The sequence below is a fragment of the Streptomyces sp. NPDC103540 genome, assembly GCF_055584445.1.
Genome location: NZ_JBVJMA010000012.1, coordinates 223,821 through 271,704, shown reverse-complemented (window position 1 = coordinate 271,704; position 47,884 = coordinate 223,821). Strand labels below are relative to the sequence as shown.

Here is a 47,884-nt window from a genome sequence, read left to right as displayed (position 1 = left end):
GCGGCCAGGACGGCGTAGTCACCGCAGCCCGGGCACCAGCGGACCTCCTGGTCCGACTTGAAGTCCTTCATGGACTGCTTCGCCTCGGCCTTGGGGACCAGGGACAGCAGGGTGGGAGCGTCCGTCACCTCAGTCATTGATGGCCTCCTTGAGAACCGTCGCGAGCTGCTCCGCCTTGAAGGGCATGCCGTTCACCTGGTTGTACGACCGCGCGTCGACCAGGTACTTCGCCCGGATCAAGGTGGCGAGCTGTCCGAGGTTCATCTCGGGCACCACTACCTTGTCGTAACGCTCCAGGACCTCCCCCAGATTCCTCGGGAAGGGGTTGAGGTGGCGCAGGTGGGCCTGGGCGATGGCCTCCCCCGCCGCGCGCAGCCGGCGGACCGCCGCGGTGATCGGGCCGTAGGTCGATCCCCACCCCAGGACCAGGGTGCGGGCGCCGTCGGGGTCGTCGACCTGGAGGTCGGGGACCTCGATGCCGTCGATCTTGGCCTGGCGGGTGCGGACCATGAAGTCGTGGTTGGCGGGGTCGTAGGAGATGTTTCCGGTGCCGTCCTGCTTCTCGATGCCGCCGATGCGGTGTTCGAGGCCGGGGGTGCCGGGCACCGCCCACGGACGGGCCAGGGTCTGAGCGTCCCGCTTGTAGGGCCAGAACACCTCGGTGCCGTCGGCCAGCGTGTGGTTGGGACCCGAGGCGAACTGCACCTTGAGGTCCGGCAGGTCCTCCACGTCCGGGATGCGCCAGGGCTCGGAACCGTTGGCGAGGTAGCCGTCGGAGAGCAGGAAGACCGGGGTCCGGTAGGTCAGGGCGATCCGGGCCGCGTCGAGGGCGGCGTCGAAGCAGTCGGCCGCCGTCTTCGGTGCCACGATCGGGACGGGGGCCTCTCCGTTGCGGCCGTACATGGCCTGGAGGAGGTCGGCCTGCTCGGTCTTGGTGGGCAGGCCGGTGGAGGGGCCGCCGCGCTGGATGTCGACGATCAGCAGCGGCAGCTCCAGGGAGACGGCCAGGCCGATGGTCTCGGACTTCAGGGCCACACCGGGCCCCGAGGTGGTGGTCACGGCGAGGGCGCCGCCGAAGGCGGCTCCCAGGGCGGCGCCGATCCCGGCGATCTCGTCCTCGGCCTGGAAGGTCCGTACGCCGAAGTTCTTGTGCCGGCTCAGCTCGTGCAGGATGTCCGAGGCCGGGGTGATCGGGTACGAGCCCAGGTAGAGCGGCAGGTCCGCCTGCCGGGCCGCGGCGATCAGACCGTAGGACAGGGCCAGGTTCCCCGAGATGTTGCGGTAGGTGCCGGTGGGGAAGGCCCGGGTGGCCGGGGCGACCTCGTAGGAGACGGCGAAGTCCTCGGTGGTCTCGCCGAAGTTCCAGCCGGCGCGGAAGGCGACGATGTTCGCCTCCGCGATGTCGGGCTTCTTCGCGAACTTCTGCCGCAGGAAGCTCTCCGTACCCTCCGTCGGACGGTGGTACATCCAGCTCAGGAGCCCCAGCGCGAACATGTTCTTGCTGCGCTCGGCCTCCTTGCGGGAGAGCCCGAAGTCCTTCAGCGCCTCCACCGTGAGGGTGGTCAGCGGGACCGGGTGCAGGTTGTAGGCGTCCAGCGACCCGTCTTCCAGGGGCGAGGTGGCGTAGCCGACCTTGGCCATGGGGCGCTTGGTGAACTCGTCGGTGTTGACGATGATCTCCGCGCCGCGCGGGACGTCGGCGATGTTGGCCTTCAGGGCGGCCGGGTTCATCGCCACCAGCACGTTCGGCGCGTCGCCGGGGGTGAGGATGTCGTGGTCGGCGAAGTGCAGCTGGAACGAGGACACGCCCGGCAGGGTTCCGGCGGGGGCGCGGATCTCGGCGGGGAAGTTCGGGAGCGTCGAGAGGTCGTTGCCGAAGGACGCCGTCTCCGAGGTGAAACGGTCACCCGTCAGCTGCATGCCGTCACCCGAGTCACCCGCGAAACGGATGATCACGCGGTCGACGCGGCGGATTTCCTTGTCGGCTCCACCCGGCTGGGGCGCGGTGCGCTGCTCGCCGATGGACCCTCCGGCCCCATCGGCCTGCTCGGCCGGAGTACTGACCTGGCTGGTCACTGAACTGGACCTCCTTCGAGGCGTGGGCGCTCGTTCCCAAGGCCAACCCTACGTCCGCGAGGATGTTCGTCCCTGGGCCGCCCGCATTCTGGACCGCCCGTCCAAGGGGCGGTCTGTCCGACAGACGTCGTGCTCTACACGGAAACTTCCAAACCCCCCGGTGGTCACCCCGAAGGTGACCACCGCGCCTTGCCCGACGGGCCCTACCTGACAGAGTGTCAGTCGATCAGGACTTCAGATAGGTGAGGACCGCCAGTACACGCCGGTGATCCCCGTCACTCGGGGACAGCCCCAGCTTCATGAAGATGTTGCTGACGTGCTTCTCCACCGCCCCGTCGCTCACCACGAGCTGCTTGGCCACCGCCGAGTTCGTGCGCCCCTCGGCCATCAGGCCCAGCACCTCGCGCTCGCGCGGCGTCAGACCGGCCAGCACGTCCTGCTTCCGGCTGCGCCCGAGCAGCTGCGCCACGACCTCCGGGTCCAGCGCCGTACCGCCCCGCGCCACGCGCACCACGGCGTCCAGGAACTCTCGGACCTCGGCCACGCGGTCCTTCAGCAGATACCCCACCCCGGTGGTGGATCCGGCCAGCAGTTCGGTGGCGTACTGCTCTTCCACGTACTGCGACAGCACGAGCACGCCTATGCCGGGGTGATCGCGCCGCAGCCGGACGGCCGCCCGTACGCCCTCGTCCGTGTGCGTCGGGGGCATCCGTACGTCGGCCACCACCACGTCGGGCAGCAGGTCCTCCGCCGCCAGGTCCGCCACCGTCTTGATCAGGGCTTCCGCGTCCCCGACGCCCGCCACGACGTCATGCCCCCGGTCGGTCAGCAGCCGGGTCAGGCCCTCACGGAGCAACACCGAGTCCTCGGCGATGACCACCCGCACCCTGTCTTCCACGTTCAGCAGCTCCCCGTCCACTCGTCGTGCGCGACCCGCTCGGCGGCGGGTCGTGCCTGGCAGAGCCAAGCATCCCAGCTCGACGCGCGCTGGAGGCGCAGTCCCGGCCAACACGTGGGTGGTCGGAGCGAGTTTCGGATGTCCGAGGAGCGTCGGGGCGCTTTTCGGGGCGCGGCGGCCCCGCCGGAGGTCAGTCGCGCCAGGGCAGCTCGGCCGTCACCAGCGTGCCCGCGCCGGCGGGGGAGTCCACCAGCAGGACGCCGTCGACCGCGTCCAGCCGCTCCGTCAGCCCCGCCAGACCGCTGCCGCCGGCCGGATCGGCCCCGCCCCTGCCGTCGTCGGCGACCTGGATCAGCAGCCGCCCGCCGGAGCGCCACACGTCCACGCTCGCGGTCCGGGCCCGGGCGTGCTTGCTGACGTTCTGGAGCAGTTCCGAGACGGTGAAGTAGGCGATCCCCTCGATCGCGGCCGCCGGCCTGGCCGGCAGGTCCACCGACACCTTCACCGGAACGACGCACCGCGAGGCCACCGAGGACAGGGCCGCGTCCAGCCCCCGGTCGGTGAGGACCGCCGGGTGGATGCCGCGCGCCAGGTCCCGCAGCTCCCGCAGGGCGAGCTTCACCTCGCCGTGCGCCTCGTCCACCATCCGGGAGGCGGCCCGCGGGTCCTCCGTCATCTTCTCCTTCGCCAACCCCAGGTCCATGGCCAGCGCCACCAGCCGGGCCTGGGCCCCGTCGTGCAGGTCCCGCTCGATGCGCCGCAGGTCGGCGGCGGCCGTGTCCACGACCACGCCCCGGTCGGACTCCAGCTCCCGCACCCGGCTGTCCAGCCGCGACGGCCCCAGCAGCGAGGTCACCAGCAGTCGGTCCACCGAGGTCAGCGCACGGATCACCCACGGGGTGACGAGCGTGAGGGCGGCGCCCAGCAGACAGGTCCCGGCGATGCTCAGCGGGGCGTCCAGGTAGAAGGAGTAGTCGCCGTTCTGGAACAGCTGGAGGCCCGGCTGGTTCGTGAAGGCCGGGAAGACCCAGAAGTACAGCGGGTACAGCAGGCTCGCCCACCCGGTGGCCCACAGGGTCAGGGCCAGCGAGAAGGTGAACACCGCCCACGGGAAGTGGACCACCGAGTACAGCACGTGCCGCCAGGCGCTCCCGCTCCGGAGCATCGCGCCCATCGTGGCCATCGCCCCCGACTTCCCGGCCCCGACCGGTGCCGGTGTCGCCACCGCCGCCCCCAGCAGGCTCCGCGTCCGGGCCCGCTCCACGTGCCCGAAGCCCCGGCACATCGCCAGTACTCCGAACAGCACCGGCACCCCGACGAAGGTGATCAGCAGCCCGGCGCCCAGGCTCACCCCGGTCACGGCGAGGCAGAAGTAGACCCCGCTCAGCGGCAGGCCGATCAGCAGGTAGCCGAACTCCCGCCAGGTCCGCGCCGCCACGGGTGCCCGCAGCACCGACGTGATCCCCTTGCTCTCACCCATGATCCCGACCCGCCCTTCGCGTCCGTCCCTACGCCACCACCCTGCCGCCCGTCCCTACGCCGCCACCATGCGGCGGGTCGGTCTGCGCGCCCGGGGGTTAACCCCACCCCCCCGCCCGCACCCGGGGCCTGACCGGCGCCCGCCCGGCACCGACCGCGCCGGGCCCCCGCCCGGCCCCGCCCGCGCCCGCTGCCCGCCGCGCAGCGACCGCCTACGCGCGGTCGCGCCACGGCAGCTCCGCCGACACGACCGTGCCCTCCCCCTCCGGGGAGTCCACCGTGAGCACCCCGTCCACCGCCCGCAGCCGCTCCGCCAGCCCCGCCAGTCCCGTACCGCCGGACAGCAGGGCCCCGCCCCGGCCGTCGTCGCCGACCCGCAGCAGGATCCGCCGCCCCGACCGCCACACCTCGACCGTCGCGCCGCGCGCCCCCGCGTGCTTGCTGACGTTCTGGAGCAGCTCCGACACCACGAAGTAGGCGATTCCCTCGATGGCCTCCGCCGGCCGGGCCGGCAGGTCCACCGACACCTTCACCGGCACCAGGCACCGCGAGGCCACCGAGGACAGGGCCGCGTCCAGCCCCCGGTCGGTGAGGACCGCCGGGTGGATGCCGCGCGCCAGGTCCCGCAGCTCCCGCAGGGCGAGCTTCACCTCGCCGTGGGCCTCGTCCACCATGGCCGCCGCCCCCTCCGGGTCCTCCAGCAGCTTCTCCTTCGCGAGACCCAGCCCCATCGCGAGCGCCACCAGCCGGGCCTGGGCCCCGTCGTGCAGGTCCCGCTCGATGCGCCGCAGGTCGGCGGCGGCCGTGTCCACGACCACCCCGCGCCCCGACTCCAGCTCGGCGATCCGCCGCTCCAGCTCGTCCGAGGGGAACAGCAGGCCCCGCACCATCGCCCGGTCGAGGTTCGCGAGCCCGCGCACCACGTAGGGCAGTACGGGCCACAGCACGAACAGGCTCGTCAACGTGACGGTGAAGGTCAGCACCCCCCAGGGCAGCCGGACCACGCCGTACAGCACCGTCCGCCAGGCCACCGGGTCCTTCAGACACGTCCACAGCCAGGGGAAGAACCCCCCGGCCCGGCCCGGCCCGGGCAGCGGCGAGGGCTCCGCCACCCGCAGTCCCAGCAGTGTCCGGGCGCGGGCGCGGGCCAGCCGGCCGAACTGCCGCGAACCCCACAGACCACAGGCGAGCAGGGGCAGCCCGACCGCGGTCACGGACAGGCCTCCGGCGGTCGCCAGCATGAAGATGGTGTAAACAAAACCGATCACCGCCTCCGGCAGATTGCCGAAGAGGTGGGCGATCTCCTTCCACGTGGCCCGGTCGAGCACGGGTCGCACGGGAGGAGGGGCATCGGCTTGATCGTTCACGGTCATGCGGCCCAGCCTGCCAATTCCGCTCCGGCGATGCCATGGGGTGGCCAGGCGCCAGTGAACGGGGGATAACCCCACCCCGTGCGGACCAGGCCCTAGACTCCCGTCCGTACCGGATCAACCAACCCGATCGACCCCGATCGTCGACAGTGGCCGAGGAGCGAGGAACGGACGTGTCCGACCCAACGGTATCGACCGTGACCGTGATCGCCGCGGACTACTTCCGGAGCTATTCGGTCGTCGGCCTGCTCGCGGTCCTCGGCGTGCTCTTCGTCGCCGTGGCCTTCGGCGCCGGCCGTCTGCTGCGGCCCGTCGTGCCGACCCCCGAGAAGCTGCTGACGTACGAATGCGGCGTGGACCCCGTGGGCGAGGGCTGGGCGCACACCCAGGTCCGCTACTACGTGTACGCCTTCCTCTACGTCATCTTCGCCGTCGACTCGATCTTCCTCTTCCCGTGGGCGACGGTGTTCGCCGCCGCCGGTTACGGCGCCACGACCCTCGTGGAGATGTTCGTCTTCCTCGGGTTCCTGGCCGTCGGCCTGCTCTACGCGTACAAGAAGGGCGTCCTCGAATGGACGTGACACCGCAGTCCGCGGCGACGGCGCAGCCCGCCGCGGCAGCCGCGCAGCCCGTGCTCCTCCCCGAACCCAAGCGCCTGGGAGTGCTCTCGCGGCTCGCCCCCGAGCCGATGAAGGTGGTCCTGAACTGGGGCCGCCGCTACAGCCTGTGGGTCTTCAACTTCGGGCTCGCCTGCTGCGCGATCGAGTTCATCGCCGCCTCCATGGCCCGGCACGACTTCATCCGCCTCGGCGTGATCCCCTTCGCGCCGGGACCGCGCCAGGCCGACCTGATGATCGTCTCGGGCACGGTGACGGACAAGATGGCCCCGGCCGTCAAGCGGCTCTACGAGCAGATGCCCGAGCCGAAGTACGTCATCTCCTTCGGCGCCTGCTCGAACTGCGGCGGCCCCTACTGGGACTCGTACTCGGTCACCAAGGGCGTCGACCAGATCATCCCCGTGGACGTCTACGTGCCCGGCTGCCCGCCGCGCCCCGAGGCCCTCCTCCAGGGAATCCTCAAACTGCAGGAGAAGATCGCTCGAGAGTCCCTCGCGGAGCGGTACGCGGCCACGCCTTCCGTTTCCCAGCTCACCAGCGGTCTTGTCGCACCCCCGGCCGCCCTCCCGGGAGCCGGCGCGTGAACCTCTACGACACCCTCCCCGACGGGGCGCCGACGGTCTTCGGAGCCGAAGCCGTCGGCAGCTTCGCGTACGACGTCCTGACGGTCGACGTCCCCGTCGGCTCCTGGATCCCCGCGCTGGAGATCGCCCGCGACAAGCTGGGCTGCACCTACTTCGACTGGCTCAGCGCCGTCGACGAGCCCGGCACCGGATTCCGGATCTGCGCGCACGTCGTCGCCCTGGAGAACCGGCGCGTACGCCGCCTCCTGCTGCGCACCACCGTCCCGCACGCCGCCCCCTCCCTGCCGTCCGCCGTCTGCGTGTACGCGGGGGCCGAGTGGCACGAGCGGGAGACCTTCGAGATGTTCGGCGTGACCTTCACCGACCACCCGAACCTCGTCCCCCTGCTGCTCCCCGAGAACTTCGAGGGGCACCCGCTGCGCAAGGACTTCGTCCTCGCCGCCCGCGTCGCCAAGGCCTGGCCCGGCGCCAAGGAGCCGGGCGAGGCGCACGACCCCGACGCCCCCAAGCGCCGGCAGATGCTGCCGCCGGGCGTACCGGACCCGAACGACTGGGGCCCCCTCAAGGGCCAGCTCCCGCCGGCCCCCGCCCGCCCGGCCCGCACCCCGCGGGCCGCCGCGGGAGCAGCGGGAGCCGCGGCCGGTGAACGCCCGGCCCGACGCCCCCGCCCCGACGCGGCGGCGGGCGGTGCGGCCGGCGAGGCCCCGGCGCGTCCGGTGCGCCGCAGCCGGTCGGTGTCGGAGGGCTCGGCCAGTCAGGCCGCCGCGGCCCCGGCCGAGGGCGCGGCCCCCGCCGGCGAGGCCCCGGCGCGTCCGGTGCGGCGCAGCCGGTCGGCCTCCGAGGGCTCGGCCAGTCAGGCCGCGCCCCCCGCGACCCCGACGCAGCCGACGGAGCCGACGGAGCCGACCGCTCCGGCGGACCCGGCCGGCGGGCCCGAGGCGCCCGCGCCCCGACGGACCGCGCCGCGCAGCGCCGACGCGCCCTGGCACAACCCGACCCCCGCCTTCGAGGAGGCCGCGGCCGCGCCCCCGGACCCGACACCCGGGCCCGACGCCGGAAGCGAGCCGAAGCCGGAGCCCGAGCCGAAGCCGGTGCCCGGGCCGGAGCCCGAGCCGAAGGCCGCCCCGGCGCCCGACACCGAGACCGACCCGAAGACCGACCCCAACACCACCGGAGGCGACGCGTGAACGACGTCCTCGACGTCGCCCTGCGACTGATCGTCGTCTTCGCCGTCTTCCTCGTGTTCCCGCTCGTCGTCGGGCAGGCCGAGCACAAGGTGATGGCGCACATGCAGGGCCGCCTCGGCCCCATGTACGCGGGCGGCTTCCACGGCTGGGCCCAGCTCGTCGCGGACGGCGTGAAGTTCGCGCAGAAGGAGGACATCGTCCCGGCCGAGGCCGACCGGCGCATCTTCCAGCTCGCCCCCGCCGTCGCGCTCCTGCCCTACCTCCTCGTCCTCCTCGCCATCCCCATCGGCCCGGGCGAGGGAGCCGTCGGCCAGGTCATCGACGCCGGTCTGTTCTTCGCGCTCGCCGTCATGGGCGTCGGCGTCCTCGGCAGCCTCATGGGCGGCTGGGCCTCCGCGAACAAGTTCTCCCTGCTCGGCGGCCTGCGCACGGCCGCCCAGCTGCTCGCCTACGAGCTTCCGATGCTGCTCACCGCGGCCTCCGTGGCGATGGCCGCCGGGACCGTGTCCCTGCCCGGCATCGTCGAGGCGTTCGAGTGGTGGTGGCTGCCCTGGCAGATCGTCGGCGCGCTGGTCTTCTTCACCGCGGGCCTCGCCGAGCTGCAGCGGCCCCCCTTCGACATGCCCGTCGCCGACTCCGAGATCATCTTCGGCGCGTACACCGAGTACACCGGCCTGCGCTTCGCGCTGTTCCTGCTCGCCGAGTACGCCGGCATCGTCGTCCTGTGCGCCCTGACCACCGTCCTGTTCCTCGGCGGCTGGCACGGACCCTTCGGCGGTGACGACCTCGCCTGGGTCTGGACCCTCCTGAAGATCGCGGTCCTGGCCTTCGTGGTCATCTGGCTGCGCGTGAGCTACCCCCGCCTGCGCGAGGACCAGCTCCAGAAGCTCGCCTGGACCGTACTCATCCCCCTCGCGCTCGCCCAGATCGCGCTGACCGGCATCGTGAAGGTGGCGATCCAGTAATGCCCCCGATCCCTGGTTCCGGCCTGGCCAAGGGCCTGGCCGTCACCCTGCGCACCATGACCCGGCGGGCCCACACCGCCCAGTACCCCGAGGTGCAGCCCGAGCTCCCGCCCCGCACCCGCGGGGTCATCGGCCTGTTCGAGGAGAACTGCACGGTCTGCATGCTGTGCGCCCGCGAGTGCCCCGACTGGTGCATCTACATCGACTCCCACAAGGAGACGGTGCCCGCCGCCACCCCCGGCGGTCGCGAACGCAGCCGCAACGTGCTGGACCGCTTCGCCATCGACTTCTCCCTCTGCATGTACTGCGGCATCTGCATCGAGGTGTGCCCCTTCGACGCCCTCTTCTGGTCGCCGGAGTTCGAGTACGCGGAGACCGACATCCACGAGCTGACCCACGAGCGCGACAAGCTGCGCGAGTGGATGTGGACCGTGCCGGCCCCGCCCGCCCTGGACCCGGCCGCCGAGGAACCCAAGGAGATCGCCGCCGCCCGCAAGGCCGTGGAGAAGGCCGAGACGGCCGCCGCGGCGGCAGCGGCCGCTGCCGCCGCCGACACCGGGGCGAGTGCCGCCGGCGACACCCCGGCGGGAGACGACGCCTGATGCACCCCGTCCACCACCTCGCCGCGACGGCGGGCACCGGTCCCGGATTCCTCTCCCCGACCGGCGTCGAGATCGCCTTCCTCCTCGTCGGCCTCGCCACCCTCGGCGCCGCCGTCATCACCGTCACCACCCGGCAGCTCGTGCACGCCGCCCTGTGGCTGGTCGTCGCGCTCGGCGGGATCGCCGTCGAGTACCTGCTGCTGACCGCCGAGTTCATCGCATGGGTCCAGGTACTGATCTACCTGGGCTCCGTGGTCGTCCTGCTCCTGTTCGGACTGATGCTCACCAAGGCCCCCATCGGCCGCTCCCCGGACGCCGACTCCGGCAACCGGTGGGTGGCCCTCGGCGTGGCCGTCGTCGCCGGACTGTCGCTCGTCTGGGTCGTCGTCGACGCCTTCCGCACCACCTGGATCGACCTCGACGGACCCGCCCAGGGCTCCACCAAGGTCACCGGCGAGATGCTCTTCCAGCACTGGGTGCTGCCCTTCGAGGCGCTGTCCGTGCTGCTCCTCGCGGCCCTGATCGGCGCCATCGTGCTCTCCCGCAGGAACACCCCCGCCGAGGACGCCGCCGACGCCGCCGCCCGCTCCGGCGACCTGAAGGGGCCGCGCTGATGCACCTCGCCTACCCCGCCGTCCTGGCGGCCCTGCTCTTCGCCACCGGCCTCTACGGGGTCCTGGCCCGCCGCAACGCCATCCTGGTCCTGATGTCCGTCGAGCTGATGCTCAACGCCGTCAACCTCAACCTGGTGGCCTTCGACGTCTGGCTGCGCGACACCCTGCACGCCGGCCAGGCCCTCACCCTCTTCACCATCGCCATCGCCGCCGCCGAGATCGGCATCGGCCTCGCCATCGTGCTGATGGTGTACCGCAACCGGGGCACCTCGGACGTCGACCGCCTGCGCGACACCGCCGAGGGCCACGAGCCCGACCAGACCACTGCCCGGCCGGAGGTCGCCGCGTGAGCACCACGACCCTCGCGGTCCTCGTCCCCCTGCTGCCCTTCCTCGGTGCCGTGGCCGGCCTGCTCCTCGGCCGCACCGCGCCCGGCTTCGTCCGCCCCCTGGCGGTCCTGCCGGTCCTGGCCGCCGCCGTCCTCGCCGTCCTCGTCGCCGTCCGCCAGGGCGGGGGCGCGGCCATCGACGCCGCGACCGAACTGACCCCGACCGGCTCCGTCCCCATCGAGCTGGCCTTCCACATCGACGGCTTCGCCGTCCTCGTCGCCGCCCTCGTCGGCGTGGTCGCCACCTGCGTCCAGCTGTACTCGACGGCCTACCTCCGCGAGGACCCGCGCTACCCGTCCTACGCCGCGCTGGTCTCCCTGTTCACCTCCGCCATGCTGCTCGTCGTCTACTCCGGCGACCTGATGGTGCTGCTGGTCGGCTGGGAGATCATGGGCATCTGCTCGTACTTCCTGGTCGGCCACTACTGGGAGACCGAAGCGGCCCGCTCCGCCTCCCTGAAGGCCTTCCTCGTCACCAAGCTCGGCGACGTCCCCTTCCTCATCGGACTCTTCGCGCTCGCCGCCGACGCCGGCTCCTTCCGGATCACCGAGATCCTGGGCACCGTCGCCGCCGGCGGACTCGACCACCCGACGCTGATCGCGCTCCTGCTGCTGGCCGGCGTCGCGGGCAAGTCCGCGCAGTTCCCGCTCCACACCTGGCTGCCCGACGCCATGGCCGGCCCCACCCCCGTCTCCGCGCTCATCCACGCGGCGACGATGGTCGCCGCCGGCGTCTACTTCATCGCCCGCCTCCTGCCGGTCTTCGCGGCCTCGCGCGCCGCCCTCGTCGTCATGGCCGTCATGGCCGCCGTCACGATGATCGGCTCCGGCCTCGCCGCCCTCGCGCAGGACGACGTCAAGCGGGTGCTCGCCTACTCCACCGTCGGCCAGCTCGGCTACATGACCGGCGCGCTCGCCGTCGCCGACCGCGGCGCAGCCGTCTTCCACCTGCTGTCCCACGGCGCTTTCAAGGCGCTCCTCTTCCTCGGCGCGGGCGTGATCATCCACGCCGCCGGGACGAACTCCCTCGCCGCCATGTCCCGCATGGACGGCCTGGCCAAGCGCGTCCCCGACGCCTTCTGGACGATGACCCTCGCGCTGCTCGCGCTCGCCGCGATCCCGCCCTTCGCCGGCTTCTTCTCCAAGGAGGCCGTCCTGGTCGCCGCCGAGGAAGCCGCCGCCGGCCACTCCGCCCTCGCCCCGGGCGCCGCCGGCTGGACCGTCCTCGTCGCCGGCGTCCTGGCGGCCCTGCTCACCGCCGCCTACGCCACCCGGCTGTGGCTCATGGCCTTCCGCGGCCGGGGCGCCGCCGCCCCCGACCACGGCCGCGAACCCCTCGCCATGACCGGCGTGCTGTGGCTCCTGGCCGTCCCGACGCTCGGCTTCGGCCTCGCCGCCGGCCCCCTCGCCGACTGGTTCGACGGCGAGCCCCTCACCCCGACCGTCACCACCTCGCTGCTCGGCACCGGCGCCGCCCTCGTCGGCGTGCTCCTCACCTACGGCCTGTGGCAGCGCGCCGCCGTCCGGGCCGCCGCCGGCGCCCGCGCCGGGACCGGCATCGAGACCGGCGCCACCGCCTCCGCGGCCGCCGCCCGCTCCGCCGCCGAGACCCCGGAGGTCGCCGAGGTGACGCACGAGCACCCCGCCGCCCCGACCGGCCCCGTCGCCGACCCCGGCTTCGCCCTGCTGGGCCCCCTGCACCGGCACGCCGCCGCCGGTTTCCACGTCGACGCCCTCTACGACCGGCTGTTCGTCCGCCCCACCCGGGCCGCCGCCGCACTGGTCCGCTTCCTCGACCGCGAGGTCGTCGAGACGTACGTCCGCGGCGCGGGCGCCGGCCCCCGGCTGCTCGGCGGTCTCGTCCGCCGGGCCCAGACCGGCAACGTGCAGAGCTACCTGAGCGCCCTGCTCGCCGGCGCCGTGGTCCTGGCGATCGCCACCGCCGTATTCGCCAACGTCAACGCCGGATCGTGAGCCGTGAGTCAGCCGTGATTGATATCAGCCCGTCCGTGATGCAGTTCCTCCTGGCGTTCGTCGTGGCCGCACCCCTCCTCGGGGCCGTCGCCGCCCTCCTGCCGGCCCCGCCCGGCCTCAAGGGCAAGAGCCCCGAACAGGCGGTGCTCCGCCACGGCGTGACCGTCACCGGCGTCATCCTCGCCGCGGCCGTCGCCCTCACCGTCGGCTTCGACCACGACGCCCCGTCCCGCTTCCAGGCGACGACGGACGTCAGCTGGATCCCGGCGCTCGACATCCGGATCCACCTCGGCGTCGACGGCATCTCGCTACCCCTGCTGCTGATGACCGCGCTGCTGTTCTTCCTCTGCGCGCTCTACAGCTACTTCAGGCTCCCCGAGGGCCCCTCCGCGAAGGCGTTCGTCGCCCTGCTCCTGGTCCTGGAGTCCGGCACCCTCGCCACCTTCGCCGTCCTCGACCTGATGCTGTTCTTCCTCGCGTTCGAGATGGTCCTCATCCCGATGTACTTCCTCATCGCCCGCTGGGGCGGTGCCCAGCGGCAGGCCGCCGCCTGGAGGTTCATCCTCTACACGCTGCTCGGCTCCGTGGTCATGCTGCTCGGCCTGCTGCTCATCGGCCTGAACGGCGGCACCTTCGACATGGTGGCGCTCGCCGCCGACAACGGCCGCGGGCTGTCCCACACCACCCAGCTCCTGGCCGTCCTCGCCATCGGCGTCGGCCTCGCCGTGAAGACCCCGATGTGGCCGCTGCACAGCTGGCTGCCGGACGCCCACACCGCCGCCCCCACCGTCGGCTCCGTGCTCCTCGCGGGCGTCATGCTGAAGATGGGCACCTACGGCTTCGTCCGCATCCTGCTGCCCGTCACCCCCGACGGCATGCACACCTTCGCCCCCTACCTCGGGGCCTTCGCCGCCGTCGGCATCGTCTACGGGTCCTTCGCCTGCCTCGCCCTCACCCGCAAGGGCGGCAAGGGCGACCTCAAGCGGCTCATCGCCTACTCCTCCGTCGGCCACATGGGCTTCGTCCTGCTCGGCATCGCCACCATGACCCCCACCGGGGTCAACGGCGCGCTCTTCGCGAACATCGCCCACGGCCTGATCACCGGACTCCTCTTCTTCCTGGTCGGCGCCCTCAAGGACCGCTACGGCAGCAGCGACCTCGACACCCTCGCCGGAGCGACCGGCGCCGCCCTCTACGGCCGCGCCCCCCGCCTCGGCGCCCTCCTCGCCTTCGCCGCAGTCGCCTCCCTCGGCCTGCCCGGCCTCGCCGGGTTCTGGGGCGAGATGCTGGCGCTGTTCGGCGCGTTCGACCCGGCCGAGGGCCTCTCCCGGCCCGCGTTCCTCACGTACATGGCCGTCGGCGCGTTCGGCACCCTGCTCACCGCCGCCTACCTGCTGATCGTCGTACGGCGCGTCTGCATGGGCGACCCGAAGGCGGGCCCCGAGGTCTCCCTCGCCGACGTCCAGCGCTACGAGTTCGCCGCCTGGACCCCCCTCGTCGCCCTCACCGTCCTCGCCGGCCTGTGGCCCGCGGTCCTCCTCGGCCTCACCGACCCGGCCGTCCAGAAGCTCCTCGCAGGAGGCAACTCATGACGGCCCTCACCGTCGCGGCGCCCTCGGCCCCGAACCTCGTGCAGTCCGTCGACTGGCTCGCCATCGCGCCCGTGGTCGTCACCGCCGCCGTCGCCCTGGTCGTGCTCGTCGCGGACCTGTTCCTGCCCGAGCCGCGCAAGCGCCTCCTCGGCTGGGTGTCGGTGGCCGGACTGGCCGCCGCGACCGCCCTGCTGCTGCCGCTGCGCACGGGCGAGCGCACCACGTTCTGCCTCACCGGCGACCCGACCGCGTGCAGCTACACCGCCGACCACTTCGCGCTCGTCGTCCAGTTCCTCGTCCTGGCCGGCGCGCTGGTCACCGCCCTGCTGTCGGTCACCGCCGTCCGCGACGCGCGGATGCCGGCCGGCGAGTACTGGTTCCTGCTGCTGTCCTCGGCCGCCGGCGCCGCCCTGCTGCCCGCCTCCCGCGACCTCGCCACCCTGATCGTCGCCCTGGAGGTCGCCTCCCTGCCCGCGTTCGCCCTCGTCGGCATGCGGCGCGGCGACCGGCTCTCCTCCGAGGCCGCCCTCAAGTTCTTCCTGTCCTCGGTCACCGCGACCGCCGTGTCCCTGCTCGGCGTCAGCTTCGTCTACGCCGCCACCGGCTCCCTGCACCTGACGCAGGTCGCCGACCGGCTCGAAGAGGTCCCCGGACAGCTCGACACCCTCGCCATGGCGGGCGTCGCCCTCACCCTCGTCGGCTTCGCCTTCAAGACCGCCGCCGTGCCCTTCCACTTCTGGGTCCCGGACACCTACGTCGGCGCCCCGCTGCCCGTCGCCGCTTACCTCTCGGTGATCGGCAAGGCCGTCGGCTTCACCGGCCTCGTCCTCGTCACCGTGATCGCCTTCCCGGCGTACTCCGACATCTGGGGCCCCGCCCTGGCCGTCCTCGCCGCGCTCACCATGACCCTCGGCAACGCGGCCGCCCTGCGCCAGTCCGCCGACCGCCGCGACGGCGCCGTACGCCTCCTCGCCTGGTCCTCCGTCGGCCAGGCCGGCTACCTGCTGGTCCCGATCGCCGCCGCCGCGTACTCCGACCGCGACCAGATCGGCGCGACCGTCGCCTACGCCCTCATGTACGCCGTCGTGAACCTCGGAGCCTTCGCCGTGGCCGCCCTGGTGGCCCGTACGAAGCCCCTCCAGCGCATCGCCGACTACCGCGGCCTGTACGCCGAGCGGCCCCTCGCCGCGCTGTCCCTGGCCTTCTTCCTGCTGTGCCTGGCCGGGCTGCCGCCGGGCATCGTCGGCCTCTTCGCCAAGGTCGCCGTCTTCCGCTCCGCGGTGGACGCCGGCCTCGGCTGGCTCGCCGTGGTCATGGCCGTCAACGTCGTCGTCGCCCTGTACTACTACCTGCGCTGGACGGCGCTCCTCTTCCGCGGCCCGGACCCGGACGCGGACGCGCCGGAGCCCGCCGACCGGGAGGCCCCCGCCCCGGCCCGGGCGCCCCGCCCCGTCGTGGTGGCCATCGCCGTCACCGCCGCGACCGCCGTGGTCCTCTCGGGGGCCCCGCAGCTCGTCCTGCGCTTCGCCGCCGGCAGCCTCTTCCCGCAGTAGGGCCGCCCGCACCCCGCCCGTCCGCGAAGGCACCCGTACGAGGACGCGTACGGGTGCCTTCGCGCGTACCCACCCGAACGGCCCAACGGCCACCGCCGCCGCGCCGGCCCCTCCCGAGCGGCCCCGCCGGGGCCCGCCGGGCCGCCCCGGGGCCCCGGGGCGGCCCCCGGCGGCCGGGAACCAGACACCTCCACCTCGCGTTGACCAGGAAGGGAGGGTCCACTGGACCGAAGGCCCCGGTATCCGTCACGGGGTTCTCCCACCGCACCACTTGGAGGGCGTACCGTGCACCGCCGGCACAACGGGCTGAAGACCGCCGTACTCCTCGGCGGGATGTCCGCACTCATCATCGTCATCGGAAGCTTCTTCGGACGGACGGGCCTCATCGTCGCCGTCCTGGTCGCCCTCGGGACGAACGCGTACGCGTACTGGAACAGCGACAAGCTCGCTCTACGCGCGATGCGCGCCCGCCCCGTCAGCGAGTTCGAGGCACCCGAGCTCTACCGGATGGTGCGCGAGCTCTCCACCTCCGCGCGCCGGCCCATGCCGCGCCTCTACATCTCCCCGACCGAGGCGCCCAACGCCTTCGCGACCGGCCGCAATCCGCGCAACGCGGCGGTCTGCTGCACCGAGGGCATCCTGCGCATCCTCGACGAGCGCGAGCTGCGCGGGGTCATCGGCCACGAGCTCAGCCACGTCTACAACCGCGACATCCTGATCTCGTCGGTCGCCGGCGCCCTCGCCTCCGTGATCATGTTCCTGGTGAACTTCGCCTGGCTGATCCCCATCGGCCGCTCCAACGACGACGAGGGCCCCGGCCTGCTCGGCATGCTGCTGATCATGCTCCTCGGCCCGATCGCCGCCTCCGTGATCCAGCTCGCCATCAGCCGCTCCCGGGAGTACGAGGCGGACGCCTCCGGTGCCCAGCTCACCGGCGACCCCCTCGCCCTGGCCAGCGCCCTGCGCAAGCTCGACGCGGGCACCAAGCAGCTCCCGCTGCCCCCCGAGCCCCGCCTGGAGACGGCGAGCCACATGATGATCGCCAACCCCTTCCGCCCCGGGGCCGGACTCTCGAAGATGTTCTCGACCCACCCCCCGATGGCCGAGCGCATCGCCCGGCTCGAACAGATGGCAGGACACAGCCGGTGAAAACCATCCTCAACGTCATATGGCTCGTGCTCAGCGGGATCTGGCTGTTCCTCGGCTACTGCCTGGCCGGCGTCCTGCTCTGCATCACCATCATCGGCATCCCCTTCGGCATCGCGGCCTTCCGCATCGCCGTCTACGCCCTGTGGCCCTTCGGGTACACCACCGTCGAGCGCCGCGACGCGGGCGCCGGCTCCTGCGTCGGCAACGTCCTGTGGCTGATCCTCGCGGGCTGGTGGCTGGCCATCGGCCACGTCGTCACGGGCGTCCTGCTCTGCGTCACGATCATCGGCATCCCGTTCGGCATCGCCAACTTCAAGATGGTGCCGCTCTCCCTGCTGCCCCTGGGCCGCGAGATCGTCCCGACGGACGCCCCGTTCGCCACCCGCTGAGGCCCCGGACGCCCCGGTCGCCCCTCCGCGGTCACCCCGAGGGGCGCCCGTTGCACCGGCAAGCACCCGCCCCGCGCGTTCGCGACCGCACAGATCCGGCGGGTGTCGACGCCGAAGGGCACAACGCGGGCGGCCGCCGGGCGAACCCGGCGGTCTGCCCCCGTTGTGCCCCTCGGGTCAGACGGCGACGAACGCGATCGTGATGATCAGCGGTAGTTCACGAACTGGATCGCGAAGTCCAGCTCCTTGCCCTTGAGGAGGGCCTGGACGGCCTGGAGGTCGTCACGGCTCTTGGAGCTGACGCGCAGCTCCTCGCCCTGGACCTGGGCCTTGACGCCCTTGGGACCCTCATCGCGGATGATCTTGGCGACCTTCTTGGCGTTCTCCTGGGAGATGCCCTCCTCGATGGAGGCGAAGATCTTGTACTCCTTGCCGGACAGCTGGGGCTCGCCGGCGTCGAGCGCCTTCAGCGAGATACCGCGCTTGACCAGCTTGGTCTCGAACACGTCGAGGACCGCCTTGACGCGCTCCTCGGAGACGGCCTCCATGAGGATCTTCTCGCCGGACCAGGCGATCGTGGCGCCCGTGCCCTTGAAGTCGTAGCGCTGCGAGAGTTCCTTGGCGGTCTGGTTGAGGGCGTTGTCGACCTCCTGCCGCTCGACCTTCGAGACGATGTCGAAACTGGAGTCGGCCATGTGCTGTGGCTCCTTGAAGTCGGCTGTGGTGTGCCCCGGAGGGCGCGGCCGGACATCCCCGGCCCGCTCCGCAAAGCCTAGCCACCACGCCCACGTGGGGCGCAGATCAATCCGGTGGCGAACCACCCCCGCACATCGGGTATCGTTTACGTCGTTGCCAGGGAGCGCCGCCGCAAGGCGGAAAAAATGGCAGCGTCTCTTGGCGGTGTGCCCGAGTGGCCAAAGGGAGCAGACTGTAAATCTGCCGGCTCAGCCTACCCAGGTTCGAACCCTGGCGCCGCCACGCGAGTGGAACCCCCGTTCATCTGCGGAAACGCGATGACCGGGGGTTTCTTCGTTTTCCGACCCCCGCGCGAGGGGTCCGCCGCCGCGCCCGCCCCTGCGCGGGGCGAGCGCCGCGAGCCGGACGCTACGGGGCGGTGACCGTCAGGTGGTAGGTCGTGTCCACCCAGAACCCGTTCGTGGCCGAGGCGTCGATCTCCAGGACGAACTGGCCCGCCGGGAGGGGCTCCACGACGCACCACAGACCCCACGCGATCCGGGGTATCCCCGCCGCCCCGAACAGCGGCGAGGAGAACTCGGCCACGTCCAGCGGAGAGCTGTTCAGCGCCGCCGACGCCCGGGTCACCTCCATCCGCCACGGCTTCGTCACGAACGGCACGGCCGGACGCTGCGTGTTCAGCACCGGGAAGAACAGCGGACGGCCCGCCGGGATGCCGCACCGCCGCACCACCCGCCCGCCGTAGGTGCCCGCGAGGAACCACACGTCCTCCGGCTGCCGCCACCCCGCGTGCGCGCCCGTCGTATCGGCCACCGGGCTCTGGTCGAGCGGCGCCGACAGCGCCCACTTCCACCAGCGGGCCGCGAGCCGCCCGCCCTCCACCGCGCCGACCTGCCGGTTTCCGTCTCCCATGACCCGCCCCCACCCCTTCGTACGACGACGGCCACCCCCCGGTGGCCGATCCTCGTGACCCTATCGGGCGCCTCCCGCGCACCGATGGGCGCGGCCCGTCGTTCACGGGGCGTGACATGGACATCGGACACACGGGGGAAGGTCGGGGGCGGCGTCCTGATGGCCCTGCTCGGCGCCGGGATCCCGGCCCTGGTGGGGGCGGCGCTGGACAGCCACGTCGGGGAGCCCTACCGCGAGACCCGGCTCTACTTCGGCACGCAGCGCCCGGGCGCCGCGGGCCCCGTCACCCCGGCGGAGTTCACCCGGTTCCTCGACGGCGAGGTCACCCCCGCGTTCCCCGAGGGGTTCACCTTCCACGAGGGCCACGGCCAATGGCGCGACGCGCGGGGCGCGCTCGCCCGCGAGAGCGCGTACGAGGTCGTGCTCCACTACCCGGAGCAGGAGGCCGAGGAGCGCGGGGCGCACGTCGAGGCGATCCGCAGGGCCTACGAGAGGCGGTTCCACCAGGAGTCCGTCGGACGCTCCGACGACAAGCTGGAAGCGGAGTTCTGAGCCGGGCTCAGCGCCCGCCCGACGCCCGTCCGTCGCCCGGGGCCGGGAACGTCGTCCCCGGCCCGGTCGGCCCCTCAGTTGCCCGCCATGTCCTTCACCGCCACCGACACCGGCGTGGAGCCCTGGACGAGCTCCAGCGTCAGGCCCGCCGTCGCCGGCGTCTCCACCAGCTCCGCCAGCACCGCCGCGACGTCGTCACGGGTCACCGGGCCCCGGCCGGCGTCCGCCTCCAGACGCACCAGGCCCCGGCCGGCGTCGTCGGTCAGCGTCCCCGGCCGCAGGATCGTCCACTCCAGGCCCAGCCGGGTGCGCAGGTGGTCGTCCGCCTCGCCCTTGGCCCGCAGGTACACGTCGAAGACCTCGTCGCCCTCGCGGCGGGCGTCCGAGCCCATCGTGGAGACCATCAGGAAGCGGCGTACGCGGGCCCGTTCGGCGGCGTCGGCGAACAGCACCGCCGCGGCCCGGTCCACGGTGTCCTTGCGCGCGGCCCCGCTGCCGGGGCCGGCCCCGGCGGCGAACACCACCACGTCCGCGCCCTGGAGGATGCCCGCCACGTGCTCGACGGAAGCCGACTCCAGGTCGCACAGCACCGGTTCGGCGCCCGCCTCCCGCAGGTCGTCGCCCTGCTCCGGGTCGCGGATGATCCCCGCGACCTCGTACCCGCGCGCGGAGAGCAGCCGCTCCAGCCGCAGCGCGATCCGACCGTGTCCACCAGCGATGACGATGCGCATGTCCCGACCGTACGACGAGCCGGCCGCCCACGCCCGCGCTGCCCCGCCGGCGCAGCGGGGCGGGATCAGGGCCCGGGCTCCACACGGCCCTGCCGGGGCAGGTCCAGGGCGACCGCCACGGCCGAGTCGCAGTACTCCCGTACGGCACTCGTCCGGGCTACGACGCGCCCCCGGTGGATCACGATCCGGCTGTACGCCAGGGAGAGCACCCCCGCGATCCGCTCCCCGCGCACGGCCAGCAGCTCCGCCGGGAACCCGGCCTCCACCCGGACCTCGGGCAGGGCCATGGCCTCGCGGGCGTGGGCGCTGACGGCCTCGTAGGCCTCCATCGGCCGCAGCCCGCCCTGGGAGGCCAGCAGGTACGCGGCTTCGAGCGGATCGCCACGGCCGACCGGGTTGCCGGCGTCCCGCAAGGCCCCACTGCCCGCGGCGACCCGGACCCCGGCGGAGCGCAGCAGGCGGACGGGGGCGGTGCGCAGGCCGCGGCGTTCCAGGGCCGCGCAGTCGCCCTGGGGCAGGCAGGTGACCCGTACGCCGGCGGCGGCCAGCCGGTCGGCCGTGCGGGCGGCGACGTCCAGGGGGAGGCGCGACAGGCCGCCGCAGGGGCCGATGGTCACGCCGGGCCGCAGCCCCCCGGCCATCGCGGCCAGCCGGGCGAGGCGGCCCGGGTCGTCACCGTCCGTGTGCAGGTCGACGGGGCAGCCGTGTTCGTCGGCCAGTTCCAGCACCGCTTCGAGGAAGCCCGTCGGGTCGGGGTCCAGGTCGGGGCAGCCGCCGATCACGCAGGCGCCCATCTTGACGGCGTCGCGCAGCATGGCGAGCCCGTCGGCGCCGGCGGCCCCCGTCAGCAGTCGGGGCACGGCCACGGCGGTCAGGTCGGCGAGCCCGCGCAGGGAGCGGCGGGCCTGGAGCACGGCCTCCAGCGGGCCGAGCCCGTGGACGTCTCCGATGCGCACGTGGGAGCGGACGGCCGTCGCCCCGTGGCCGAGCTGGAGCAGCGCGGCCTCGGTGGCGCGGCGCTGCACCTCCTCGGGGGCGTACGAGACGGGCCCCTCGGCGTCGGCGGTCAGGGCGGTGTCCCCGTGGGCGTGCGGTTCGGCGGGGGCGGGCAGGAGCAGGTACCCGCGCAGGTCGACCCGGGCCAGGGCGGGCGCGGGGAGGCTGCCCGCCGTGCCGACGGCCTGGATGCGCCCGGCGCCGATGCGGACGTCGACGGTCCGTCCGTCGGTCAGCCGGGCCCCGGTCAGGAGCAGGCCGGTGCCCTCGGGGCCGGGGGTGCCGAGGGGCGGACGGGCCGGGTTCCGGGCGGGTCCGCCGGCCCCGGCCTGGTTCCGCGAGGACGGGGGCGGCGGCTGCTGCGGCTGGCTGTCGGACATCGGGCTCCTGCGGGGGCTCGGGCGGTTCCTGTGCCGTGGCCGCGGCCTGCGGCCCAAGATCACGCAGCGTGCTCAGAGCCTAGGGCGCGGGGGTCTTCGGTTCGCGGAAGGGCGCAATAGTCGTACCGGTGTGTGCCCGGGGGCCCGGGGGGTCCCGCGCGGTCCCGGCGCCCGCGCCCGCGTCCGCGCCGCCGGACGGGCCCGCGCACGCGCCGCCCGGGCACACCGCCGCACCGCCGCCGCACACCACCGCACCGCCGCCGCACCCCGCCGGGCGCGCCCGCGCGGGCGCGGGCTGTGACCCCGGCCACAAACGGGCCGAAAAACGGCCCGGAAGCCCTCCGGGCGTTGATCGAAATCCCGGCCGGACCTCTTCCGAGGCCAGTCCCCGCAAAGGATTTGGGCGATCGGCCGGCAACCGTGTAATGTCTTCCTCGCTCGCCCCAATAGCTCAGTCGGTAGAGCGTCTCCATGGTAAGGAGAAGGTCTGCGGTTCGATTCCGCATTGGGGCTCTGGTGAGAGAGGTTCCCCACCCTCGGGTGGGGAACGGATCTCATCAAAGCGGCGTAGCTCAGTCGGTAGAGCAAGCGGCTCATAATCGCTGTGTCACCGGTTCAAGTCCGGTCGCCGCTACCCACAGTAGCCGATTGCGGGGTCGGTCTCCCGATCGGCTACTCTTTTATGCGTTCATCCGTCCCATAGTCCGTCAAGGAGCACTCACGTGGCTGCCACCGACGTCCGCCCGAAGATCACGCTGGCCTGCGTGGAGTGCAAGGAGCGGAACTACATCACCAAGAAGAACCGGCGTAACAACCCGGACCGCATGGAGATGAAGAAGCACTGCCCGCGCTGCAACTCGCACACCGCGCACCGCGAGACCCGCTGATCCTGGCGAAGTCTCGAATATAGGCACCGTCATGAGGTCGTCCCCTTCATTGGGGGGCGGCCTTGTGTCGTTTCCGGACCGGGATCTTTCGTGTCCCTTCAACAGGAGGTAGTGAGCCATGGCCCTCGACCAGACCTTCGTGGGGCGGACCTACCCGCCCACCGAGCCGTACGAGGTCGGCCGGGAGAAGATCCGCGAATTCGCGGTCGCGGTGGGTGACGAGAATCCCGCCTACACCGACCCCGAAGCCGCCAAGGCGCTCGGTCACCAGGATGTGATCGCTCCGCCGACTTTCGTGTTCGCGATCACGTTCGCGGCCGCGGGTCAGGTCATCGAGGACCCGCAGCTGGGTCTGGACTACAGCCGCGTGGTGCACGGGGACCAGAAGTTCTCCTACGTCCGCCCCGTGCGGGCCGGCGACCGGCTCACCGTCACCTCCACCATCGAGGCCGTGAAGTCCCTCGCGGGCAACGACATCGTCGACATCCGCGGTGAGGTCCACGACGAATCCGGCGAGCACGTCGTCACGGCGTGGACCAAGCTCGTTTCCCGCGCCCCCGAGGAGGCCTGAGATGACCGCGCAGATCCAGTACGCCGACGTCGAGGTCGGCACCGAGCTGCCGGCGCAGTCCTTCCCCGTGACGCGCGCCACCCTCGTCCGCTACGCCGGTGCCTCGGGTGACTTCAACCCGATCCACTGGAACGAGAAGTTCGCCAAGGAGGTCGGGCTGCCGGACGTGATCGCGCACGGCATGTTCACCATGGCCGAGGCGATCCGCGTGGTGACCGACTGGGCGGGCGACCCGGGGGCGGTCGTGGAGTACGGCGTGCGCTTCACCAAGCCGGTGGTCGTCCCCAATGACGACGAGGGTGCGCGCATCGAGGTCTCCGCGAAGGTCGCCGCCAAGCTGGACGACAACAAGGTGCGGGTGGACCTGGTGGCCATGAGCGCGGGCCAGAAGGTCCTCGGCATGTCCCGTGCGGTGGTCCGGCTCGCCTGAGCGGTCCGCCGCGCCGCCCGGGGCGGCCGGACGGGGGGACCCCGTGGGTACGGGGTCCCCGCCGATCGGGGCGCCCCCACCTCCTTGACGTAGTTAGTGAGTGCGCACTAACTTTGTCGTATGGCAAGGATGAGTGCGGAGGAGCGGCGCGAGAGCGTCATCCGGGCGGCGGTCCGGGAGTTCGCGCGCGGTGGGTACCACGGGACCTCCACCGAGGCGATCGCCAAGCGCGTCGGCGTCTCCCAGCCCTACCTCTTCCGGCTCTTCCCCGGCAAGCAGGCGATCTTCCTCGCGGCCGCCGCGCGCTGCATGGAGACCACCCGCGAGGCCTTCGCCGGCGCCGCCGAGGGGCTGGAGGGGGAAGAGGCCCTGGACGCGATGGCCGGCGCCTACACGCGGCTGATCGCCGAAGACCCGCACGTGCTCCAGATGCAGCTCCAGATGTACGTCACCGTCGCCGCGGCCGAGGCCGCCGGGGACCACGAACTCGGCGAGCTCGTCCGGGCCGGCTGGCTGGAGCTGTGGGACACCGTCGCGGTGCCGCTCGGCGGTGACGTGAAGGGGGTCACCTCCTTCATGGCCCTCGGGATGCTCATCAACACCCTCTCCGCCATGGGGTTCCCGGCCGGGCACCGCATCTGGGAGGGCATCCACCCCGCGGAGGGGGAGCCCGGGAAGGGGCCCGAGGATCGCGAGGGGGCCGAGGATCGCGAAGGGGTCGAGGGGCCCGAGGGGGTCGTCGGGGCGGCGTGATCCACGGGGGCGTTCGGCGCCCCTTTTTTTGCCCAAGAAAGTTAGTCAGCAATAACTAACCAACCAGGGGGACCGCAGAGATGGAACAGCCGAAACTCCGGGAGACCGGCAGCCTCAAGGGCCCCGCCGCGTGGGCGCTCGTCCTCACCGGCGTCGCGAGCTTCATGGCCGCCCTCGACAACCTCGTCGTCACCACCGCCCTCCCCGCCATCCGCGCCGACCTCGGCGGCGGACTGGAGGAACTGGAGTGGACGGTGAACGCCTACACCGTCACCTTCGCCGTCCTGCTCCTCTTCGGCTCCGCCCTCGGCGACCGCTTCGGCCGCCGCCGCCTGTTCATCGGCGGCCTCGCGGTCTTCACCGCCGCCTCCGCCGCGGCCGCCCTCGCCCCCGGGATCGACGCCCTGATCGCCGCCCGCGCCGTCCAGGGCGTCGGCGCGGCCGTCATGATGCCGCTCTCCCTCACCCTGCTCACCGTCGCCGTCCCCGCCGCCCGCCGGGGCGTCGCCCTCGGGATCTACGGAGCCGTCGGCGGTATGGCGGTCGCCAGTGGCCCCCTCATCGGTGGCGCCCTCACCGAACACATCTCCTGGCAGTGGATCTTCTGGCTCAACGTCCCCCTCGGCCTCGCCCTGATCCCGCTCGCCCGCCTGCGCCTCGCCGAGTCCACCCGACCGGACTCCCGCCTGGACGTCCCCGGCACCCTCCTCATCAGCGGAGGCCTCTTCGGCATCGTCTACGGCCTGGTCAACGCCAACTCCCACGGCTGGACCAGCCCCCGCGTCCTGACGGCCCTGACCGTCGGCACCGTCCTCGTCGCCGCCTTCGTCCGCCACGGCTTCCGCGCCGCGGACCCCGTGCTCCCCATGCGCCTCTTCCGCGACCGGGGATTCTTCGGGATCAACATCGCCTCCCTCCTGATGTACCTCGGGATGTTCGGCTCGGTCTTCCTGCTCAGCCAGTTCCTCCAGGGCGTCGCCGGCTACTCGCCCACCCAGGCCGGCCTGCGCATGCTGCCCTGGACCGGCATGACCGTCCTCGTCGCCCCCGTCGCCGGCATGGTCGCCGACCGCATCGGCGGCCGACCCGTCGTCGTCACCGGCCTCGCCCTCCAGGCGGTCGGCCTCGGCTGGTTCGCGGCGGCCCTCGACACCGACGTCCCCTACGTAGACCTGCTCCCCGCCCTCGTCCTCAGCGGCATCGGCATGTCCCTCTACTTCGCCCCCGCCAACCACGTCCTGATGTCCACGGTCGCCCCCGCCGACCAGGGCAAGGCCTCCGGCACCAACAGCGCCCTCCGCGAGGTCGGCGGCGCCCTCGGCGTGGCCGTCCTCGCCTCCGTCTTCTCCGCCCGCGGCGGCTACGAGACCCCGCGCGCCTTCACCGACGGCACCGTCCCCGCCCTGTGGATCGGCGCGGCCGTCGTCGCCCTCGCCGCCGCCCTGGCCCTGCTCCTGCCCCGCCGCACCCGGCCCGCGCCCGCGCCCACGCCCCCGAACGGCGCCGCGCCCACCGGATCCACCACGGCCGCCTTCCCCGCACGGGCCAGGTGACCGGCCCCCGCACCGGCCCCACAGCCGCCGCCACGGGCGACCCGCACCCGGCACCCCTCGAAAGGAACGCGCCGTCATGCCCGACCTCCCCTGGACCACGCCCACCGCGCCCCACCCCGACGCCGAGGTCCACGTCATGGCCTCCCGCTTCGAGACCGCCACCCTCCTCGGCGCCGTACGGTTCTTCCTCAAGGCACCCGGCATCATCAAGCAGCTCCGCACCGCGCCCGGCGCCCACGGAGCCGCCCTGCGCGCCCGCGTCCTCGGCCGCACCTTCGTGACCCTCTCCGCCTGGGCGGACCCGGAGGCACTCCACCGCTTCGCCCGCGCCGAACCGCACCGCACCAGCGCCCGCGCCGCCGCCGCCCACACCAAGGAGGCCGTCTTCACCTTCTGGACCGCCCCGGCCTCCGCCCTCCCCATCGGCTGGGACGAGGCCGAACGCCGCCTCGCCGAGGAAAGCGCCCGCCGCGCGGCGGGCCACGGAAACGGCCACGGGCAGAGCCACTGAGTGCCCCGCCGTGAAGCGAGGGGGGTGGACCGTACTCTTGTCCACGTGCAGGAACTCCACGATGCCCCCCTCGCCCCGCTGACCACCTTCCGCCTCGGCGGTCCCGCGACCCGGCTCGTCGTCGCGACCACCGACGCCGAGGTCGTCGAGACCGTCCGCGCCGCGGACGCCGACGGCACCCCACTGCTCGTCATCGGCGGCGGCAGCAACCTGGTCATCGGCGACCAGGGCTTCGAAGGCACGGCCCTGCGCATCGCCACCACCGGCTTCACCCTCGACGGCACCACCCTGGAACTCGCCGCCGGCGAGAACTGGAGCGACGCCGTCGCCCGCACCGTCGAAGCCGGCCTCGCCGGCGTCGAATGCCTCGCGGGCATCCCCGGCTCCGCCGGCGCCACCCCGATCCAGAACGTCGGCGCGTACGGGCAGGAGGTCTGCGACACCATCACCGAGGTCGTCGCCTACGACCGCACCACCGGCGAGACCGTCACCCTCACCGCCGCCGAGTGCGCCTTCCGCTACCGCGACAGCACCTTCAAGGACCAGCCCGGCCGCTACGTCGTCCTGCGCGTCCGCTTCGCCCTGGAGGACGCGGGCGGCCTCTCCGCCCCCATCAAGTACCCCGAGACCGCCCGCGCCCTCGGCGTCGAGGCCGGCGACCGCGTCCCGGCCGCCCTCGCCCGCGAGACCGTCCTGCGCCTGCGCGCCGGCAAGGGCATGGTCCTCGACCCGACCGACCACGACACCTGGTCCGCCGGCTCCTTCTTCCACAACCCGATCCTCACCGACGAGGCCTACGCCGCCTTCCTCGCCCGCGCCCACGACCGCCTCGGCCCCGACACCGCCCCGCCCGCCTACCCGGCCGGCGAAGGCCGTACGAAGACCAGCGCCGCCTGGCTCATCGACAAGGCCGGCTTCACCAAGGGCTACGGCACCGGACCCGCCCGGATCTCCACCAAGCACACCCTCGCCCTCACCAACCGGGGCGAGGCCACCACCGAGGACCTGCTCGCCCTCGCCCGCGAGGTCGTCGCCGGCGTGCACGAGGCCTTCGGCGTCACCCTCGTCAACGAGCCGGTGACGGTCGGCGTCCGCCTCTGACATGCACTGCCCCCTGCACGGGGCCGGTACGGACCCGACGCGCCTGGTGGGACGCCGGATCGACCGGGTCGTCGCGTCCTGGCACCTCTGCGAAGGCGAACGCTCCGAGGCGCCGCTCGACGTCTGGCTGATCGACGACTCCGGCGACTCCATCCGGATCACCACCGGGTCCGACCAGTGCCTCATCGTCGAATCCGCCACCCCCCACGAGCCCTACGACATGGGGGAGTGGGGGCGCGTCGAGGTCGGCGAGGACCTGGGCCACCACCCCTTCCTGCGCCACCTCGGCGAGACGGTGACCTCCGTCGCCGAGTTCGCGCTGCCCGACCGGGGCCGCACCCACCTGGAGATCGGCTTCCCGGACGGCCGGCGCGTACGGGCCGACTGCCACGAAGGGGACCTGCGGCTCACCCGTTGAGCCAGTGGTCGACCCCCGCCAGCAGCTTGTCCTTCACCTCCTGCGGAGCCGCCGATCCCCGCACCGACTGCCGCGCCAGCTCGGCGAGTTCGGCGTCCGTGAAGGCGTGGTACCGGCGGGCGATCCCGTACTGCGCCGCCAACCGCGACCCGAACAGCAGCGGGTCGTCCGCACCCAGCGCCATCGGCACCCCGGCCTCGAAGAGCGTGCGCAGCGGCACGTCCTCGTGCCGCTCGTACACCCCGAGCGCCACGTTCGAGGCCGGGCAGACCTCGCAGGTGATCTGCCGGTCGGCCAGTCGCCTGAGCAGCCTCGGATCCTCGGCGGCCCGCACCCCGTGCCCGATGCGCGAGGCGTGCAGGTCGTCCAGACAGTCCCGGACCGAGGACGGCCCCGTCAGCTCCCCGCCGTGCGGGGCCGCGAGGAGACCGCCCTCACGGGCGATGGCGAAGGCCCGGTCGAAGTCACGGGCCATGCCGCGGCGCTCGTCGTTGGACAACCCGAAGCCGACGATGCCGCGGTCGGCGTAGCGGACGGCCAGGCGGGCGAGCGTACGGGCGTCCAGGGGGTGCTTCATCCGGTTCGCCGCGATCAGCACCCGCATCCCGAGCCCGGTCTCGCGGGAGGCGGCGTCCACGGCGTCGAGGATGATCTCGACGGCCGGGATCATCCCGCCGAGGAGCGGCGCGTAGGAGGTGGGGTCGACCTGGATCTCCAGCCAGCCGCTGCCGTCCCGTACGTCCTCCTCCGCGGCCTCGCGCACCAGGCGGCGGATGTCGTCGGGTTCGCGCAGACAGCTGCGGGCGGCGTCGTAGAGCCGCTGGAAGCGGAACCAGCCGCGCTCGTCGGTGGCCCGGAGTTTGGGCGGCTCCCCGGCGGTCAGCGCGTCGGGCAGGCGCACGCCGTACTTGTCGGCGAGCTCCAACAGCGTCGACGGGCGCATCGAGCCGGTGAAGTGCAGGTGGAGGTGGGCCTTCGGCAGAAGCGTGAGATCGCGTACGTGCTCCATCAGCCGATCCTGCCGCATCGATCACCCGATTGGCAGCGCATTACCTGAACGGGACATTGCCCGAACGCGAATCCGAGGCGCCGCCGGGTACGCGGGCCGGGTACGCGGGCCGGGTACGCCGCAGGGGCGGCACCCGTGCGGGTACCGCCCCTGCGTCGCGCGTACGGGCCCGGCCTAGGCCTTGGCCTCCGCGAGGAGCTTCTGGATGCGGGACACGCCCTCGACCAGGTCCTCGTCGCCCAGGGCGTAGGACAGGCGCAGGTAACCCGGGGTGCCGAAGGCCTCGCCCGGGACGACGGCGACCTCGGCCTCGTCCAGGATCAGCGCGGCGAGCTCGACGGAGGTCTGCGGGCGCTTGCCGCGGATCTCCTTGCCGAGCAGGTCCTTGACCGCCGGGTAGACGTAGAACGCGCCCTCGGGGGTCGGGCAGAAGACGCCGTCGATCTCGTTGAGCATCCGCACGATCGTCTGGCGGCGGCGGTCGAAGGCCGTGCGCATCTCGTGCACGGCGTCCAGGTTGCCCGAGACGGCGGCGAGCGCCGCGACCTGGGCGACGTTGGAGACGTTGGAGGTGGCGTGCGACTGGAGGTTGGTCGCCGCCTTCACCACGTCCTTCGGGCCGACGATCCAGCCCACGCGCCAACCCGTCATCGCGTACGTCTTGGCGACGCCGTTGACGATGACGCACTTGTCGGCCAGCTCGGGGACGATCGCCGGGAGCGAGACGAACTTCGCGTCCCCGTAGACCAGGTGCTCGTAGATCTCGTCCGTCAGCACCCACAGGCCGTGCTCGACGGCCCACCGGCCGATGGCCTCGGCGTCGGCCTCCGAGTAGACCGCGCCCGTCGGGTTCGACGGGGAGACGAACAGGACGACCTTGGTGCGCTCGGTGCGCGCGGCCTCCAGCTGCTCGACGGAGACCCGGTAACCGGTGGTCTCGTCGGCGACGACCTCGACCGGGACACCGCCGGCGAGGCGGATCGACTCCGGGTAGGTGGTCCAGTAGGGGGCCGGGACGATGACCTCGTCGCCCGGGTCGAGGATCGCGGCGAAGGCCTCGTAGATGGCCTGCTTGCCACCGTTGGTGACCAGGACCTGGGAAGCGTCCACCTCGTAACCGGAGTCGCGCAGCGTCTTGGCGGCGATGGCGGCCTTCAGCTCGGGCAGGCCGCCGGCCGGCGTGTAGCGGTGGTACTTCGGGTTGCGGCAGGCCTCGACCGCGGCTTCGACGATGTAGTCCGGGGTCGGGAAGTCGGGCTCGCCCGCGCCGAAGCCGATCACCGGACGCCCGGCGGCCTTGAGGGCCTTGGCCTTAGCGTCCACGGCGAGGGTGGCGGACTCGGAAATGGCGCCGATACGGGCGGACACCCGGCGCTCGGAGGAAGGCGTTGCAGAGGTCATGCGGCCAATCGTCCCAGACGCCTCCGAGGGCCCGCACACCGTTTCAGTCACCGGACGGAGCAGGTCCGGATGTCTTCTGTTCGACGTCAGGGCCAGGACCACGTACACTCACCTGTCGTTGGTCCTCAACAGCCGCCCCAGAGCGTGAGCACTCCGTGCACTCGCCCGGATGCGGTAGGTTGGGGAGCGCAAAGGGTCGTAGCTCAATTGGTAGAGCACTGGTCTCCAAAACCAGCGGTTGGGGGTTCGAGTCCCTCCGGCCCTGCTTCACACTCCGTCTCGGACGTGTGCGCAGGTACGTACTTCGATGCAACGCCGTGCGGCGCAACCGGGCGCGGCTACGGCCACGACCCGGATTCAGGTGAGAGACGTGACGGACGCCCTGGGCTCCATCGACATGCCTGACGCCGAGGACGACACGCGCGAGAAGAAGGCCCGCAAGGGCGGCAAGCGCGGCAAGAAGGGCCCTCTGGGCCGCCTCGCGCTTTTCTACCGCCAGATCGTCGCGGAACTCCGCAAGGTCGTATGGCCCACTCGGAACCAGCTCTCGACGTACACCACCGTGGTGATCGTCTTCGTCGTGATCATGATCGCTCTGGTGACCGTGATTGACTATGGGTTCCAGGAAGCCATCAAGTTCGTCTTCGGCTGATCCCCGCGGAGGGCGGCGCCTTGATGGGTGCCGCCCGTTTTCGCATGTTCCACCACCTTTTGTATCCAGGAAGAAGCAGCCACCGTGTCTGACCCGAACCTGAACGCGAGCCACGACTCCGTCGAGTCCGTCGAGGACGAGCTCGACATCGTCGAGGCGGCAGACGCTGTGGACCCTGACGAGGCGGAGCTCGCCGACATCGAGGCCGGCGACGCCGCCGAAGAGGCCGCGCTCCACGTCGAGTCCGACGAGGACGAGGACGCCTCCGACGAGGACGAGGACGCCGAGACCGACGAGTCCGACGACGAGGACGACGACGCGGAGGTCGAGGCCGCCGACGACGTCGAGGTCGAAGAGGTCGAGGCCGAGCCCGCCGAGCCGGTGGACCCGATCCAGGCCCTGCGCGACGAGCTGCGCCTGCTTCCCGGCGAGTGGTACGTCATCCACACCTACGCGGGCTACGAGAAGCGCGTGAAGGCGAACCTGGAGCAGCGTGCCGTCTCGCTGAACGTCGAGGAGTTCATCTACCAGGCCGAGGTGCCCGAGGAAGAGATCGTCCAGATCAAGAACGGCGAGCGCAAGAACGTCCGGCAGAACAAGCTGCCCGGTTACGTTCTCGTCCGCATGGATCTGACGAACGAGTCCTGGGGCGTCGTCCGCAACACCCCGGGTGTCACCGGCTTCGTCGGCAACGCGTACGACCCGTACCCGCTGACCCTCGACGAGATCGTCAAGATGCTCGCCCCCGAGGCGCAGGAGAAGGCCGCCAAGCAGGCCGCCGAGGACGCCGGTCTGCCGGCCCCCGCGGTCAAGCGCACCATCGAGGTCCTGGACTTCGAGGTCGGCGACTCGGTCACCGTCACCGACGGCCCCTTCGCCACGCTCCAGGCCACGATCAACGAGATCAACCCGGACTCGAAGAAGGTCAAGGGCCTCGTGGAGATCTTCGGCCGCGAGACCCCGGTCGAGCTGAGCTTCGACCAGATCCAGAAGAACTGATCTTCTGAGCAAAGCTTCCGAATCAGGTCAGACCGGCCCGCAAAGGGCGGTCTGACCTGCTCGGTTTTTAGCCCCGCACCGATACCCGTTATCGTGGTGCGGTATGCCTCCATCCGGATGACCGGAAGGAAGGCTGAAAACTCTCACTAGGACCCGGAGAGAGCAATGCCTCCCAAGAAGAAGAAGGTCACGGGGCTTATCAAGCTCCAGATCAAGGCCGGTGCGGCCAACCCGGCTCCGCCGGTCGGCCCCGCGCTCGGTCAGCACGGCGTCAACATCATGGAGTTCTGCAAGGCCTACAACGCCGCGACCGAGTCGCAGCGTGGCATGGTCGTGCCGGTGGAGATCACGGTCTACGAGGACCGTTCCTTCACCTTCATCACCAAGACCCCGCCGGCCGCGCGCCTCATCCTGAAGAGCGCGGGCATCGAGAAGGGCTCCGGCGAGCCGCACAAGACCAAGGTCGCGAAGCTCACGCGTGACCAGGTCCGCGAGATCGCCACGATCAAGCTGCCCGACCTCAACGCGAACGACCTCGACGCCGCCGAGAAGATCATCGCCGGCACCGCCCGTTCGATGGGCGTCACGGTCGAGGGCTGATCCAGCCCCTCGCAGTTCCCCAGTGGTAGGGCCAAGCGCTGGTCCGCACCACGACTCCATGCCTGAAGCACTTACACAGGAGCAGAAGTGAAGCGCAGCAAGACTCTCCGCGCTGCGGACGCCAAGGTCGACCGGGACAAGCTCTACGCCCCGCTCGAGGCCGTCCGTCTCGCCAAGGAGACCTCCTCCACCAAGTTCGACGCCACCGTCGAGGTTGCCTTCCGCCTGGGTGTCGACCCGCGCAAGGCCGACCAGATGGTCCGCGGCACCGTGAACCTCCCGCACGGCACCGGTAAGACCGCCCGGGTCCTGGTCTTCGCGACCGGTGACCGTGCTGCGGCCGCGGAAGCCGCCGGCGCCGACATCGTCGGCGACGACGAGCTGATCAACGAGATCGCCAAGGGCAACCGCCTCAACGAGTTCGACGCCGTTGTGGCGACCCCGGACCTCATGGGCAAGGTCGGCCGCCTCGGCCGCGTGCTCGGTCCGCGTGGTCTCATGCCGAACCCGAAGACCGGCACCGTCACCATGGACGTCGCCAAGGCTGTCACCGAGATCAAGGGTGGCAAGATCGAGTTCCGCGTCGACAAGCACTCGAACCTGCACTTCATCATCGGCAAGGTCTCCTTCACCGATGAGCAGCTCGTCGAGAACTACGCCGCGGCCCTGGACGAGATCGTTCGTCTGAAGCCGTCGGCCGCCAAGGGTCGCTACATCAAGAAGGCCGCCCTGGCCACCACGATGGGCCCCGGCATCCAGCTGGACTCCAACCGCACCCGGAACCTCCTCGTCGAGGAAGACCCGGCTGCTGTCTGAGTGGTCCGAGCCTGAAGGCTCGCCCGTCACGCAGTGACACGAACGGGCCCTCCGCCCCCTCCACAGGGGTCGGGGGGCCCGTTCCTTTTCTGGCGCGATCACGACGGGCGCGCGACCGGTGATCTCCGTAGGGTCGAAGATCCGATCGAGGAACACACCAGGGGTGGGGACTCCATGCGTACGTACGGCACGAAGACCGCGGGGGCCGCGCTGGCCGTGACACTGCTCGTGGCGGGGGCCACCGGCTGCGAGGGCGGCGCGAAGGCGGACGGGGGGAAGGCGGGCACCACCGCGTCCCCGTCGGCGACGGGAACGGGGAAGGGGACGGCCGACGGCGGGGCCGCGCAGGCCTCCCCGGCCGCCTACCTGGAGAAGGTGAAGCGGAGTTCCGCCGACATCACCTCCGTGCACTACACGATGAAGGGCTCCGTGGCGGGCCAGGAGGTCATAGGGGACGTCACGATGCGCCTGAGGCCGTCCGTGGCGATGGACATGACGATCGAGACGGGCGACGGGGAGTCGACGGGCTTCCGGATGCTCGACGGGGTCGTCTACCTGGGGACGCAGGGCGCGTGGTTCAAGCTCGACGCGTCCGACCGGGCCGGGAGCGCGGGCGGGGCCGCCGGCGGGGGCGTCAACCGCTCCGGGGAGGTGCCCGGCGACCGGGCCGACGGGCTGCTGGCCGCCCCCGACCTCAGGATGGTCGGCGACGAGATCGTGAGCGGGGAGAAGACCAAGCACGTCAGCGGCACGGTCGCGGTGGAGGCGATGAAGACCGCGCCGGCGGCGGATCCCCAGGCCCGGACCCGGCAGGAGGCCCTGGTGCGGCAGCTGGAGTCGCAGGGTGTGAAGAGCCTGGTGACGGACATGTGGATCGACGAGTCCGGTCGCACGCAGCAGGTCCGCACCCGGGGCGAGGGCACCGCCGGGCCGCTCGACGTCACCGTGAAGTTCGTTTCGTACAACCAGGCGGTGAACATCACGGCGCCCCCGGCCGATCAGCTCGCCGATCTTTCCGCACTCGCGCGGCCCTGAGCCCGGGCTGACCTGGGGGAACGTGCGGAGGCGGCCCCGCGGGGGAGGGGCGGGGACGGGCGGATTTGCTTGACGTCGGATCGTTCGCGTACGCTTCCCCAGAAGCCAAAGACCGCTGGTCGTTGCCGTGCCCGCAAGGGAACGGTGGCCGAAGGATCCGCTGCGAGCGGACGTCCTGCGCAGGTGTTCGTGGAAAGCTCCTGAATCTGATTCGGTTGAGCCCTGCCCCGTGCGCTTGCGCCGGGGCGTTTTGTTTGTCCAGCCCCTTCTGAGCGGTCCTCATCACCCGGAAGGAGGCCGACGCTCTATGGCAAGGCCCGACAAGGCTGCTGCGGTAGCCGAGCTTGAGGACCAGTTCCGCAGCTCGAACGCCGTTGTGCTGACCGAGTACCGGGGTCTCACCGTCGCGCAGCTCAAGACGCTGCGTCGTTCGCTCGGTGAGAACGCCCAGTACGCCGTGGTGAAGAACACGCTGACCAAGATTGCGGCCAACAACGCCGGGATCACCTCGCTCGACGACCAGTTCACCGGTCCGACGGGCGCCGCCTTCATCACCGGTGACCCGGTGGAGTCGGCGAAGGGTCTTCGTGACTTCGCCAAGGAGAACCCGAACCTCATCATCAAGGGCGGTGTCCTTGACGGTAAGGCGCTGACCGCCGATGAGATCAAGAAGCTCGCGGACCTCGAGTCCCGCGAGGTTCTGCTCAGCAAGCTGGCCGGCGCGTTCAAGGGCAAGCAGTCCCAGGCTGCCTCGCTCTTCCAGGCGCTGCCGTCGAAGTTCGTCCGCACCGCGGAAGCGCTTCGCGTCAAGCTCGCCGAGCAGGGCGGTGCCGAGTAATTCGGCTCGCGCACTGATCTACGCCGCCTAGTGCGTGGGTCGTAGCGGGCCGTTACGCCCGCCTCTCTATACATCCGGCACCTGCCGAATTAGTGGAAGGATCGCCCATCATGGCGAAGCTCTCTCAGGACGACCTCCTCGCCCAGTTCGAGGAGATGACCCTCATCGAGCTCTCCGAGTTCGTGAAGGCCTTCGAGGAGAAGTTCGACGTCACCGCCGCCGCGGCCGTCGCCGTTGCCGGTCCGGCCGGTGTCGGCCCCGCCGCCGAGGCCGAGGAGGAGAAGGACGAGTTCGACGTCATCCTCACCGGTGCGGGCGACAAGAAGATCCAGGTCATCAAGGTCGTGCGCGAGCTGACCTCCCTGGGTCTGAAGGAGGCCAAGGACCTCGTCGACGGCACCCCGAAGCCGGTCCTCGAGAAGGTCAACAAGGAGGCCGCTGACAAGGCCGCCGAGGCCCTCAAGGCCGCCGGTGCCGGTGTCGAGGTCAAGTAACACCTCTGAGGCCCTCTGAGGCCTCTTCAAGGGGCGATCACCCGTAAGGGTGGTCGCCCTTTGGCGTATCCGCAGTGCCTGACTTGCCCTGGTCTCGTTGGGGAGTAGGGTGATCATCGTTGCCTCGAAGCAGGGTCCAGAGATGATCCGCTCGGAGCACGGGCCCTTGACGAACGGCCGACGGCGCGCAATTCTCAGACCCGTCGCCGACTCGGCCGGCCGGACCGGTTCAATCCGGGATCCGAGGCATGGATCGACTACGAAGAGGGCAGTACTGATACGCGCTCTGTGTACGAGAGTCGCGACGTTGGACACGGATCCGTTCGGGCGCCGTGTGGGTTGGAACGACGTGGGGAAGGCCTGTTGCCGGTTTCCGGAAACCTGGTCTGGACATCAGTGAGCCAAGTGGCTACACTGACCCTTTGCGCTGCCTGTTAGCTGCCCCCTGCCCGTCGCCAGGGGCATGCCCACGCTCGAGCACACCTGACTGATCGTCTCTGACCTGGTCTTTTGCCCGGATCGGAAACGCCTGTCGTCTGTGCCGACTGGGACCGGTACGCGCGTAGTGAGTCCGAGCCCTCGGAAGGACCCCCTCTTGGCCGCCTCGCGCAACGCCTCGACCAATACGAACAACGGTGCCAGCACCGCCCCGCTGCGCATCTCCTTTGCAAAGATCAAGGAGCCCCTCGAGGTTCCGAACCTCCTGGCGCTGCAGACCGAGAGCTTTGACTGGCTGCTCGGCAACGCCGCCTGGAAGTCTCGCGTCGAGTCGGCGCTCGAGAGTGGACAGGACGTCCCCACCAAGTCCGGTCTGGAAGAGATCTTCGAGGAGATCTCGCCGATCGAGGACTTCTCCGGGTCGATGTCGCTGACGTTCCGCGACCACCGGTTCGAGCCGGCGAAGAACTCCGTCGACGAGTGCAAGGAGCGCGACTTCACGTACGCGGCGCCGCTCTTCGTCACGGCCGAGTTCACGAACAACGAGACCGGTGAGATCAAGTCTCAGACGGTCTTCATGGGCGACTTCCCGCTCATGACCAACAAGGGCACCTTCGTCATCAACGGCACCGAGCGCGTCGTCGTGTCGCAGCTCGTCCGTTCCCCCGGTGTCTACTTCGACTCCTCCATCGACAAGACGTCCGACAAGGACATCTTCTCCGCCAAGATCATCCCCTCCCGGGGTGCCTGGCTGGAGATGGAGGTCGACAAGCGCGACATGGTCGGTGTCCGCATCGACCGCAAGCGCAAGCAGTCCGTCACCGTCCTCCTGAAGGCTCTCGGCTGGACCACCGAGCAGATCCTCGAGGAGTTCGGCGAGTACGAGTCCATGCGCGCCACCCTGGAGAAGGACCACACCCAGGGCCAGGACGACGCGCTGCTCGACATCTACCGCAAGCTGCGCCCGGGCGAACCGCCGACCCGCGAGGCCGCCCAGACGCTGCTCGAGAACCTCTACTTCAACCCGAAGCGCTACGACCTCGCGAAGGTCGGCCGCTACAAGGTGAACAAGAAGCTCGGCGCCGACGAGCCGCTCGACGCCGGTGTGCTCACCACCGACGACGTCATCGCGACGATCAAGTACCTCGTGAAGCTCCACGCGGGCGAGACCGAGACCATCGGTGAGTCGGGTCGTTCGATCGTCGTCGAGACCGACGACATCGACCACTTCGGCAACCGTCGTCTGCGCAACGTCGGCGAGCTCATCCAGAACCAGGTCCGTACGGGTCTCGCCCGTATGGAGCGCGTCGTGCGCGAGCGCATGACCACCCAGGACGTCGAGGCGATCACGCCGCAGACCCTGATCAACATCCGGCCGGTCGTCGCCTCCATCAAGGAGTTCTTCGGCACCAGCCAGCTGTCGCAGTTCATGGACCAGAACAACCCGCTGTCGGGTCTGACGCACAAGCGTCGTCTCTCGGCGCTGGGTCCCGGCGGTCTCTCCCGTGAGCGGGCCGGCTTCGAGGTCCGTGACGTGCACCCGTCGCACTACGGCCGCATGTGCCCGATCGAGACCCCCGAAGGCCCGAACATCGGTCTGATCGGCTCGCTCGCGTCCTACGGTCGCGTCAACGCGTTCGGTTTCATCGAGACCCCGTACCGCAAGGTCGTCGACGGCCAGGTCACCGACGAGGTCGACTACGTCACCGCCGACGAGGAAGACCGCTTCGTCATCGCCCAGGCGAACGCCCGCCTCGACGACGACCTGCGCTTCACCGAGGGTCGCGTCCTGGTCCGCAAGCGTGGCGGCGAGGTCGACTACGTCGAGCCGTCCGACGTGGACTACATGGACGTCTCGCCGCGCCAGATGGTGTCCGTCGCCACCGCGATGATCCCCTTCCTCGAGCACGACGACGCCAACCGCGCCCTCATGGGCGCGAACATGATGCGCCAGGCCGTTCCGCTCATCAAGGCGGAGGCCCCGCTCGTCGGCACCGGCATGGAGTACCGCTGCGCGGTCGACGCCGGCGACTCGATCAAGGCGGAGAAGGACGGTGTCGTCCAGGAGGTCTCGGCCGACTACATCACCGTCGCCAACGACGACGGCACGTACACCACGTACCGCGTCGCCAAGTTCTCCCGCTCGAACCAGGGCACCTCGGTCAACCAGAAGGTCATCGTCAACGAGGGTGACCGGATCATCGAGGCCCAGGTCCTCGCCGACGGTCCGGCGACCGAAGAGGGCGAGATGGCCCTCGGCAAGAACCTGCTCGTCGCGTTCATGCCGTGGGAGGGTCACAACTACGAGGACGCGATCATCCTGTCGCAGCGCCTCGTGCAGGACGACGTCCTCTCCTCGATCCACATCGAGGAGCACGAGGTCGACGCCCGTGACACCAAGCTCGGCCCCGAGGAGATCACCCGGGACATCCCGAACGTCTCCGAGGAGGTCCTCGCGGACCTCGACGAGCGCGGCATCATCCGCATCGGCGCCGACGTCGTCGCCGGCGACATCCTCGTCGGCAAGGTCACGCCCAAGGGTGAGACCGAGCTGACCCCCGAGGAGCGCCTGCTCCGCGCGATCTTCGGTGAGAAGGCCCGCGAGGTGCGCGACACCTCGCTCAAGGTGCCTCACGGTGAGATCGGCAAGGTCATCGGTGTCCGCGTCTTCGACCGCGAGGAGGGCGACGAGCTTCCTCCGGGCGTGAACCAGCTGGTCCGCGTCTACGTCGCCCAGAAGCGCAAGATCACCGACGGTGACAAGCTCGCCGGCCGTCACGGCAACAAGGGTGTCATCTCCAAGATCCTCCCGATCGAGGACATGCCCTTCCTGGAAGACGGCACCCCGGTCGACATCATCCTCAACCCGCTGGGTGTCCCGTCCCGAATGAACCCGGGACAGGTCCTGGAGATCCACCTCGGCTGGCTCGCCAGCCGCGGTTGGGACGTCTCCGGCCTCGCGGACGAGTGGGCGCAGCGCCTCCAGGCGATCGGCGCGGACCAGGTCGCCCCCGGCACCAACGTCGCGACCCCGGTCTTCGATGGTGCCCGCGAGGACGAGCTGGCCGGCCTGCTCCAGCACACCATCCCGAACCGCGACGGCGAGCGCATGGTGCTCCCGACCGGTAAGGCGCGCCTGTTCGACGGCCGCTCCGGCGAGCCGTTCCCGGACCCGATCTCGGTCGGGTACATGTACATCCTCAAGCTGCACCACCTGGTCGACGACAAGCTCCACGCCCGTTCGACCGGTCCGTACTCGATGATCACGCAGCAGCCGCTGGGTGGTAAGGCGCAGTTCGGTGGTCAGCGCTTCGGTGAGATGGAGGTGTGGGCGCTTGAGGCTTATGGCGCCGCGTACGCGCTCCAGGAACTCCTGACGATCAAGTCCGACGACGTGACCGGCCGCGTGAAGGTCTACGAGGCCATCGTCAAGGGCGAGAACATTCCCGAGCCGGGCATTCCCGAGTCCTTCAAGGTGCTCATCAAGGAAATGCAGTCGCTCTGCCTCAACGTGGAGGTGCTGTCCTCGGACGGCATGTCCATCGAGATGCGCGACACCGACGAGGACGTCTTCCGCGCGGCGGAGGAGCTCGGTATCGACCTGTCCCGGCGCGAGCCGAGCAGCGTCGAAGAGGTCTGACGGGCCTGGCCGGGGGATCCGAGGGATCCCCCGGCCGCCCCGGGACCGTTCAGACCATGATTGAGACTCGACCCCGAAAGAGGGATTGACGCACAGTGCTCGACGTCAACTTCTTCGACGAGCTGCGGATCGGCCTTGCCACCGCGGACGACATCCGAACCTGGTCGCACGGCGAGGTCAAGAAGCCGGAGACCATCAACTACCGCACCCTCAAGCCCGAGAAGGACGGACTCTTCTGCGAGAAGATCTTCGGTCCGACCCGGGACTGGGAGTGCTACTGCGGCAAGTACAAGCGTGTCCGCTTCAAGGGCATCATCTGTGAGCGTTGTGGCGTCGAGGTCACGCGCGCCAAGGTGCGCCGTGAGCGGATGGGCCACATCGAGCTCGCCGCTCCCGTCACCCACATCTGGTACTTCAAGGGCGTTCCGTCGCGTCTTGGCTACCTGCTCGACCTCGCGCCGAAGGACCTCGAGAAGGTCATCTACTTCGCCGCGTACATGATCACGTTCGTCGACGACGAGCGCCGTACCCGCGACCTGCCGTCGCTGGAGGCCCACGTCTCCGTCGAGCGCCAGCAGATCGAGAACCGCCGTGACGCGGACCTCGAAGGCCGTGCCAAGAAGCTGGAAAGCGACCTGGCCGAGCTGGAGGCCGAGGGCGCCAAGGCCGACGTGCGCCGCAAGGTGCGCGAGGGTGCCGAGCGCGAGATGAAGCAGCTCCGCGACCGCGCCCAGCGCGAGATCGACCGCCTCGACGAGGTGTGGAACCGCTTCAAGAACCTCAAGGTCCAGGACCTGGAGGGCGACGAGCTCCTCTACCGCGAGCTGCGTGACCGCTTCGGCACGTACTTCGACGGTTCGATGGGTGCCGCGGCGCTGCAGAAGCGCCTGGAGTCCTTCGACCTGGAGGAGGAGGCCGAGCGCCTCCGCGAGATCATCCGCACCGGCAAGGGCCAGAAGAAGACCCGTGCGCTCAAGCGCCTCAAGGTCGTCTCCGCGTTCCTGCAGACCAGCAACAGCCCCAAGGGCATGGTGCTCGACTGCGTGCCGGTCATCCCGCCGGACCTGCGTCCGATGGTGCAGCTGGACGGTGGCCGCTTCGCGACCTCCGACCTGAACGACCTGTACCGCCGCGTGATCAACCGCAACAACCGCCTGAAGCGCCTTCTCGACCTCGGTGCCCCCGAGATCATCGTGAACAACGAGAAGCGCATGCTCCAGGAGGCCGTGGACGCCCTCTTCGACAACGGTCGTCGTGGTCGCCCGGTCACCGGTCCCGGCAACCGCCCCCTGAAGTCCCTCAGCGACATGCTGAAGGGCAAGCAGGGTCGATTCCGTCAGAACCTCCTCGGCAAGCGCGTGGACTACTCCGCGCGTTCCGTGATCGTCGTCGGTCCGCAGCTGAAGCTGCACCAGTGTGGTCTGCCCAAGGCCATGGCGCTGGAGCTCTTCAAGCCGTTCGTGATGAAGCGCCTGGTCGACCTGAACCACGCGCAGAACATCAAGTCGGCGAAGCGCATGGTCGAGCGCGGCCGCACGGTCGTCTACGACGTGCTCGAAGAGGTCATCGCCGAGCACCCGGTGCTGCTGAACCGTGCGCCCACGCTGCACCGTCTCGGCATCCAGGCCTTCGAGCCCCAGCTGGTCGAAGGCAAGGCCATCCAGATCCACCCGCTCGTCTGCACCGCGTTCAACGCGGACTTCGACGGTGACCAGATGGCCGTGCACCTGCCGCTCTCCGCGGAGGCGCAGGCCGAGGCCCGCATCCTGATGCTGTCCTCGAACAACATCCTCAAGCCGGCCGACGGCCGTCCGGTCACGATGCCGACCCAGGACATGGTCCTCGGTCTGTTCTTCCTGACCACCGACGGTGAGCTCCGTGACGTCAAGGGCGAGGGCCGCGCGTTCGGCTCCACCGCCGAGGCGATCATGGCGTTCGACGCCGGCGAGCTGGCGCTCCAGTCGTCCGTCGACATCCGCTTCCCGGTGGGCACCATCCCGCCGCGCGGCTGGGTGGCGCCGGTCGCCGAGGAGGGCGAGCAGGAGTTCCAGCCGGGCGACAGCTTCCGTCTGAAGACCACCCTGGGTCGCGCGCTCTTCAACGAGCTGCTGCCCGAGGACTACCCGTTCGTCGACTACTCGGTGGGCAAGAAGCAGCTCTCCGAGATCGTCAACGACCTGGCGGAGCGCTACCCCAAGGTGATCGTGGCGGCGACGCTCGACAACCTGAAGGCGGCCGGCTTCCACTGGGCGACCCGTTCGGGCGTCACCGTGGCCATCTCCGACGTCGTCGTACCCGAGGCCAAGAAGGCCATCGTCGCGGGCTACGAGGCGCAGGACGAGAAGGTCCAGAAGCAGTACGAGCGCGGTCTGATCACCAAGGACGAGCGCACGCAGGAGCTCATCGCGATCTGGACCAAGGCGACCAACGAGGTCGCCGAGGCGATGAACGCGAACTTCCCCAAGACGAACCCCATCTTCATGATGGTTGACTCGGGTGCCCGAGGAAACATGATGCAGATGCGACAGATCGCCGGTATGCGTGGTCTGGTGTCGAACGCGAAGAACGAGACCATCCCGCGTCCGATCAAGGCGTCCTTCCGTGAGGGCCTCACCGTTCTGGAGTACTTCATCTCCACGCACGGTGCCCGTAAGGGTCTGGCGGACACCGCCCTGCGTACCGCCGACTCGGGTTACCTCACCCGTCGTCTGGTGGACGTCTCGCAGGACGTCATCATCCGCGAGGAGGACTGCGGCACCGAGCGCGGCCTCAAGCTCAAGATCGGTGTCAAGGACGAGGCGGGTGTCCTGCGCAAGGCGGACGACGTCGAGACCTCCGTGTACGCCCGCATGCTGGCCGAGGACGTCGTCATCGACGGCAAGGTCATCGCGCCGGCCAACGTGGACCTCGGTGACGTGCTCATCGACGCCCTCATCGCGAACGGCGTCGAGGAGGTCAAGACCCGCTCGGTCCTGACCTGTGAGTCCGCCGTCGGCACCTGTGCCTTCTGCTACGGCCGCTCGCTGGCCACCGGCAAGCTGGTCGACATCGGTGAGGCGGTCGGCATCATCGCCGCCCAGTCCATCGGTGAGCCCGGTACCCAGCTGACGATGCGTACCTTCCACACCGGTGGTGTGGCCGGTGACGACATCACGCAGGGTCTGCCGCGTGTCGTCGAGCTCTTCGAGGCCCGTACCCCGAAGGGTGTCGCCCCGATCTCCGAGGCCGCCGGTCGCGTGCGGATCGAGGAGACCGAGAAGACGAAGAAGATCGTCATCACGCCCGACGACGGCAGCGAGGAGACGGCGTTCCCGATCTCCAAGCGCGCCAAGGTCATCGTGCACGAGGGCGACCACGTCGAGGTGGGCCAGAAGCTCACCATGGGTGCCACCAACCCGCACGACGTGCTGCGCATCCTCGGCCAGCGCGCCGTCCAGGTCCACCTGGTCGGCGAAGTCCAGAAGGTCTACAACTCGCAGGGCGTGTCGATCCACGACAAGCACATCGAGATCATCATCCGGCAGATGCTGCGCCGCGTGACGATCATCGAGTCCGGCGACGCGGAGCTCCTGCCGGGCGAGCTCGTCGAGCGCTCGAAGTTCGAGACCGAGAACCGTCGTGTGGTCACCGAGGGCGGTCACCCCGCCTCCGGTCGTCCGCAGCTGATGGGTATCACCAAGGCCTCGCTGGCGACGGAATCCTGGCTGTCGGCCGCCTCCTTCCAGGAGACGACCCGAGTCCTGACGGACGCGGCGATCAACGCCAAGTCCGACAGCCTCATCGGCCTCAAGGAGAACGTCATCATCGGTAAGCTCATCCCGGCCGGTACGGGTCTGTCCCGCTACCGCAACATCCGGGTCGAGCCCACCGAAGAGGCCAAGGCCGCGATGTACTCGGCCGTCGGCTACGACGACATCGACTACTCGCCCTTCGGCACCGGGTCCGGCCAGGCCGTCCCGCTGGAGGACTACGACTACGGCCCGTACAACGGCTGAGGTCTGAGCAGTAGGTAGAGAACCGCAGGGCGGTCACCCGGGAGGGTGACCGCCCTGCGGCGTTGTGTACGGGGTGTGCGGGCCGGGGTGTGCGGGCCGTACGGGGTGTGTACGCCTCCCCGGGTGGGTCAGCGGGTGTGCCCGCCGCCCTGCCGGGGTTGCCGCGGCTGCCGGGGGAGGGCGGGGGCCGGCTGTTGGCCGGGGACCCGCGGCGGTGTGCCCGGGGCGCGGGGCGTGGCGGGGGGCGCTCCGCCGCCGCGCAGCCGGGCGGCCTCGGCGATGGTGACCTCCCCGATGGGCCCGGTGGCGGGCGCCGCGGCGGGTGCGGGGGGCGTGGGCGCGGCGGGGGTGGCGGCCGCCGGGGTGCTCGTGGGGCCGTTCGTGGGTCCGTTCGTGGCCGCCGCGGGGGCGTTCGCGCGCGCGGCGTCGGCCGCCGCCGCGAACTCGGCGCGGTCGAGGAAGGGGCCGGGGGTCACCTTCCAGGGGGTGACGTTCGGGTCCACCTCCTGGCGGACCACCCGTTCCATGAGGGTGGCCATCTCGACCGGCCCGATGCCTCCGGGTACGGGGGTGATGTTCTGCGGGATCCCGGCGGCCTCGGGGCGGATGTCCCCCCGTACGCTGCCGTCGGCCTGCGGGACGAAGCCGGAGTCGATGACGACCCGGTGGTGGGGCCGGATGTGGTCGGGGCCCAGGATGCCGGGGTTGCCCGTCACGGAGATGACGACGTCGGCGTCGCGGACGTGGCGCAGGTCGTCGCCCTGGTCCAGGGTGATCGGGTCGTGGCCGTTCTCCCTGAGGAGTCCGACGACGCCCTGTCCGACGAAGCCGTTGCTGCCGACCACGGCGATGGTCGGCATGTCCCGGGCGAAGGGCTCGGCGACCCGGTAGATGCCCTCGGCGGTGGCGCAGGCCGCGTAGGGGGAGCGCCCCTTGAGGAGGGCGTCGATGTCCTTCGCGGGGTCCAGGTGCGCGACGACCGGCATGAGGTGCGGCGGCGGCGGGAACTGGATGATGATCGAGCGGGTGCTCGGGTCCGCGTTGTGGCCCTCCAGGACCCGTCGGAAGCCGGCGCGGTCGATGCCGGGCGGCAGGATCACGTGGTCGGCCCGGAAGCCGAGGTGCTCGAAGGCCTTCACCTTCTGCTCGGCCGACACCCGGGAGGCCTCCAGGCGGATCCGCCACTCCGGCGGGTCGGTCGGGGCCGGGCTGAACCGGATGATCGCGACCTTCTGTTCGCGGGGCTGGACGACCTCCCGGTAGTGCGCGTACAGCTCGCGGGCCTGGCGCAGTACGTCGCGGCCCGAAACCGGTTCCGTCACGTCAGGGGGTCCAGTCCGGCCAGGACCTCGGCGACGGGCGCCAGCGGGCGTCCGCCGAAGAGCCGGGTCACCTCGTCCGCGGTCAGCTCGCGGTCGCCCTCGTAGCCGTCGGCGTAGCCGTTCGCGGTCACCGCGAGGGAGACGGCGGTGAAGGTCTCGGGGCCGGGGACGTAGTGGTACGAGAAGTCGCCGAAGTGCGCGATCCACAGGACGGCGCTGAGCTGTGGGCTCAGCTTCTCGCGGAGCAGGGGCAGGACGGCGTTGGCGACGGCCGAGAAGTCGTACGTGATCCCGCGGTCGTCCGGGTTGTCGGCCAGTTCCGACACGACGGCCACGGCATGGCCGGTGGCCGGGTCGTACGCCGCGCGCAGCAGGGCGTGGGCCTGGCCGGCGAGGGGGTGTCGCCACCGGAACAGCTGGGTGATCTGTGGAAGTTCCATGCGTCTCTCCGGATCGGGTGGTCGCGTCACGCGGGACGTGCGGTCAGAACTCGTCGACCACCGGTGCGGGCTTCGCCCGGTGGGCTCCCACCTTGCACCCGGCGAACGGGCCCGTCGGGCTGCGCAGTTCGCCCATCACGGCGCCCAGGTGGTCGCGGTGCCACAGGGCCGGCCCGCTCGGCCCGGCCGCGGGGTCGGTCAGCTCCTGCCACGCCAGCCACAGGCCGTGCAGCCGGGCGACCGCTTCCAGGTGTTCCCACCAGCGCGGGCACCAGGGCGAGGAGGAGCCGACCTCGCGGCCGTAGACGGGCAGCAGCAGGGCGTGCACCCAGGTGACGAGGAGCCGCAGTTCCTCGTCGTACTCCGCTCCGTCGAGGTAGAGGATGAACAGCGGCGGCGCGCCCTCCTCGGCGGGGGCCGCCTCGGCGGGAACCTCCATCGGCGCGGTCATCGCAGGGCCTCCCGTGCGGCGCGGGCCGTGATGGCCTGGACCTCGGCCTGCGCGGCCGCCTGGATGCGGTCGGCGCCGGGTTCCTTGTACCAGGGCCGCAGCCGGATCAGGGCCGGCCGGACACCGGTGGCCATCAGCAGCGCGGTGCCCTTGGGCAGGGCCCGGATCCGGTCCGCGGGCAGGATCCGCTCCAGCCGGTACGAGGTCGAGCGGCTGCGGCCGTCCTTGCTGCGGGAGTGGCTGACCGTGCTCACGTCCTGTTCGCCGACCAGCTTGGAGATCTTCTCCACGAAGTCGGCGTCGTCGAGACCGGCACCCAGCAGCTTGATCGTCGCAGCGCCCCAGAGGGCGTCCATGCCGGCCTCCCCCCACACGCGCGAGCCCTGCCGGTAGCTCTGGAGCAGGGTCACGATGTTGATGCCGCGCGAACCGAGGTGCGAGTACAGGTCGGGCAGGTCGGAGATCCGGCAGACGTTCGCGGCCTCGTCGAGGACCGCCGTCATCGGCGGGTCGAGGCGCCCGCCCATGCGCTCGGCCGCCCGGACGCCGGCCCGCAGGACGGAGTCGGCGAGCGCCGCGATCACCCCGGCGGCCGAGCCGCCGCCGTCCTTCGACAGCAGGTACAGGGTGTCGGTGCCCAGGACGTGGTGGTCGGGCCGGAACTCGGGGCGCACCGGGTCCGGGCTCACCCAGGCCACGATGCGGGGGTCGAGGAGGCAGGCCACGGACTGGCGGGCCGTCTCGTAGATGCCGTCACGGGTCTCGACGGCGCCCTGGATGGTGCCGCGCAGCTGTTCGGCGAGGGCGGTCATCCCGGCGTCGCGCAACAGGTCGATCGGGGCGCGGTCGGCGGGGTCGGCGAGCCAGCCGAGGACCTCCTCGACGCCCTTGCCGCCCTTGCTCGCGGCGTGGAACAGCGCGGTGAGGGTGTTCTGGGCGGCGGAGATCCAGAAGTCCCGCTTGGAGGCGTCGTCGTTGACGGCGCTCATGAAGTGCCCGGCCAGCCGGCGGGCCCCCTCGATGTCGCGGGCGTCGGCGAGCATGTCCCACCACAGGGCGCGGGGGGTGTGCGCGATGCCCTGCGGGTCGAACGTCCAGACCTGGCCGACGCGTTCGCGTTCGGCGCGGGTGACGGCGTACACGTCCGACTTGTTGGAGGTCAGCAGGACGCAGCCGCGGGCGCGCAGGACCCGGGGGACGGCGATGCCGGTGGACTTGCCGGCGCGGGGGGCCATCAGGTCCAGTTCCACGTCCTCGTAACTGGAGCGCAGCTCGGGGCCGTTGGGCTCCAGGTTGCCCAGCAGGTTGCCCCGGTCGTCGGGGGTGAGCTTGCCGTCGGTGAGCTTCTTCAGGCTCGGGCGCAGTTCCAGCGCGCGGGCGGCGGCGCCCTTGGGGAGCATCGACCGCAGCTCGCGGCGACCGGCCAGCCCCTCCGAACCACCGAACGCCCTGCGCACCAGCAGCACCAGGGCCACGACCAGCCCCAGCAGCATCCCGAACGTCACCGCGATCCCGGCGCCCGCCACCGCCGGGGAGGCGCCCGGCCAGAGCGGCCCCGGCCCTTCCCGCACCAGCGTCGCGAGGGTGCTCAGCGCGAACGGGGGCGGGTTCCAGCCCGCGCCCGACACCGCCGCGCCCAGCGTGCCGCCCAACCAGGCCGACAGGAAGCCGACGAAGACGGCGGCGGCCACGGCCACCACCAGCCAGGGCAGCAGGTCCTCGGCGGAACCCCCGCCCTTCTTGCGGGGTGTGCGCCCCGTCACCGACCGCCCCATCAGCTGCCCTCCCCGGACTTCGACAGCGCGACCCTGTCCGACTCGGTCCAC

45 protein-coding genes, 4 tRNA genes and 1 pseudogene (1 of these 50 running past the window's edge) are annotated in these 47,884 nt (G+C 71.1%); 34 read left to right on the top strand and 16 right to left on the bottom strand.

All coding sequences use genetic code 11. From position 1 onward, the window contains the following. From ACZ6ZI_RS28340 to ACZ6ZI_RS28320, 5 genes and pseudogenes are all read right to left on the bottom strand, one after another. Positions 1–137, bottom strand: a pseudogene (locus tag ACZ6ZI_RS28340) (2-oxoacid:ferredoxin oxidoreductase subunit beta); the annotation flags it as partial. Continuing rightward, positions 130–2,076 (bottom strand): 2-oxoacid:acceptor oxidoreductase subunit alpha, encoded by a 1,947-nt coding sequence (locus tag ACZ6ZI_RS28335; RefSeq protein WP_469525292.1) that lies wholly within the window; start codon positions 2,074–2,076, stop codon positions 130–132. The pseudogene ACZ6ZI_RS28340 and the gene ACZ6ZI_RS28335, both read right to left, overlap by 8 nt. Before the next feature lie 226 nt (positions 2,077–2,302). Further along, positions 2,303–2,962 carry a response regulator transcription factor gene (locus ACZ6ZI_RS28330; protein ID WP_363060217.1) on the bottom strand — a complete coding sequence of 220 codons (660 nt, stop codon included), beginning with the start codon at positions 2,960–2,962 and terminating at the stop codon, positions 2,303–2,305. 202 nt (positions 2,963–3,164) lie between these two features. Continuing rightward, positions 3,165–4,454: a sensor histidine kinase gene (locus ACZ6ZI_RS28325; protein WP_469525291.1), complete on the bottom strand. Its 1,290-nt coding sequence runs from the start codon at positions 4,452–4,454 to the stop codon at positions 3,165–3,167. 211 nt (positions 4,455–4,665) lie between these two features. Continuing rightward, positions 4,666–5,826: a sensor histidine kinase gene (locus ACZ6ZI_RS28320; protein ID WP_469525289.1), complete on the bottom strand. Its 1,161-nt coding sequence runs from the start codon at positions 5,824–5,826 to the stop codon at positions 4,666–4,668. 170 nt (positions 5,827–5,996) lie between these two features. Here ACZ6ZI_RS28320 and ACZ6ZI_RS28315 point away from each other — a divergent pair, with 170 nt between their 5' ends. The 12 genes from ACZ6ZI_RS28315 to ACZ6ZI_RS28260 all read left to right on the top strand — a co-directional run bounded on the left by ACZ6ZI_RS28315 (position 5,997) and on the right by ACZ6ZI_RS28260 (position 17,437). Next, positions 5,997–6,404 carry an NADH-quinone oxidoreductase subunit A gene (locus ACZ6ZI_RS28315; RefSeq protein ID WP_363060038.1) on the top strand — a complete coding sequence of 136 codons (408 nt, stop codon included), beginning with the start codon at positions 5,997–5,999 and terminating at the stop codon, positions 6,402–6,404. Next, a complete protein-coding gene (locus ACZ6ZI_RS28310) occupies positions 6,395–7,024 on the top strand; it encodes an NADH-quinone oxidoreductase subunit B (protein ID WP_469525287.1) in 630 nt (209 codons plus the stop codon). The genes ACZ6ZI_RS28315 and ACZ6ZI_RS28310 overlap by 10 nt, the downstream gene beginning before the upstream one ends. Then, positions 7,021–8,211, top strand: coding sequence for an NADH-quinone oxidoreductase subunit C (locus tag ACZ6ZI_RS28305; RefSeq protein WP_469525284.1), 1,191 nt, complete (start codon positions 7,021–7,023; stop codon positions 8,209–8,211). The genes ACZ6ZI_RS28310 and ACZ6ZI_RS28305 overlap by 4 nt, the downstream gene beginning before the upstream one ends. After that, on the top strand, positions 8,208–9,176 hold the full coding sequence (locus ACZ6ZI_RS28300) for a complex I subunit 1/NuoH family protein (protein WP_363060044.1): 969 nt from the start codon (positions 8,208–8,210) through the stop codon (positions 9,174–9,176). The genes ACZ6ZI_RS28305 and ACZ6ZI_RS28300 overlap by 4 nt, the downstream gene beginning before the upstream one ends. After that, the gene (locus ACZ6ZI_RS28295; RefSeq protein ID WP_469525280.1) at positions 9,176–9,778 is read left to right on the top strand and encodes a NuoI/complex I 23 kDa subunit family protein; all 603 of its coding nucleotides are present in this window, start codon (positions 9,176–9,178) and stop codon (positions 9,776–9,778) included. The genes ACZ6ZI_RS28300 and ACZ6ZI_RS28295 overlap by 1 nt, the downstream gene beginning before the upstream one ends. Beyond that, complete coding sequence (locus ACZ6ZI_RS28290) at positions 9,778–10,392, top strand: NADH-quinone oxidoreductase subunit J family protein (RefSeq protein WP_363060048.1); 615 nt, start codon at positions 9,778–9,780, stop codon at positions 10,390–10,392. Before ACZ6ZI_RS28295 ends, ACZ6ZI_RS28290 begins: the two co-directional genes overlap by 1 nt. After that, complete coding sequence (gene nuoK, locus ACZ6ZI_RS28285) at positions 10,392–10,742, top strand: NADH-quinone oxidoreductase subunit NuoK (RefSeq protein ID WP_363060050.1); 351 nt, start codon at positions 10,392–10,394, stop codon at positions 10,740–10,742. Before ACZ6ZI_RS28290 ends, nuoK begins: the two co-directional genes overlap by 1 nt. Further along, the gene (locus tag ACZ6ZI_RS28280; RefSeq protein WP_469525277.1) at positions 10,739–12,754 is read left to right on the top strand and encodes an NADH-quinone oxidoreductase subunit 5 family protein; all 2,016 of its coding nucleotides are present in this window, start codon (positions 10,739–10,741) and stop codon (positions 12,752–12,754) included. Before nuoK ends, ACZ6ZI_RS28280 begins: the two co-directional genes overlap by 4 nt. A 38-nt stretch (positions 12,755–12,792) precedes the next feature. Continuing rightward, positions 12,793–14,346: a complex I subunit 4 family protein gene (locus ACZ6ZI_RS28275; protein ID WP_469525313.1), complete on the top strand. Its 1,554-nt coding sequence runs from the start codon at positions 12,793–12,795 to the stop codon at positions 14,344–14,346. Beyond that, entirely contained in the window at positions 14,343–15,899 is a 1,557-nt protein-coding gene (locus tag ACZ6ZI_RS28270) for an NADH-quinone oxidoreductase subunit N (RefSeq protein WP_469525274.1), read from the top strand. The genes ACZ6ZI_RS28275 and ACZ6ZI_RS28270 overlap by 4 nt, the downstream gene beginning before the upstream one ends. A 285-nt stretch (positions 15,900–16,184) precedes the next feature. Beyond that, complete coding sequence (gene htpX, locus ACZ6ZI_RS28265; protein ID WP_363060056.1) at positions 16,185–17,048, top strand: zinc metalloprotease HtpX; 864 nt, start codon at positions 16,185–16,187, stop codon at positions 17,046–17,048. After that, a complete protein-coding gene (locus ACZ6ZI_RS28260; protein ID WP_363060058.1) occupies positions 17,045–17,437 on the top strand; it encodes a YccF domain-containing protein in 393 nt (130 codons plus the stop codon). Before htpX ends, ACZ6ZI_RS28260 begins: the two co-directional genes overlap by 4 nt. Before the next feature lie 206 nt (positions 17,438–17,643). Here the strand turns inward: ACZ6ZI_RS28260 and ACZ6ZI_RS28255 are convergent, their stop codons facing one another. Continuing rightward, positions 17,644–18,132, bottom strand: a complete 489-nt coding sequence (locus ACZ6ZI_RS28255) for a YajQ family cyclic di-GMP-binding protein (RefSeq protein ID WP_363060060.1) — start codon at positions 18,130–18,132, stop codon at positions 17,644–17,646. Between the two features lie 201 nt (positions 18,133–18,333). On the opposite strand from ACZ6ZI_RS28255, the gene ACZ6ZI_RS28250 reads away from it, so the two are divergent. After that, positions 18,334–18,415: transfer RNA gene (locus tag ACZ6ZI_RS28250), tRNA-Tyr, on the top strand. Positions 18,416–18,541: 126 nt separating this feature from the next. On the opposite strand, the gene ACZ6ZI_RS28245 is transcribed toward ACZ6ZI_RS28250, so the two are convergent. Continuing rightward, on the bottom strand, positions 18,542–19,045 hold the full coding sequence (locus tag ACZ6ZI_RS28245; protein WP_469525271.1) for a hypothetical protein: 504 nt from the start codon (positions 19,043–19,045) through the stop codon (positions 18,542–18,544). A 159-nt stretch (positions 19,046–19,204) separates the two neighbouring features. On the opposite strand from ACZ6ZI_RS28245, the gene ACZ6ZI_RS28240 reads away from it, so the two are divergent. Next, the gene (locus ACZ6ZI_RS28240) at positions 19,205–19,597 is read left to right on the top strand and encodes a DUF3574 domain-containing protein (RefSeq protein WP_469525269.1); all 393 of its coding nucleotides are present in this window, start codon (positions 19,205–19,207) and stop codon (positions 19,595–19,597) included. Positions 19,598–19,671: 74 nt separating this feature from the next. On the opposite strand, the gene ACZ6ZI_RS28235 is transcribed toward ACZ6ZI_RS28240, so the two are convergent. Both ACZ6ZI_RS28235 and ACZ6ZI_RS28230 read right to left on the bottom strand, forming a co-directional pair. Continuing rightward, a complete protein-coding gene (locus ACZ6ZI_RS28235; protein WP_469525267.1) occupies positions 19,672–20,328 on the bottom strand; it encodes an SDR family oxidoreductase in 657 nt (218 codons plus the stop codon). 65 nt (positions 20,329–20,393) lie between these two features. Further along, on the bottom strand, positions 20,394–21,704 hold the full coding sequence (locus ACZ6ZI_RS28230; RefSeq protein WP_363060068.1) for an amidohydrolase family protein: 1,311 nt from the start codon (positions 21,702–21,704) through the stop codon (positions 20,394–20,396). Positions 21,705–22,144: 440 nt separating this feature from the next. Between ACZ6ZI_RS28230 and ACZ6ZI_RS28225 the strand changes: the two genes are divergently transcribed. From ACZ6ZI_RS28225 to ACZ6ZI_RS28180, 10 genes are all read left to right on the top strand, one after another. After that, positions 22,145–22,217 (top strand) — tRNA-Thr (locus ACZ6ZI_RS28225). Between the two features lie 48 nt (positions 22,218–22,265). Then, positions 22,266–22,338: transfer RNA gene (locus ACZ6ZI_RS28220), tRNA-Met, on the top strand. Between the two features lie 88 nt (positions 22,339–22,426). Continuing rightward, entirely contained in the window at positions 22,427–22,591 is a 165-nt protein-coding gene (rpmG, locus tag ACZ6ZI_RS28215; protein ID WP_007265873.1) for a 50S ribosomal protein L33, read from the top strand. A gap of 118 nt (positions 22,592–22,709) precedes the next feature. Beyond that, a complete protein-coding gene (locus ACZ6ZI_RS28210) occupies positions 22,710–23,162 on the top strand; it encodes an FAS1-like dehydratase domain-containing protein (protein WP_469525266.1) in 453 nt (150 codons plus the stop codon). 1 nt (position 23,163) lies between these two features. Continuing rightward, positions 23,164–23,592 carry a MaoC family dehydratase gene (locus ACZ6ZI_RS28205; RefSeq protein WP_363060072.1) on the top strand — a complete coding sequence of 143 codons (429 nt, stop codon included), beginning with the start codon at positions 23,164–23,166 and terminating at the stop codon, positions 23,590–23,592. 120 nt (positions 23,593–23,712) lie between these two features. After that, a complete protein-coding gene (locus ACZ6ZI_RS28200) occupies positions 23,713–24,345 on the top strand; it encodes a TetR/AcrR family transcriptional regulator (RefSeq protein WP_469525263.1) in 633 nt (210 codons plus the stop codon). Positions 24,346–24,425: 80 nt separating this feature from the next. After that, complete coding sequence (locus tag ACZ6ZI_RS28195) at positions 24,426–25,898, top strand: DHA2 family efflux MFS transporter permease subunit (protein ID WP_469525262.1); 1,473 nt, start codon at positions 24,426–24,428, stop codon at positions 25,896–25,898. A 76-nt stretch (positions 25,899–25,974) separates the two neighbouring features. Beyond that, positions 25,975–26,409 carry a DUF3291 domain-containing protein gene (locus ACZ6ZI_RS28190; protein ID WP_469525260.1) on the top strand — a complete coding sequence of 145 codons (435 nt, stop codon included), beginning with the start codon at positions 25,975–25,977 and terminating at the stop codon, positions 26,407–26,409. 24 nt (positions 26,410–26,433) lie between these two features. Next, the gene (locus ACZ6ZI_RS28185; RefSeq protein WP_469525257.1) at positions 26,434–27,510 is read left to right on the top strand and encodes a UDP-N-acetylmuramate dehydrogenase; all 1,077 of its coding nucleotides are present in this window, start codon (positions 26,434–26,436) and stop codon (positions 27,508–27,510) included. 1 nt (position 27,511) lies between these two features. Beyond that, a complete protein-coding gene (locus ACZ6ZI_RS28180) occupies positions 27,512–27,928 on the top strand; it encodes a hypothetical protein (RefSeq protein WP_469525255.1) in 417 nt (138 codons plus the stop codon). Here the strand turns inward: ACZ6ZI_RS28180 and ACZ6ZI_RS28175 are convergent. After that, a complete protein-coding gene (locus ACZ6ZI_RS28175) occupies positions 27,918–28,937 on the bottom strand; it encodes an adenosine deaminase (protein WP_363060083.1) in 1,020 nt (339 codons plus the stop codon). The two genes, ACZ6ZI_RS28180 and ACZ6ZI_RS28175, sit on opposite strands and share 11 nt — an antisense overlap. Positions 28,938–29,111: 174 nt before the next feature. Beyond that, entirely contained in the window at positions 29,112–30,338 is a 1,227-nt protein-coding gene (locus ACZ6ZI_RS28170; protein WP_363060085.1) for a pyridoxal phosphate-dependent aminotransferase, read from the bottom strand. Positions 30,339–30,530: 192 nt separating this feature from the next. Here ACZ6ZI_RS28170 and ACZ6ZI_RS28165 point away from each other — a divergent pair. The 10 genes from ACZ6ZI_RS28165 to ACZ6ZI_RS28120 all read left to right on the top strand — a co-directional run bounded on the left by ACZ6ZI_RS28165 (position 30,531) and on the right by ACZ6ZI_RS28120 (position 43,845). Further along, positions 30,531–30,603, top strand: a tRNA-Trp gene (locus ACZ6ZI_RS28165). A 105-nt stretch (positions 30,604–30,708) separates the two neighbouring features. Further along, on the top strand, positions 30,709–30,990 hold the full coding sequence (gene secE, locus ACZ6ZI_RS28160; protein WP_363060087.1) for a preprotein translocase subunit SecE: 282 nt from the start codon (positions 30,709–30,711) through the stop codon (positions 30,988–30,990). A gap of 84 nt (positions 30,991–31,074) precedes the next feature. Beyond that, positions 31,075–31,989 (top strand): transcription termination/antitermination protein NusG, encoded by a 915-nt coding sequence (gene nusG, locus ACZ6ZI_RS28155; protein ID WP_469525251.1) that lies wholly within the window; start codon positions 31,075–31,077, stop codon positions 31,987–31,989. 165 nt (positions 31,990–32,154) lie between these two features. Next, the gene (gene rplK / locus ACZ6ZI_RS28150) at positions 32,155–32,589 is read left to right on the top strand and encodes a 50S ribosomal protein L11 (RefSeq protein WP_249767327.1); all 435 of its coding nucleotides are present in this window, start codon (positions 32,155–32,157) and stop codon (positions 32,587–32,589) included. An 87-nt stretch (positions 32,590–32,676) separates the two neighbouring features. Beyond that, entirely contained in the window at positions 32,677–33,405 is a 729-nt protein-coding gene (rplA, locus tag ACZ6ZI_RS28145; protein WP_363060091.1) for a 50S ribosomal protein L1, read from the top strand. Between the two features lie 174 nt (positions 33,406–33,579). Continuing rightward, positions 33,580–34,440, top strand: a complete 861-nt coding sequence (locus ACZ6ZI_RS28140) for an SCO4651 family lipoprotein (protein WP_469525249.1) — start codon at positions 33,580–33,582, stop codon at positions 34,438–34,440. Between the two features lie 307 nt (positions 34,441–34,747). Beyond that, entirely contained in the window at positions 34,748–35,278 is a 531-nt protein-coding gene (gene rplJ, locus ACZ6ZI_RS28135) for a 50S ribosomal protein L10 (protein WP_266574556.1), read from the top strand. Between the two features lie 110 nt (positions 35,279–35,388). After that, entirely contained in the window at positions 35,389–35,772 is a 384-nt protein-coding gene (rplL, locus tag ACZ6ZI_RS28130; protein ID WP_266574554.1) for a 50S ribosomal protein L7/L12, read from the top strand. Positions 35,773–36,367: 595 nt separating this feature from the next. Further along, entirely contained in the window at positions 36,368–39,850 is a 3,483-nt protein-coding gene (gene rpoB, locus ACZ6ZI_RS28125) for a DNA-directed RNA polymerase subunit beta (protein WP_469525245.1), read from the top strand. Positions 39,851–39,945: 95 nt separating this feature from the next. Then, on the top strand, positions 39,946–43,845 hold the full coding sequence (locus ACZ6ZI_RS28120) for a DNA-directed RNA polymerase subunit beta' (protein ID WP_363060099.1): 3,900 nt from the start codon (positions 39,946–39,948) through the stop codon (positions 43,843–43,845). Positions 43,846–43,973: 128 nt separating this feature from the next. Here the strand turns inward: ACZ6ZI_RS28120 and ACZ6ZI_RS28115 are convergent, their stop codons facing one another. The 5 genes in view from ACZ6ZI_RS28115 to ACZ6ZI_RS28095 are tightly spaced (at most 43 nt apart) and all read right to left on the bottom strand, a layout consistent with a single transcriptional unit that may run on beyond the window. Continuing rightward, complete coding sequence (locus ACZ6ZI_RS28115; protein WP_469525243.1) at positions 43,974–45,167, bottom strand: tetrahydrofolate dehydrogenase/cyclohydrolase catalytic domain-containing protein; 1,194 nt, start codon at positions 45,165–45,167, stop codon at positions 43,974–43,976. Next, positions 45,164–45,607 (bottom strand): hypothetical protein, encoded by a 444-nt coding sequence (locus ACZ6ZI_RS28110; protein WP_469525241.1) that lies wholly within the window; start codon positions 45,605–45,607, stop codon positions 45,164–45,166. The genes ACZ6ZI_RS28115 and ACZ6ZI_RS28110 overlap by 4 nt, the downstream gene beginning before the upstream one ends. 43 nt (positions 45,608–45,650) lie before the next feature. Continuing rightward, a complete protein-coding gene (locus tag ACZ6ZI_RS28105) occupies positions 45,651–46,058 on the bottom strand; it encodes a DUF4913 domain-containing protein (RefSeq protein ID WP_469525239.1) in 408 nt (135 codons plus the stop codon). Beyond that, complete coding sequence (locus ACZ6ZI_RS28100) at positions 46,055–47,821, bottom strand: type IV secretory system conjugative DNA transfer family protein (protein ID WP_469525237.1); 1,767 nt, start codon at positions 47,819–47,821, stop codon at positions 46,055–46,057. The genes ACZ6ZI_RS28105 and ACZ6ZI_RS28100 overlap by 4 nt, the downstream gene beginning before the upstream one ends. 11 nt (positions 47,822–47,832) lie before the next feature. Further along, positions 47,833–47,884: the final stretch of an ATP/GTP-binding protein gene (locus ACZ6ZI_RS28095; protein ID WP_363060221.1), read on the bottom strand. It continues 1,361 nt past the right edge of the window; 52 of the gene's 1,413 nt are visible here — the last part of the coding sequence; the start codon falls outside the window, past its right edge; its stop codon occupies positions 47,833–47,835.

Coding starts and splice junctions, on each gene's coding strand:
- ACZ6ZI_RS28325 (WP_469525291.1), bottom strand. CDS start 4,454: ATGGGTGAGAGCAAGGGGATCACGTCGGTGCTGCGGGCACCCGTGGCG.
- ACZ6ZI_RS28320 (WP_469525289.1), bottom strand. CDS start 5,826: ATGACCGTGAACGATCAAGCCGATGCCCCTCCTCCCGTGCGACCCGTG.
- ACZ6ZI_RS28310 (WP_469525287.1), top strand. CDS start 6,395: ATGGACGTGACACCGCAGTCCGCGGCGACGGCGCAGCCCGCCGCGGCA.
- ACZ6ZI_RS28295 (WP_469525280.1), top strand. CDS start 9,176: ATGCCCCCGATCCCTGGTTCCGGCCTGGCCAAGGGCCTGGCCGTCACC.
- ACZ6ZI_RS28290 (WP_363060048.1), top strand. CDS start 9,778: ATGCACCCCGTCCACCACCTCGCCGCGACGGCGGGCACCGGTCCCGGA.
- nuoK (WP_363060050.1), top strand. CDS start 10,392: ATGCACCTCGCCTACCCCGCCGTCCTGGCGGCCCTGCTCTTCGCCACC.
- ACZ6ZI_RS28275 (WP_469525313.1), top strand. CDS start 12,793: ATGCAGTTCCTCCTGGCGTTCGTCGTGGCCGCACCCCTCCTCGGGGCC.
- ACZ6ZI_RS28270 (WP_469525274.1), top strand. CDS start 14,343: ATGACGGCCCTCACCGTCGCGGCGCCCTCGGCCCCGAACCTCGTGCAG.
- ACZ6ZI_RS28255 (WP_363060060.1), bottom strand. CDS start 18,132: ATGGCCGACTCCAGTTTCGACATCGTCTCGAAGGTCGAGCGGCAGGAG.
- ACZ6ZI_RS28245 (WP_469525271.1), bottom strand. CDS start 19,045: ATGGGAGACGGAAACCGGCAGGTCGGCGCGGTGGAGGGCGGGCGGCTC.
- ACZ6ZI_RS28240 (WP_469525269.1), top strand. CDS start 19,205: ATGGCCCTGCTCGGCGCCGGGATCCCGGCCCTGGTGGGGGCGGCGCTG.
- ACZ6ZI_RS28235 (WP_469525267.1), bottom strand. CDS start 20,328: ATGCGCATCGTCATCGCTGGTGGACACGGTCGGATCGCGCTGCGGCTG.
- ACZ6ZI_RS28230 (WP_363060068.1), bottom strand. CDS start 21,704: ATGTCCGACAGCCAGCCGCAGCAGCCGCCGCCCCCGTCCTCGCGGAAC.
- ACZ6ZI_RS28210 (WP_469525266.1), top strand. CDS start 22,710: ATGGCCCTCGACCAGACCTTCGTGGGGCGGACCTACCCGCCCACCGAG.
- ACZ6ZI_RS28205 (WP_363060072.1), top strand. CDS start 23,164: ATGACCGCGCAGATCCAGTACGCCGACGTCGAGGTCGGCACCGAGCTG.
- ACZ6ZI_RS28200 (WP_469525263.1), top strand. CDS start 23,713: ATGGCAAGGATGAGTGCGGAGGAGCGGCGCGAGAGCGTCATCCGGGCG.
- ACZ6ZI_RS28195 (WP_469525262.1), top strand. CDS start 24,426: ATGGAACAGCCGAAACTCCGGGAGACCGGCAGCCTCAAGGGCCCCGCC.
- ACZ6ZI_RS28190 (WP_469525260.1), top strand. CDS start 25,975: ATGCCCGACCTCCCCTGGACCACGCCCACCGCGCCCCACCCCGACGCC.
- ACZ6ZI_RS28180 (WP_469525255.1), top strand. CDS start 27,512: ATGCACTGCCCCCTGCACGGGGCCGGTACGGACCCGACGCGCCTGGTG.
- ACZ6ZI_RS28175 (WP_363060083.1), bottom strand. CDS start 28,937: ATGGAGCACGTACGCGATCTCACGCTTCTGCCGAAGGCCCACCTCCAC.
- ACZ6ZI_RS28170 (WP_363060085.1), bottom strand. CDS start 30,338: ATGACCTCTGCAACGCCTTCCTCCGAGCGCCGGGTGTCCGCCCGTATC.
- rplK (WP_249767327.1), top strand. CDS start 32,155: ATGCCTCCCAAGAAGAAGAAGGTCACGGGGCTTATCAAGCTCCAGATC.
- ACZ6ZI_RS28140 (WP_469525249.1), top strand. CDS start 33,580: ATGCGTACGTACGGCACGAAGACCGCGGGGGCCGCGCTGGCCGTGACA.
- rplJ (WP_266574556.1), top strand. CDS start 34,748: ATGGCAAGGCCCGACAAGGCTGCTGCGGTAGCCGAGCTTGAGGACCAG.
- rplL (WP_266574554.1), top strand. CDS start 35,389: ATGGCGAAGCTCTCTCAGGACGACCTCCTCGCCCAGTTCGAGGAGATG.
- ACZ6ZI_RS28110 (WP_469525241.1), bottom strand. CDS start 45,607: ATGGAACTTCCACAGATCACCCAGCTGTTCCGGTGGCGACACCCCCTC.
- ACZ6ZI_RS28105 (WP_469525239.1), bottom strand. CDS start 46,058: ATGACCGCGCCGATGGAGGTTCCCGCCGAGGCGGCCCCCGCCGAGGAG.